This window comes from Bombella sp. ESL0378, assembly GCF_009725845.1.
In the GTDB taxonomy this organism is placed as follows: domain Bacteria; phylum Pseudomonadota; class Alphaproteobacteria; order Acetobacterales; family Acetobacteraceae; genus Bombella; species Bombella pollinis.
This window is the reverse complement of the sequence record NZ_WNIF01000002.1, coordinates 57672-115342: the sequence shown is the minus strand read 5'-3', so window position 1 is coordinate 115342 and position 57671 is coordinate 57672. Positions and strand designations below refer to the sequence as shown.

Genomic DNA, 57671 nt, shown 5'->3' with positions numbered 1-57671 from the left:
ACAATACCCCTGTGCTCTTGCTCTCTGCCCTCTCTGATGTAGATGATCGAGTCGATGGGTTGCGTGCCGGTGGGGATGATTACGTCACAAAGCCTTTTGCCTTCTCCGAGCTTCTCGCCCGTGTGGAGGCTCTCGGCCGCCGTGGGCATAATGAAACCGCCCCAGAGACAACCCTCACTGTAGGCGACCTCACATTAGACCTCCTCTCCCGCGAGGTACGGCGTGGAGGCCAAAAGATTGACCTCCAACCGCGTGAGTTCCGCCTCCTAGAGTTCCTCGTCCGCAATGCCGGACAGGTTGTGACCCGTACCATGCTGCTTGAGAAAGTCTGGGATTATCATTTTGACCCGCAGACCAACGTGATTGATGTCCATGTCTCCCGTCTGCGGCAGAAGGTTGATAAACCTTTTCAGACCGCTATCATCCATACAGTCCGCAATGCAGGCTATATCCTCCGCCCGACACAAAGTTAGCGCGAATAAGAGGTTAGCTACTTTATGAAGAAGGATAAGAAAGCCCCGCGCCGTTGGCTCCAATGGCGGCGGGGGGATGCCAACAAAATGGGGCGATGGCATTGGCCGATCCGCTCCGCTGGGATTAACTTCGCCCTTGGCTATGGCGTGTTATTTCTTATCTCAGCCACGCTGTTCTTATCCTTCATCTGGTGGAGTAGTACCAACCTCCTCACCCAGCATGTCCGTGCCTTTATAGAGACCGATGCACAGGAGCTCACACAGCGGTGGAACTATGGCGGCCCCCCTGCCCTGAGCAGTGCCATTACGGACCGTTTAGAACAGAATATTGATGATGATGCCCTCTATTTGCTCATCGACCGCCACGGGCGACGTTTAGCGGGCAATTTACCCGGCTGGCCCGTTGCCATCACAAAGATGGATCATTTTTACGAGCTTACCATCCGCCGTTATACCTTCTCCACCCCCGCGCAATTTAAGGCCTACCACCTCACCCACGGCTTTAAGCTCATTGTCGGGCATGACATCAGGGGCCGCGCCCTCCTCAGTACGGTCATCACCCGTACCCTGATTTGGTGTGCTGTAATGATTGCCCTCCTCGCTATTGGCGGGGCTTTAGTGGTGCGCAATCTCTTCCGCCGTATTGTTGGCTCCATCGCTCGCACGGCCTCCGCTGTGGCGAGTGGGGACCTTAACCACCGCATCGCCCTCACAGGGAGCGAGACGGACCTTGTTGCTGAGACGGTCAACACCATGCTGGACCGAATCAACCGGTTGATGGAAGGGGTGCGCCAAGTCTCCAACGCCATTGCTCATGACCTCCGCACCCCCATCACTCGCGCCCGTAACCAACTGGAAGAAGCCCTCTTTTCCGCCTCCTCACCTGATGAGTTACGCCTAGCGGCGGAAAAAGCGATTGGAGACCTCGACCATATTACCGGTATCTTTGAAGCCCTCCTCCGCATTGCCCAGATTGAGGCCGGGGCACGCCGCTCCGCCTTTACTATGGTGGACCTTAACCAACTCCTCACCAATATAGCGGAATTATATGAAGCCTCTGCTGAAGAGGCAGGATTAAGCCTCCATATGGATATCAGCCCGCTTCCCCTTCTTTATGGAGATGAACGGATGCTCCAACAAGCTTTAGCGAATCTATTAGATAACGCGATTAAGTTTTCCCCTCCTCATAGCGCACTCTCCCTTACAGCCCACCCTGTTACAGCTATTACACCGCGTGGTCATACAGCGCACACAGCCCCCACTGGGATAGAAATTAGCGTACAAGACCAAGGGCCGGGGATGAATGAAGCTGATATTCTCCGCGCGCATGAACGCTTCTTCCGCGCAGAGAGTGCCCGCCATACACCCGGCTCTGGCCTTGGGCTTTCTCTCGTCCAAGCGGTGACGAGCTTACATCATGGTCGTCTCACCCTCACGCGGATGGATCCGGGGTTACAGGTCACGCTCTCTCTGCCACTCATCCAGCAAGAAACAGACCGTACAAAAACGGTAGTCCCTTTATGACCCTACCGCTACGTCTTACGAAAGTTTCATACCTTGCCCATCTTAACCGCCTATTTTCTGTGATAGCGTCATGATCATGCGCACTTTATGCTTTCTCACAGCTCTGATTCTTTTGGCTCCGCTGACAATATGGCCAGAGGTTGCATGGGCCTCTCTCTTGCCGGGTAGTGAGGCAACCCCTCCCCCTCAAGACCTTGTCATCACCAGTGATAGCCCTGATTATTGCGCCCAGCTGAGCGAGCATTTAGCTGAGAAAATACGTACCCCCCATAATGTACCTGTTGGTGCCATGGATGATGCCCAACATTTGTTGGAAGAAGGCCGGGAGCTCTGCCAACAAAATCACATTCGCGCAGGGATAGGCCGTTTGCGGCGCGCGCTTGTTCTCCTCAAAAATCAGGAAGAAGGACCTCATCAATGAGCCTACGTCACCCCCTTACCGCATTGAGCCTAGCGACATTCGCCGCGGGCTCTCTGTTGGTAACCCCTCTCTCCGTTGCCTCCGCCGCGCCTGAGGGAGAGACCGTGCTTCCCTCCCGCCAAATGCCGCCACCCCCGCCTATGGCTTATCCTCACGGTACAGAACTCAGCTTTACTGTCTCTGATGAAACACAAGCAACAGCCGATACGCTCATGATTCATCTCTCTGCTAAGGCTGAAAGTGCCACCCCTAGCAACGCGCAGCAGCAGCTCAATCAACGCGTTAATGCGGCAATGAAGCTCCTTAATGGTCAATCCGCTATTAAAAGCACGGCTGATAACTATATGGTTGGGGAGGAATACGGCCCCCATAACAAACATAGCTGGGTTGCCCAACAAAGCCTGACATTAAGCAGCCAAGACCGTGAGCAACTCCTCGCTATGACGGAGAAGCTCCAACAGCTTGGTCTGAGCATTGAGAGCATGCAATGGACCCTCAACCCCCAACTGCGTGAAACGCTGGAGCAACAAGCCCGCCTTGGTGCGCTTAAAAAACTCCGCCAACAGGCAGAGAATGATGCCACTGCCCTTGGTCTCTCCTTAGTCCGGCTAGAGCGCGTCCATATTGGGGGACAAGGCCCCATAAATCCGCTTGAGCCTCGCCCCCCCATGCTCATGATGGCCGAGATGCGCAGTGCCGCTACACCCCCTAGCAGCACGGCAGAGGTACAAACAATCCGTGTTACCATCCATGCTCAAGCCTTGTTGGCTGATAAGCTGGAGAAAACCTCTCCTACTCCTTGAGAGGAAAAGAGGGCGCATAAACGCGCCCCCTTTTAAAAATCTGCTACGGGGCGTTTGCCAAGCGTCACGGGGAGGGTCATCTCCTTCCCCTCCCGGCGGATGGTAAAGTTAAAGACGGTTCCCGGATGTGCTGCTGCGACACTGCGTAATACTGTCCGTGCATCATGCACAGGCACATCGCCAATAGCGAGGATGGCGTCTTTTTTCCGCAAACCGCCCTGCCAAGCCGCCCCGTGTGGGTCCACATCCTCCACCCACATAGGCGCGCTTGCGTCATTCAATGTGACCCCAAGCCAGCCATGCTCCACATGACCAGTCTTACGAATCGATTCCACAACCGGGGCTACAATCTCTGAGGGGATGCCAAAGCCAATCCCCACCGAGCCATCACTCGGCGAGGCGATCGCCGCATTCATCGCCACAACCTGCCCTTGAAGATTAAAGGCTGGTCCGCCGGAATTACCGGGGTTAATGGGAGCATCAAGCTGCATGAAATCATCCAGCGCACCACTGCCTAAATCCCGCCCTACAGCGGAAACAATCCCCGCCGTAACGGAGGAGCCAAAACCAAAAGGATTCCCAGCAACCAAAATCCAATCGCCAATCTCTACCTGCCGGCTATCCCCCCATGTCACAGAGGGGAGCGGGGTCGGGCTATCGACCTTGATAACAGCGATATCAGTCATGGGGTCCTCCCCCAAACTCCGCGCTTTAAGCGACCGCCCATCAGAGAGCGAGACCATAATCCGCGAGGCATGGCCTATCACATGCCGGTTCGTCACGATAATGCCCGAGGCATCCACGACAAAACCGGACCCTGCGCCGGTTAAATCATCATCAGCAGGCCGTACGGTATGGTGTTTCTGCCTCCGATGCCGCCGATGAGGGGCCGGGATAGGAACAACCTTCCGCGCTGCTGGTGTTTTAGGCTGTGTAGAAGGCTCATCATCTGTTGGGGGAGAGCCACGAGAGACGGAAATATTCACCACAGCCGGAATCACCTGATGCACCAATGGTGCAAAGCTCGGCAAATTTAATGCCTCCCGCGTAGCTATAGGGTCGTGAGCTGAACTAACAGGCAAAGACGGCGCAGCAGGAACAGGGGCCGAGGGCAACACTAAAGGGGACGATACCGGCACAGGCGGGTGATGCACAGCTTGATAAAGCCGCGTATTACGGATGGGCGTAGGGACTTTCTCCCCACCGGGGACCCACCATAGGCATATGCCCATCGCCGCCACACTCCCAACAGCCGCTGGGACTAAAACAGACCAGACCACATGCCTTATTACCGGCTGCATGAATACCCCATCCCCTTCCATAACAGCCATAACACGGCCAAACGACTCCCTATACCCCCTATCACACTCCCTCACACAATCCTACAGGCAGCCCCTCTATACCGCCTCTTAGGACGTCTCATCAGCGGGGTTTTCTGGCCAATGATGTTTAGGATACCGCCCACGCATATCCCGCCGCATATCCAACCAACCCGCCTTCCAAAACTGCGCTAAATCCGCTGTAACAGCCTGCGGACGCCCTGCCGGGGAGAGCAAAGTCGCTTGTAAGGGCACCTTACCGCCTGCCAATTTTGGCAGCGACATTATCCCGTAAAAATCCTGCGCACGCGCTGCAAGAGAGGGAATGACCGTTGTATAATCAATCCGCCTACGTCCCCCCTTTAATGCCACATGAGTAGGAAGCTGGCGCGCAAGCTCTTGTTGGTCCTCATAAGATAATAAGCTCGTCAGAATAGCCGTCATATCCAACTCTTTAAGCTGAGCGAGGCGATCCATCCCCGCAAGCCACGGCTCTAGCCATTCCATAGACTGCACTAACGCATCATCGCTTATATCCGGTAAATGAGGCGCGTAATGTCTCCGCGCAAGGGCGACGCGCGCTTGCATCTGCCGCGCTGTATCGGACCATTCCACATAACGAGGAAGGTCTGCCTGCACTTTGGCAAGCAAGGCCGTGGTAATATCCTCTGGCAATGGGGGTACATTTTTATCCCTTAGGATAAGAGCCCCCAACCGTACTCTCTGACGTACAATTACCTTGCCCGAAGTACCATCAAGAGCAGGCTCCCGCTGCTCCTGCATACAGGCTTTAACGGAATCAGGCAGCTCATCCATTGTCACGGGGGCAGCAAGGGTCATGCTCGTACCCTTACCACTATGAAAGGCCGCCCCCGCTAAAAGCTCCTCCTTCACTAAAGGGTCCGCCGCATTGAGCCGCGCACTCCCACCCCCTGCAAGGCGATAACGTCCTTCCGCATGGGTCCGCTGTGCGAGACGATCAGGGAAACCCGCCGCGATCAAACGCCCCACGCCATAGCCCTGCATACCTGCCGTCACATATTCTGCTAATTGGCGACGGCCGCCCTTTTGCCCACCACGCTGCCAAAAACGCTCCGCCGCTTGTTGGAGCCTACGCATCACAGGGCGCGGCACACGCCCATCATCATGGGTAAAGAGCCTCAAACGCAGCCGAATATCTGCCGAGAGGGCCTCCCCCATACCCTCGCGCCCTCTCAAGGGGTCACGTTCCTCCAACAAAGCAGCTAAACACGCTGCTACTGCTTGCTCCTCCACCGTACGCGCAGCGCACAGCAAGGCAGCTAAACGAGGATGCGTGCCAAAATTAATCATCCTCTGCCCAAGAGGGGTTAACACTCCCTCTTTATCCAACGCCCCTAACTCATGTAGCAATGCTTGTGCCGCTGCAAGGCCACCAGCAGGGGCAGGATCGAGCAACGGTAGAGCCTTTGGCTCTGTCCCCATCGCTTGCTGCCATGCCGCTGTCAGGAGGGCAAAATCACATAAATCAGCCTCTAAAATGGCGGGGATGTCCTGCACAATCAAACTGCGCTGTGTCATCTCCGACCATAAACGAATAGCCACACCGGGGGCTTGCCGCCCTGCGCGCCCTGCCCGTTGCTCCGCCGTAGCGCGGGAGATGCGGCGTGTGTGCAACCGCGGTAAGCCCGTACTGGCATCACGCTGTGGCAAACGCCGCCACCCACCATCTACCACCACACGCACCCCCGGTACGGTAACGGAGGTTTCTGCAATGGAAGTTGCCAATACAATCCGCCGTCCTGAGGTGGGGTCTAACGCACGGGCTTGGTCCTCAACCGATTGTTCCCCATAAAGAGGATAAAGTGGAGCTTGCTCGCCCAAAAGACGCTGCAAAAAAGCCTCTGTGCGGCGTATCTCCCCGATACCGGGTAAGAAAGCTAGAATAGAGCCCTCTTCCTCCTGCCATGCTTGCGCCACGGCGTGCGCGCATGCCTCTGGTAAATCCCGCAGATGGCCTATATCCCGCCTATGGCGAATTTCTACAGGGTAGTGCCGCCCATCACTCTCAAGCAATGGAGCCTGCAAAGCGGTTGTAAAAAGGCTAGCCTCTAAGGTGGCAGACATCGCTATGAGGCGTAAATCCGGCCGAAAGTTCTGCTGCACATCGCGGCAGAACCCTAAAGCCGTATCTCCATCGAGGGAACGCTCATGCACCTCATCGAAAATAACAGCAGCCACGCCTTCTAAAAGTGGGTCTGCCACAAGGCGGCGGACCAATAGCCCTTCTGTTACAACCTCAATACGCGTTTGGACAGAAACCGCACTCTCCAGCCGGGTACGATACCCAATCACCCCACCGGGGGCTTCCCCTCGCAAAGCGGCCATACGCTGCGCCGCAGCCCGCACCGCTACACGCCGTGGCTCGACCAACAAAATACGCCCCGCCCCCAACCATGCAGGGGCACGCTCTAACAAAAAGGGAGGGACGGTTGTCGTCTTACCCGCACCCGGTGGAGCTACGAGAACGAGATTCGGCCCCGCGAGCAAGGCCTCATGCAGCGCGGGCAAAATCTCTGTTACCGGTAAAGGCTCTGACATCACACCACGCTGCATACGGGAGATAACGCTTAATCCTCGTAGGTCAGCAGGGACGTCACCGGCACGTCAATTTTCTTACGCCCCCCAAGAGCTAGAAGCTCTATCATGACTGATGCCCCCACAACCTCCGCCCCGGCCTTGCGTAAAAGGTCGATCGAGGCAGCAAGTGTTCCACCTGTTGCAAGGAGGTCATCTAACACGACAACACGTTGACCGGGTGTGACCGCATCGGCCTGAATATGCAGCTCATCCTCGCCATATTCGAGGCTATATTTATGAGAGATTGTCTTACCCGGTAGCTTGCCCGGCTTGCGCAACATCGTAAAGCCACATCCAAGCCGCGTTGCGAGCGGGGCAGCGGTAAGGAAGCCGCGGCTCTCAATCCCTGCCAAAAGGTCCGGCTGAAAGCGAGAGACAGCCTGCGCTAGCCGCCCTGTCGCCACCTGCCATGCTTCTGGATTCCGAATCAAGGTCGAAATATCGTAGAAAAGAATCCCTGGCTTAGGGAAATCTGGAACCTCACGGATATAGCGTTTCAGCTCCAATGGGGCAGGGTCTTTAAAGGACATGAGCGCACTTCCCTCATAAATAGGGTCAGAATAAACAAAGGCCCCTTATAGGCCCTTCTCTTAGCGAGGGGGAAGGGGCATATGCCGCCCCATCCCATTAAGGAGCAAAACGAGCTGATAACAGCATGAAGATATAAGCCACAAACAGCATAATCCCCATGGGAATAGCCGTACCTACAGGCAACCAAGAGACCATCACACTCGCTGCAATCCCAAAGAGATATTGCCCTGTCCCAGCCAAAGCTGTGGCAACACCCGCATTACGGCCCTGCGTCAATAAAGCCCCGGCCATAGCATTCGGCCCGATGCAACCGCCGGAGCCTAAAGCACACACCATCGCCCCAAATAATGGCCATAGATAAAGATGTTTAAGATGCCCCGCTGCGTCCACATCTATCGCAGACCACACAGCAATCGCTAACAAAATCACCGACCCTATCATGCTGATGGTCAAGCCAGCTTTTAACAGGGTCCGGCTATGATAATAATTCAACAACCACGCATTAATCTGCGATGAGGCAATCATACATAATGCCATCACCCCAAAGAGCATCCCATATTGGAAGGGCGTGAAGGCATACACGCTCTCAAATAAGAAAGGGGCGGCAGTAAGATACGTGAAGATAACAAAGCCCTGTATCATCCAAATCAGAGCATTGAAGCGATAATTCCTATCCTGCAAGGTTTGCCCGTAGCGGACAATAACAGGCCATAACCTGATAGGGTGACGGTCCTCCCCGGCCAAAGTTTCTGGCAGAAAGAGAAAAACAATCACTAACCCCACAACCCCATATAATGATGTCGCCCAGAAAATATCGCGCCAGCTGATAAATTGTAGCGCAAAGCCACCAAGAGCGGGGGCCAAAATCGGCACCACACCTTGGATGAGAATCAACCGAGACATCAACTTCGCCGTGGCATCACCAATGGTCAGGTCGCGCACGCAGGCATTGGGTACCACGAGGCTTGCCGCCCCCATCAAGGCCGCAAAAGCACGAAAGAAGCACAACATCGGCATAGAGGTTGCAAGTGCGCAACCCGCAGCGGCTATGGCATAAAATAACGTCCCCACTAAAAGCGGACGACGCCGGCCAAAACGGTCTGTCATCGGCCCTACGAGAATCTGCCCAATCGCTAAGCCCGCCACCCAGGCAGCCATAGTCAAGCTCCCCGTCCCAGCAGCAGAGCCTAACTGACGCTCCATCTCTGGCAAAGCGGGCAGATAAATATCAGTCGAGACAGGGCCTACAGCGGTGAGTGTCCCTAATATTAAAGGCACCCACATGGGCAAATGCCCACCTCTTACCAAGGGCTTTGTAAGCACGGCTTGCTTAAAAACACTGCGTTGTGACATCGCCATAATGCGTTATTCTGCCTTCTGTCTATCCTGATGGAAGCCGCGTAACACCCAGCCTGCTAATCCAGCAGAGGATAGTGCCAAGATTATCGCCATAATCAAGGCCCCCCCGTGTCCTATTTCTACACCATGCCCAGCGAGGAGAAAAACAAGATTTTGTGGCACCCCACCGAGCATTGTCGCTAGCACAAACCGCCCAACAGCAAGCCTCATCATCCCTGATGAGACCGAGACCAGCAAAGCCGACCCCACTGGCAATAGACGTGCGCATAATACCGCACGAAAAGGAGCTGCCATCCCCGCTTTAATAAACCACGGCATAGCGGCTTTTTGTACAGGGTGCCATCGTTGCCACAGCCAACCCCCGCTATAGCCCAAAAACGCCCCGCCCCCATAAGCGAGGCTCGCCTCTACCAAGCCGAGCTTAACACCAAGACTCGCCCCAAGAACAAAACAAAGCACCTGACGGGGGAAACCCAAAGCACAATACGCTATTGTCGCCGGTAAAAGCCACGCTACCGCATAGGGCCGCTCCGCCCAACTCTGCAAGACGCACACACCTCGTTGAATGAAAGGCACATGCCATAACAGCAGTGGCCCAACTAATAAAAAGAGGGCAAAACCCATCACCGACATGAGAGACCTTCTACGGGAAGGACGCTGCCCCTCATGCTCCTGCGGTATATAGCGTTGGCCTATCAGATTAAGCCTCGTGCGCGAATTTGTGCAAAAGCTGCTAAGGTAACCATACACGTAATCTCGCCCTCAACAATCATACGCTCAAACTCCGCAAAGCTTACATCACGTACGACCATATCAGCCTCGCTTGCTTCCCGCTCTGCCGCACCTCGAATGAGATTACGCGCTAAGAAAACATGCCCCTCTTGCGTAGAATAACCCGCCCCTTGATAGAGCGTGCCAGCATGAATCAACTCCCCCGCACGCAGGCCCGTCTCCTCCCGCAATTCCCCTAAAGCGAGGGCCTCTGCCTCCGCATCGGGCCGTGTCTCCCACATCCCCATCGGGAACTCCCAAAGCCGCTTGCCCACGGGATAACGGAATTGCTGTACAAGAGTAACCCGCCCATCCGCATGCACAGGCATAATCACCGCAAAAGGCCCACGCTCTACAATACCGTAAAGACCTTCTTTCCCACCGGGATGGATGATTTTATCCTCCCGCACAGCCGTCCACGGATTTTTATAAACAAGCTCTGAGGAAAGAATACGGTATCCCGCCTCCTCACGAGCTTTCCTGATGGCATCATCAGTCATCATCAACACTCCTTCCTGTAGATGGCAGAGCCATAACCCAAAGAATCCTCACACAAAACAACCCACCTACTTGCTGCATGGCTGCCATTCATAACTATATCAGCAAAGCAAACTTTGCCCCGTGACGGAAAGGGTTTTCTCACCTATGGTCAAGACCTAAGCAAAGTTATGCCTATATTAGCTATCGGTGGGCATGGCTGCAAAAACTGCAAAGGGGACGTTCATGTCTGACGAAGACGCAACCTATACGTGCTCACCGACTATGCGTGTGATGCCCGTTGTTTTCTTTAACCTCCTTGTATATTTCGTCATCGGGCTGCCCAACGCTATTATTGGTGCTCAGTTCGTACATAATACGCTCGGTTTTAGTACGGCTATTGCAGCCAGTACCATCTCCCTACAATATATCGGCACAGCCATGGGCCGTATGATTGTTGGTCGCCGCATCGACATCTTCGGCCCTAAAGCCGTCCTAAGATGGGGTCTGATTCTCTGCACCATCTCCGGCTTATTGATGTGCCTTGCCGCGCTCATTCCTACATCCCATCTGATGGGTATGAATGACACATCTCGTTATGTGGCGTTGACTGTTGCTCTTATCAGCCGTCTCTTCATCGGTTGGTCAGAGAGCTGCACGTCTACCTCTGTAACGACATGGAACCTCCGCCGCGTTGGGCCAGCTCACTCCTCCGTTGCTATTTCTTGGAACGGCGTGACCTCCTACGGTGGTATCGCTGTTGGTGTGACAGTTGGGCAATGGCTCAGCGGCTTGCTGCCGACCATCAAGCTTCTGCCTGTTGGTATCTTTGCCGCAACATTGGGCATTTGCGGGTTCATCATCTTGACCTTCTATAAGGCCATTAAGCCCCTGCCGAGCAAGGGTAAGCCTATGTCCTTCGGTCTCGCAGTGAAGAAGGTGCTGCCTTATGGTGCCGCTCTGGCTGCTGGCTCTGTCGGCTTCGGGACGGTGAACAGCTTCCTCGCCCTGTATTATACCGAGAATCACTGGACAGGCCTTGGCATTGCCTTTGGCGTTTTCGCAGCATGCTTTATCTTCATGCGGATTTTCGTCTCTGGCCAAATCGACAAACATGGCGGTGTGCCGATTGCCTACATGTCCCTCGTGACAGAAGCTATCGCTATGGCCGTGTTCTGCTTAGTCCATAACAATACAGGCGGGTTAATCGGTGCTGCCCTAACCGGTGCAGGCTTCTCCCTCCTCTTCCCTGCTATGGGTACAATGGCCGTCAAGACCGATGGGCCAGAGTTCCATGGGATTCTCATCGCCGCTTACTCCATCTTCACGGATGTCACCATTGTGATTTCCAGCTGGTTCATGGGTGGTTTGCGCGACCATATGGGCTGGGGCGTTATGTTCGCCGTAGCTGGTGTACTCTGCGTTAGCGGTATCGCCTTTAGTGCTGCTTTCTCCCGTATCCCCGGGTGTGGTATTCCTAAAAATACCCAATAAGGCAGGGCCTTACAGCAAGGGCGTAGTCTCACCGCTACGACTTTATGGGATTTATCCCATGCTAAATGCCGGGTTCTTGCACCCGGCATTTTTTATGCGAAGGAGACACATCTTTTATGGCCATTCAATTCTGCTCTGTCTTTTGTGGCTCTCGCCTTGGTCATGACCCCGCCTATATGCACACAGCCCGCGCCCTTGGCACGGCCCTAGCCCAAGCAGGCATCACCCTTGTTTATGGGGGCGGCAAAGCTGGATTAATGGGGGCCGTTGCTGATGCAACATTACAAGCAGGCGGGCGCGTTAAAGGGATTATCCCCCGCTTTTTAGAAGCACGAGAAATCCTCCACGAAGGCGTAACGGACCTCGACGTGACAGAGGACATGCCTACACGCAAAGCCAAGCTCTTTGAAATTGCTGATGCTTATATCGTCCTGCCCGGCGGCTTTGGTACGTTTGATGAGTTTTCCGAAGTCCTCGTCAATCGCCAGCTTGGACTAAGCCAGCGACCCATCATCATCCTCAACGCTCATGGCTGGGCAGATGCGCTCATCGCTATGCTTCGTACAACCTTGGAGCAAGGATTCGCCGATGCTACTGCCTCAAGCCTCTATGAGGTTGTGGAGGATGTACCAAGCGTCATCCAGCTTTTGCAGGAGCCTTCACGCGCTTAATTTTCGCCCCACAGGCAGAGAGCTTTTTCTCCACATGCTCATAACCGCGATCAAGATGATAAACGCGGCTAAGCTCCGTTTCGCCCTCTGCCACCAACCCAGCCAGAATGAGGGAGAAAGAGGCCCGCAAATCAGTCGCCATCACCCGTGCGCCAGAAAGATGCTCCACCCCACGAATCACCGCAGCACGCCCTTGGATCGTAATATTCGCCCCCATACGATTCAGCTCTGGCACATGCATGAAGCGATTCTCAAAAATCGTCTCAGTGATCATAGAGGCCCCCTCCGCTACAGAGAGCATCGCCATGAACTGCGCCTGCATATCTGTCGGGAAGCCGGGATAAGGCTCGGTCGTTAAATCTAACCCGCGCAAACGGCCTTGGCTGCGCACCCTCAGCCCCTCAGCCTCCTGCGTAACCTCAACACCAGCCTGCTGTAGCGCATGGACTACCGCCTCTTGGTCGGCCATACGACCACCCTCTAGCAGGACATCCCCGCCAGTCATCCCGACCGCACAAGCATATGTCCCACATTCAATCCGGTCTGGCATCACCGCATAATGCGCGCCATGCAGCCGCTCCACCCCTTCTATCGTGATGGTGCCAGAATGTGCCCCGGTAATGCGGGCCCCCATGGCGTTCAAACACTTAGCGAGGTCTAAAATCTCCGGCTCCCGCGCGGCATTAACAAGCTCTGTCGTCCCACGCGCTAGGGTAGCGGCCATCATGATATTCTCTGTCGCCCCCACACTGGGGAACGGTAATACCACACGCCCCCCCTGCAAACCCTGCGGGGCACGCGCATGGATATAGCCTGCCTCTAACTGAATCTCCGCCCCTAAAGCCTCTAGCCCTTTGAGGTGCAAATCCACCGGGCGCGTACCAATGGCACAACCACCGGGCAAAGAGACACGCGCCTCGCCCATACGGGCCAAAAGAGGCCCCAACACCAAGATAGAAGCCCGCATACGAGAGACAATATCATAAGGGGCTTCTACAGAATGAATGGCCCCCCCAAGGCTCAGCGTGCCGGGGCCATCAACCTCCGCCACCTCATAACCAAGCTGGCCCAATAATGTCCGCATCGTGCGGATATCGGCAATATCAGGCACGTTAGAGAGAATCAAAGGCCCTTCAGAGAGGAGGGACGCTACCATCAGCTTCAAGCCGGAGTTCTTTGCACCACCAACAGGGATGCGCCCTTCCAAACGCCGCCCCCCCTCTATGAGGAAATAATCCATCAGCCTTGTTCCCCTCGCCTCTTAACCTAAAATATGCCGCTTATAAGCGCGGTGGTGTTACACCAGACTGCCGCATATATTTCCCTGCCCTATCAGCATAGCTCACCTCACAAGGGCTATCACCTTTAAAGAACAAGAACTGGCAAATACCCTCATTAGCGTAAATACGAGCTGGCAGAGGGGTTGTATTGCTTATCTCAATGGTCACTTGCCCTTCCCATTCAGGCTCTAAAGGGGTGACATTGACGATAATCCCACAACGCGCATAGGTCGATTTACCAAGGCAAACAACCAATGTATCCCGCGGGATGCGGAAATATTCCACCGTATGCGCTAGGGCAAAACTATTAGGCGGGATTGTAATATCCCCCCGGCGCGTGACAAAACTATCCGGGCTGAAGTTCTTTGGGTCCACAATGGCATTATCCACATCTGTAAAGATATGGAACTCATCCGCCACGCGGGCATCATAGCCATAAGAGGACAGGCCGTAGGAGATGACCTTCTCACGTTTTTGCGCCTCAACAAAAGGCTCTATCATGCCATGGTCCTGCGCCATACGGCGAATCCAGTGGTCGGGCATAATTGACATAGCCGCTCTCCCTTATGATTAATAACCTCTACAGTCACTCAAATCGTGCTTAAATCCCAGCCCGACCTCTTTTACCATATCATCTGCCCGCGCTAGGACAAAATTATCCCCTATCGCGGGTCAGACCCATTACGGATCGTCAAATCCGACATACTCGGCCGATAACGCTTTTTCTGCACAATCGCGGTATCGCGCACCGCACCACCACGCAATGTGCGGCGGAAACGCGGCCAACGCGGCTTAACCTCACTGGCTAAAACCCCCGCCACAATAAAGCCTGCCCCGACAAGGGTCGTTATCGTTAAAACATCCCCTGTAAAGAACCCTACAAGGCCACCCCATATTGGCTCACTCGCATAAATAATCGTTGCTTTTGTGGGAGAGACTGTCTTTTGCGCCCAGTTAAGCACAAGTTGTGTGGCCGCACTCACCACACCCATTACGAGTGCACAGCTCATCCAGCCCCAACTGAAGGCTGGAATATGCTCCCCAACTACCGGCATCAGCACAAAAGAAAGTAATGCCCCAGCAACCAACTGCACAAAGGCCATACGGCGGCTATCAGTCTCTAAAGCGAAAAGACCAACGCAGATAATCTCAAAAGCGTAAGAGAACGTCCCCAATAAGGTCAAACCGTCACCGGAGCTCATCGTTAAGCCCGTCTTCCACGGTTCAGCGAGAAGAACTAACCCAACAAAGGCGAGGAAAATACCAATGATTCCGCTCGTATTAGGAGCCTTACGCAAGATGATCCATTGCAGAAGGGGAACAAGGGGAACGTAAAGAGCCGTCAAAAACGCAGAGCGACTACTGGTAATTGTCAACAAACCTTCTGTTTGACAAATATACCCAAAGGCCAGCACAAGGCCGATCATCCCACCACGCCAAATCTCCGAGCGTGGAATCCCCTGCAAGACGCGCTTACGCCCTACAAAACAGACCACAAACAATGCGGCAATGAGAAAGCGCACCCCAATAAAGAACATCGGCCCACTGGTCTTTAAAGCCAGCTGGATGATGTAATAGGTCCCCCCCCATAATATAGTGATAATCCCCAATGCAATTTCTTGCCGGGATGGGAGCGGTAAGGAGAGCTTATTCATTAGGCTTTCTCTCGGCTAGAGGCACTCGTAGGGCGGGCACGTTGCTGCTGCTTGCGGCGCATCAAATTGGCACGCAAAGCCTCTGCCTCGCGTAATTGACGCTCCTGCCGCGCTGTCATAGGAGCAGGCTCCATCTTTTTCGCCCTATCAGGCTTCATGCTCTACATCCCTCTCCTGATGGAAGCGTATAAAAGCCTCCTGCAAATGGCTGGATAGAAGCTCATCATACACACCCAACGTGGCTTGCTGCATATGTTGTTTTGTATAGCGCGCTAACGCATGGGCGCGTATTTCATCCTGCCGCTCTGCCATAAGTTCTGGGGGCACGTCCAGCACTTCCCGCAGGGCCATAGCAAGCGCGCGCGAATCCCCCGCAGGGACAAGCGTTCCCGTCTCACCATGATGGATAGTCTCTTTCAACCCCCCACGGGCAGAGCCTATAACCCAGCGTCCCATCATTTGCGCTTCTACCGGCACACGCCCAAACGGCTCTGGCCTTAAAGAGGGCACCACGACAATATGCGCTAATTTATACGCTGCTGCCATATCGTGACACACACCCGCAAAACGCAAACGGCTGGCTATACCGCGTTCTTCAGCCAATTTCTGCAACATCTGCGCATAGGGTCTTTCTTCTCCCGGCCCAACCATAACACATATCCATTCTTGCTCTGGATGATGGACTGCTAGATACCCCAATGCCTCGATAAGACATTCCTGCCCTTTCCAACGCGTGAGCCGCCCCGGCATCAAAATAATGCGGCTCTCATCCCCTACGCGCCAACGCTCCAACAAAGTATGCATCTGGGAGCCATGGACGGCTTCCAACGCAAAAACAGCCGGGTCACTCCCACGCGGAATAACCCGCAACCGGTCCTCCCCCACGCGATATTCTTTGCGCAAACGCTCCCCAATATGCTCCGACACCGCAATCACACGCTGCCCACGCACTAGGCCAGAATTATACCATTTCTTCAGCCAAAAACGCGCTTGATGGTCCCCATGCCATGTCGTCACAAGCGGGATATTCTCCTTCCGACAAGCCACCGCTGCGACAAGAGCCGGGTAACGAGAGCGCGCATGAACCAAACTTACCCCCTCTTGACGGATAAGCCTGCGTAACATCGCCACACGACTAAAAAAATACCGCAACGAGACCCGCTTATGAAAAGCCATCTCCACATGCTCACCGCCCACATAACGCAAGCGCGAAACCAACGCTCCACGCTCGGCAGCAACAAGGGCACGCCCCCCCGCTTGGTTAATGGCCTCGGCCATATCGACCGCCCCACGCTCTAACCCTCCAATCCCAAGAGCAGGTAGAAGCTGAAGAATCACTGGTTTTTGAGCCATCATCACGCCTCGTTCTGTCATCCTGCTGGGATTGTCACCACAGCACCACCACTATGGCTAGTTGCTGCAAGTGTGCTGAGGACTTGGACCATCGTAAAAGCTTCCTTACTCCGGAAGTCCGTGTCGGAAATCCAATACCAGCATTTTTTATAAAAAACAGCAGCATACGCGCCTTCTGGAGCTTCTTTACCAGAATGGATCACCACCTCCGGGCGGCTCTCAATCCCAACTTGGCCAATCGTTGGCAATGTTCGGCCAGAATGGACATCCTTCTCTGGCACTTCCATTTCGTAAGAGAGCTGCGTCAACATAGCGAGCATTGAGCGCGTAAGAATGGCGATTTGCCCTTCCTTCTTCGGGTAGGGACCATACACAATCTCTGCTTCATTTATCTCGGCATTAAGGTGCAATAACCGCCGCACCTCACCTTGAATCGCCTGTAAGTTACTGTCGGCCGTACTGGTGAGGACAAGATATATATGCTCGTTCGGCTGGCCATTGCCCGCCTTGCTTCCATTACTATCCGTCCCTGAAGAAGGGCCTGCTTGTTTACCCCCCTTTGATGAAGACGGATCATCTGTCGCAATACGCACCGTCATAGCCCCAGCTAATTGAAGCTGACGTAAATCATGCAATAAAAGATAAAAGCGGACCGACCCTCCCCCAAAAGGCCCCACCCCCCGCACATTCGAGAGGCCATCAACAGATTGTGCTGTCAGCCGCAAGAGCGTATCAATCGCCATTCCCCCAAGGCTAAGCGGCATAATCGCTACAGGAGAAATAGGGCGAACAATATTTTCCGCATATTGCTCCCCTGTTAAAGGCTGGTAAGTGATAGTTGGGTTCTCCGCTTGAGACATAGTGCCTGTCCCAAAGAGGTAATTACTTACCGCAGATGCCGGATAACCATAATACCCGCCTGAAAAACTACGCGAGAAGTTATAGCCAGCAATCACCTGCGTTGTATCCAAAAAGGCCGGTGGCTCCCCATAACGCAACCGCACGATATTGAGCAGCATTTCCCGCTTTTGCACCTCACCAAGGGCGCGGGAATAAGCAAGTTGGTCATGCCGCATACGCTCTGGGCCAAGCGTCAAACACCCCCCAAGTGCGAGAGGCAATACACATGCCCATAACGATAATGCGACACGCCCCTGCCACCTGCTACAGTCATTTTTCCACCAGCATATGGAATAAAGCCGCGCCACAAAACCCAGCTTACAAGATAAAGATTTCAGGCCAGACAGGGGAGAACTCCTAATAAAGACAGCATGTTATAGTCACACTACCTCAGCTTAACGCAGATGCTACGCTTCTCCAACGAGAAAACATGCCCGTCCCTTATAGGAAAATCAGCTATCTTTTCCAGCTTTTCCCTCTTGAAAGAGCAATATAGACTTACCAAATCGGTCCTACGGGCCTGTAGGCTTGCCTACCAGCCCGACCTGATAACGTCACAATAGGGTTTCCACCCGATGCCTTGAGGGGGTTGGGGGACGCCGCTGAAAAGGGACAAATCGTCATGGGTAAAATTATTGGTATTGACCTTGGGACAACCAACTCCTGCGTTGCTGTGCGCGAGGGGAATGAGAACAAGGTTATCGAAAACAGCGAGGGTGCCCGCACCACCCCATCCGTCGTTGCCTTCACTGATAGTGGGGAGCGTTTGGTTGGTCAGGCCGCAAAACGTCAGGCTGTCACAAACCCTGCCAACACGCTTTATGCTGTAAAACGTCTGATTGGCCGTCGTTTTGACGACCCCACCGTTGCTAAGGACCAAAAGACCGTTCCTTACGAGATCGTCAAAGGCGATAATGGCGATGCGTGGGTGCGTGCCCGTGACGAGAACTACGCCCCCTCCCAGATTTCCGCCTTCGTGCTCGGCAAGATGAAGGAAACCGCTGAGGCTTATCTCGGTGAGAAGGTGACAGAAGCCGTCATCACCGTTCCGGCTTACTTTAACGATGCTCAACGCCAAGCCACGCGCGATGCTGGTCGTATCGCTGGGCTAGATGTTAAGCGCATCATTAACGAGCCAACCGCCGCTGCCCTCGCTTATGGGCTTGAGAAAGGCGATTCTGGCAATGTGGCTGTGTATGACCTCGGCGGTGGTACATTCGATATTTCCATTCTGGAAATCTCCGATGGTGTGATCGAAGTGAAATCCACCAACGGTGATACCTTCCTCGGTGGTGAAGACTTCGATAATAAGCTGATCGATTATCTGGCTGATGAGTTTAAACGGGAGCAGGGGTTAGACCTCCGCACTGATAAAATGGCTCTCCAACGCCTGAAGGAAGCTGCCGAGAAGGCTAAGATTGAGCTTTCCTCCGCGAAGGAGACAGAGGTCAACCTGCCCTTCATCACCGCTGACGCTTCTGGGCCGAAACATCTTGTCGTCAAGGTGACCCGTGCAAAGCTTGAGAGCCTCGTTGACGACCTTATTAAGCGGTCTCTGGAGCCTTGCCGCAAGGCCCTCAAGGATGCAGAGCTGACACCGGCCGACATTAAAGAGGTTATCCTCGTTGGTGGGCAGACCCGTATGCCCAAAGTTGTGGAGAGCGTTAAAGAGTTCTTCGGCAAAGAGCCTGCCCGCAATGTGAACCCTGATGAAGTGGTTGCCATCGGTGCGGCTGTGCAGGGTGGTGTTCTCCAAGGTGACGTCAAAGACGTGCTGCTGCTGGATGTGACCCCACTCTCCCTCGGTATTGAGACGCTGGGCGGTGTCTTTACACGTCTGATCGACCGTAACACGACGATCCCGACTAAAAAGAGCCAGACCTTCTCCACCGCTGAGGATAATCAGCCAGCTGTAACCATTAAGGTCTTCCAAGGTGAGCGCGAAATGGCCGCAGATAACAAGCTGCTCGGCAATTTTGACCTCACAGGCATTGCCCCGGCCCCGCGTGGTCAGCCGCAAATTGAGGTGACATTCGATATTGATGCTAACGGTATCGTCAATGTCTCCGCCAAGGATAAGGCAACTGGCAAGGAGCAGAACATCTCCATTAAGGGCGATGGTGGTCTCTCTGAAGCCGATATTGATCGCATGGTCAAAGAAGCTGAGGAAAATGCCTCTGCCGATAAGGCCCGCCGTGAGCTTGTGGACCTCCGCAATAGCACCGAGGCCATGATCCATCAGACCGAAAAGACCCTCTCCGAGGCTGGTGATAAAGTCCCTGCTGCTGATAAGAGCGAGGCAGAAGACGCTATCAAAAAGGCTCGCGAAGCCCTTGGTGGTGAGGATGCTGAGGCCATTAAAAAGGCCAGTGAGCATCTTACTCAAGTCGCTATGAAGGTTGGGCAAGCGGCTCACCAAGCTGGGGCTGGTGAGGCAGAAGGTCAGCCTGCTGGCGGCAAGCCAGAGGAAGATATTGTCGATGCCGAGTTTGAGGACGTTGACGATAAAACAAAGAAATAATCGCTTATAATAAGGTGGAGCCCGGCCCTTTTTGCGGGGCTCCCCTTCCTGCGATTGGCGTCAATTCCCCCACTCACTGGGGGGTGACGCCTTTTTGCATAAGGGACAGACCACCATCACCCGGCCCGCCCTTATCCGGGTGCCCGCTCCCCTGCGTGACTGAGGACCATTATGGCTACACGAATGGATTATTACGAGACACTCAGTGTCTCCCGCACAGCAAGCGGTGCAGAGATTAAAAAAGCGTATCGTAAATTAGCAATGCGCTACCATCCCGACCGCAACCCCGATGATGAGGAAGCGGAAAGAAAGTTTAAGGAAGTCAACGCCGCTTATGAAGTCCTAAAGGACGAGCAAAAACGTGCTGCCTATGACCGTTACGGCCATGATGCTTTCGAAAACGGTATGGGCGGTGGAGCAAGTGGCTTTGGCGGTGGCTTCGGCGGGTTTGATGCTGGTGGCCTTGGCGATATTTTTGAGCAAATGTTCAATATGGGTGGCCGCCGCGCCCGCCAACAACGCCAAGCTGAGGACATACAAGTCCAAATCGACATCACCCTAACAGAGGCCTTCTCTGGCGTGCGGAAGGAAATTGAAGTCCCCACCCGCAAGGCCTGCTCCAGCTGCCAAGGCTCTGGCTCGGCAGACCCTAACGGCAGCAAACAAACCTGCCAAACGTGCCACGGGCAAGGGGCTGTGCGTGTGCAACGCGGCTTCTTTGTGGTGGAACAACCCTGCCCAACCTGTCACGGTGCAGGGCAAACGGTGAGCAATCCGTGCCGTAGCTGCCATGGCAGCGGGACCGAAGCCGCAAAAGAGACTGTCGCGGTTGATATCCCCGCCGGGATTGAAGATGGCACACGCATCCGCCTTGCTGGCAAAGGCGAAGCCGGGGGCGAGGGTGTCCAACCGGGGGATCTTTATGTCCTCGTCACAGTGGATAGCCATAATATCTTCGAGCGCGATGGGGCCACCATCCAATGCCGCGTCCCCTTACGAATGACCCAAGCCGCCTTGGGTGATGAGATTGAAGTCCCGCTCATTGATGGGGGACGAACAATGGTGAAAATCCCTGCCGGGACGCAAACAGGCGATAATTTCCGCCTACGCGGGAAGGGCTTCTCCGTCCTGCACTCCAAAGCGCGGGGGGATATGTATATCCGCATCACGGTAGAAACCCCAAGCCACCTCACCAAACGTCAACGCGAATTGCTTGAGGAGTTCGAGGCAGAGAGCAAAGACCATAGCAAGGGCAGCCCCGAGCATGATGGCTTCTTTGCCCGTGTTAAAAAGTTCTGGGAGCGATAAGGGCAGAGCATCATGAGCAACATTCTCTCTCCCCGCATCGGCATTGCGGGCATTACCGGGCGGCTAGGGCAGCTTTGTGCGGAGGAAGCAGGCCCGCATCTCGCAGGCGGGCTGTCCCGCACGGCTGACCCTGCGCGTCATATCACCAGCGAAGCCGATGCGCTTGGGCGTGAATGTGACGTGATTATTGATGTCAGCCATGCAAGCCTTGTCCCCACTCACGCCCGTGCCTTTACGCAAGCAGGGTGTGCGTGGGTCCTCGGCACAACGGGGTTAGATGCCGCAGCACAACACGCTGTAGAACAAGCAGCCGAGCATATCGCTGTCCTCCAAGCGGCGAATTTTTCTCCTGCGCTTACTATGTTGCTCTCCCTCGCACGCCAACTCGGCGCAGCCTTGCCAGATTATGATGCGGAAATTGTGGAGACACATCATCGCCAAAAGCTAGATGCCCCCTCCGGCACAGCTCTCGCCATTGGGCGGGCTGTTGCTGCAGGACGAGAGGCAGAGTTTGAGCAGGTTAAACGGTTAGACCAAAATGGTAAACGGCCTGATGGGGCCATCGGTTTTGCCTCCCTCCGCGGGGGGCAAGTTATTGGCGAGCATGAGCTGCGCTTCCTCACCACCGATGAAGAAATTACCCTCTCCCACCGCGCATTAGACCGCCGCGTCTTCGCCCGTGGTGCGCTTAAAGCAGCCCTCTGGTTAGCACAGCCTCACCGCAAAGCAGGGCTATACAGCATGCAGGATGTGCTCAACACACCGTAATTGTTCCCCCTCATGGCCATGTTGCGCGTCTTTTTTCCTACCCTGCCAACATGGCCTAACAAGCGGAAAATACGCACTTTCTTTACAATCCAATCCCACGCGTTGAAATGTAAAGAACGCGCTAACCCTTGACCTCAGAGCGTTTTTCAGCCAAGCGGTTAGGTTCTTCATGTCCTGTCGCTTGTGCCTTTCGGGGGGCAGGGGCAGCCTTTTTTTCACCACTCATTCCCTGCGAGGTCCCTGAGTGCGCAATCACGGCGATTTTCTTTTTACTTCTGAATCCGTTTCCGAAGGTCATCCCGATAAAGTAGCAGACCGTATCTCCGATACCGTCCTAGATGCTTACCTTGAGGCCGAGCCAGAAGCCCGCGTAGCTTGTGAGACACTGGTTACTACGAATCGTGTCATTCTTGCTGGCGAAGTTCGCGGCCCTAAAGCTGTCGAAGATACATTGATCGACCGCGCCCGCGAGGCCATCAAAGATATTGGTTATGACCAAGAGGGCTTCTCTTGGAAACATGCTGAAATCACCTCCCTCCTCCACGCACAATCTGCCGATATTGCTGTCGGTGTTGATAGTGCTGGCGATAAGGATGAAGGCGCAGGCGACCAAGGCATTATGTTCGGCTTTGCTACACGTGAAACAGCAGAGCTTATGCCTGCTCCGCTCTTTTACGCCCAAAGCATCCTAGAGCGCATCCGCGATTATCGTAAGCAAGGCGATGCACGCGGCGTGGGCCTACTACCTGATGCTAAAAGCCAAGTCACGCTGCGCTATGTGGATGGCAAACCTGTTGGGGCGACCTCTGTTGTGGTCTCCACCCAACATGCAGAAGGTATGCGCCAAAACACCATCCGCGAAATGGTGCGTGAGACTGTCCGGGAGGTCCTGCCCGAAGGGTGGATGTGCCCAGAGCATGAGTTCTACGTCAACCCGACAGGCAATTTCGTCATCGGGGGGCCAGATGGCGATGCCGGGCTAACAGGCCGCAAAATTATTGTGGATACTTACGGCGGGGCTGCCCCTCATGGCGGCGGAGCTTTCTCCGGGAAGGACCCGACCAAGGTGGACCGCTCTGCTGCTTATGCCGCACGCTATCTGGCTAAGAATGTCGTTGCAGCGGACCTCGCAGACCGTTGCACCATCCAGCTTAGCTACGCGATTGGCGTCTCCCGTCCGCTCTCTGTTTATGTGGACCTGGATGGTTCTGGCAAAGATGTGGATGAAGTTCGCCTCGGCGCGTTGCTCAATGAGATTGTAGATCTCTCCCCCCGTGGCATCCGCGAGCGTCTGCGTCTTAACCGGCCTATCTACAGCAAAACAGCCGCTTACGGGCATTTTGGCCGTATTCCTGACCCTGCGTTAGATAACTTCACATGGGAAAATACGGACCTTGCCGAGCAGCTTAAAAGCGCGCTCAATCGCTGAAGTCCTACAGGGAGGGGCATAAGCCCCTCCCCCTCTGCCAGCCTCCGCTTCCTCTCCATGTTCAGCATGAAAAGGGAGTGGGGGCTTTTTATCATCCTCAACTTTAGTGCCCGATTGTGCTTGAAGACCTCAAACCCCAGCCCGAACGCCTCTATGGCCGCCAACGTGGCCATCCCCTCCGCCCACGCCAGCAACGCTTGCTCGATGAGGCCCTCCCGCGTGTTCATTTCCGCAATATGGCCGCCCCGTTGGAAGGCTTCGGCAAGCCTGTCTCTCAACTCTTCTTAGAGATTGGCTTTGGTGGTGGTGAGCATGCTTATGACCAAGCCGCTCGCAACCCAGAGGCTGGCTATATCGCAGCGGAAGTGTTTGATAATGGCGTTTGCTCCCTCCTCTCGCGCATCATCCCAGAGGGGGAAGAAGCCACAGCCTTAGGGCCGGATAATCTACGCCTCTGGGCAGAAGATGGCCGCCAATTATTAAAAGGCCTGCCCGATTCCTGCTTAGACCGCGCCTATCTCATGTTTCCCGACCCGTGGCCTAAAGCCCGCCATGCGAAGCGGCGTTTCATCCATCCAGAGAATCTGCGCCATATGGCTCGGCTGCTTAAACCCGGTGCGCCGTGGCGTGTCGCAAGTGACCACCCTGTCTATCAAGACTGGGTCACAGAAGTGATGAGCCAGCAAACGCTCTTTGAGGCCCCACCGCCCGCCTTAGAACGCCCCGCAGATTGGTCCCCCACACGCTATGAGGCCAAAGCCTTCCGTGAAGGGCGGCAGCCTTTTTACTGGACCTTTACACGCAAAGGGTGAGATACCTTCTCTGACCACTCTTTATGTTCCCTGTAAGCAGTAGGAGTCCCCTCATGTCACAGACCCAAAGCGATAACACAACCGCTATAGAGCGGGAGGAAATGGCCTTTGATGTCGTCATCGTGGGGGGCGGGCCTGCCGGACTCACTGCCGCTATTCGCCTCCGTCAACAACAGCCAGAACTTTCAGTCTGCTTGTTGGAGAAAGGCAGCGAAATTGGCGCGCATATTGTCTCCGGTGCTGTGCTAGAGCCTAGCGCGTTGACAGAGCTTTTCCCAGATTGGCCGGAGCGCGGTGCCCCACTTCACACACCTGTCCGAGATGAGAAGCTCCTCTTTCTGACAAAAAAAACCGCCATCCCCATCCCGGCTCTCCATCTCCTCATGCCGCAAATGGATAATCGGGGGAATTACATCATCTCTCTTGGGACATTCTGCCGTTGGCTCGGGGAGCAAGCCGAGGCTCTGGGGGTGGAAATCTATCCCGGCTTCTCTGGCGCAGATTTGTTTATTGAGGATGGCAAAGTTTGCGGCGTTATCACTGGGGATATGGGCGTCAACCGCCAAGGTAAGCCAAAGCCTGACTACACACCGGGGATGATTCTCCGCGCGAAACAAACCATTCTGGCAGAAGGAGCCAGAGGTTCGCTCAGCAAAAAAGCCATGGCCCGCTTTGACCTCCGCAAAAATGCCGACCCGCAGACCTTTGGCCTAGGGATTAAGGAAGTATGGGAGATTCCTGCGGAGAATCATCGCCCCGGCTTTGTGCAGCATAGCTTTGGCTGGCCGCTTGATACCCACACTTATGGCGGGGCCTTCCTCTATCATTTCGGGGAAAATCTGGTGTCTTACGGCTTCATCACCGCGCTAGATTACCGCAACCCATGGCTCTCCCCTTTTGAGGAAATGCAGCGCACCAAGCAGCACCCCGCCTTTAAGAAACATTTTGAGGGTGGACGGCGCATCATGTACGGGGCGCGGGCTATCTCCGAAGGGGGATTACAATCCCTCCCCCATCCTATCTTCCCCGGTGGGGTTTTGACAGGCGATTGCGCGGGCTTCCTCAATATGCCCAAGATTAAAGGCATTCACACAGCTATGAGGTCCGGCATGATTGCCGCAGATGCGGTGCTAGAGGCCATCCAAACTGAGCAAACTGAGGCCAGCACCTACATGCGTGCCCTAAAGGCCTCACGGTTATGGAAAGAACTCTCCGCTGCACGCAATATTCGACCAGCTTTCTCTCATTGGGGGATGCTCGGCGGAGCTGCCTATAGCGGGATTGATAGCATGATCTTCCGTGGGCGCGCCCCTTGGACCTTGCATCACCGTCATGCTGATAACCACACCCTCCTCCCTGCTGATAAAGCCCCCAAAATCGACTACCCCAAAGCCGATGGTAAGCTAACCTTCACCCGGGCCGAGTCCGTCTTTCTCAGCAATATCAGCCATGATGATGACCAACCTGTGCATCTACATGTAGGCGATATGCAAACGTGGAAAGAGGTTAATCTTGCGCGCTTTGCCGCCCCAGAAAGCCGCTATTGCCCTGCCGGTGTGTATGAAACCAATGAGGCAGAGGAGCTTGTTATCAATGCTCAAAACTGCGTGCATTGCAAAAGCTGCGACATTAAGGACCCGGGGCAAGATATTAACTGGTGTACGCCAGAAGGCGGTAGCGGGCCAAATTATCCTTCTGGGATGTGACTTTTAGGATAAAAGCAGATAACCTAGCCCCAGTTTCATTTTAAGCTGCGACAGCAACAAAGGATGACCATGAAGGTTCTTGTCCCCGTCAAACGAGTTGTTGATTACAACATCAAGCCACGCGTTGCCGCAGATGGCCGTGGTGTCGAAACGCAGGGCGTGAAAATGTCCATGAATCCCTTCGATGAAATCGCACTGGAGGAAGCCCTCCGCCTGCGAGAGAAGGGCCATGCTAGTGAGGTCATCGCGGTGACCATCGGCCCGCAAGTGGCTCAGGATGTCCTCAGGACCGCCATGGCCATGGGGGCAGACCGTGCCATCCTCATCAGCACCGATGTAGATTGTGAGCCGCGCGTGGTCGCTAATCTCCTCAAAGCCGTTGTGGAGAAAGAGCAGCCGGGCCTTATCTCCATGGGCAAGCAAGCCATTGATGATGATATGAACGCCACTGGCCAGATGCTCGCAGCCAAGCTTGGCTGGCCGCAAGGGACATTCGCCAGTCAGATTGACATTGCCGATGGCCACGCCACCGTTACGCGGGAAGTTGATGGCGGGACGGAGACCCTTGCCCTCACCCTACCTGCGGTCATCACAGCGGACCTCCGCCTTAATGAGCCACGCTATGCCTCCCTGCCTAACATTATGAAGGCGCGTAAAAAACCACTGGAGACGCTTGAAGCAGCCTCCTTAGGCGTTGACCTGACACCCCATCTCACGGTGGTAAAGGTCGCTGAGCCGCCCCAACGCACAGCGGGCATCATTGTCGAAACCGTGGATGAGCTGGTCCAGAAGCTCAAGACAGAAGCGAAGGTAATCTGATGACCGCACTTGTTCTGATCGAAATCGAGAACGGCAAGGTCCGTCAGGCTTCCCGTTCTGCCATTGCCGCTGCCTCCCGCTTTGGTGAGGTTGATGCGCTGCTCCTTGGGGACGCTGGGGCGGAAGCTGCCAGCACATTGGCTGGTGTACGCAAAGTTCTGCATGTTCCCGCTCTCACCCATGCCCTCGCCGAGCCTACGGCAGCTCTGCTAGCCACATTGGCCCCCTCTTACAGCCATATTCTTGCGGCATCATCCTCCAGCGGGAAGAATATCCTCCCCCGTCTAGCAGGGTTGTTGGATGTTCAACCTATCTCTGACGTGGTGAAGATTGAGGATGAGAGTACATTCATCCGGCCTATCTATGCGGGCAATGCCCTCGCCACTGTGCAATCCAGCGATAGCGTCAAAATCCTGACCATTCGCTCCTCCAGTTTTGACCCTGTGGCTGAGACCGGCGGCAATGCAAGCCTTGAGGTGCTAGACGCCCCTGCTGATGACGGCAAAAGCCGCTTTGTAAAGTTGGAACAAAGCCAGTCCGACCGCCCAGAGCTAGAGGTCGCCCGTGTGGTCATCTCTGGTGGTAAGGGCCTTAAAGATGCCTCTAACTTCCATAATTTATTAGAGCCGATTGCCGATAAATTAGGGGCCGCTATTGGGGCCTCCCGCGCGGCGGTGGATTCTGGCTTTGCCCCCAATGAGATGCAGGTGGGCCAAACGGGTAAAGTGGTTGCGCCAGAGCTTTACATCGCTACGGGCCTCTCTGGGGCTATTCAACATCTTGCTGGGATGAAAGATAGCCGCGTGATTGTTGCCATCAATATCGACCCAGAGGCTCCCATCTTCAAAGTGGCGGATTACGGCATGGTAGGGGACCTCTTTGAGATTCTACCTGCTCTTACCAAAGCTCTGTAAGCTCTATCGCGCCTCTTTTAGACGCCCACTTTCTCTTTCGTGAGAGGGTGGGTGTTCTTTTAGCAAGAGCTTGAGCAATCATTTCTTTATTTTTCTGCAAAAACCGCGAGGCTCCCCCTTGCACCCCTGTTAGAGGCGGGGTAGGTATAACCCCACAAATCGGAGTGTAGCTCAGCCTGGTAGAGCACTGTGTTCGGGACGCAGGGGCCGGAGGTTCGAATCCTCTCACTCCGACCATTTTCCTAAAAAATAATAATGTTAGGGGCCTTCAATGATGAAGCGCGCAATCTTCTCTCTTTTCGCTACCAGCATGCTTATTGGCATGGCTGCTCCTGCCATGGCAGAGCCGGGCGGCTGCATCAAATACGGTGCCGCTGGGGCTGTAGCGGGCCATGTTGCCCATAAGCATGCTGTGGCTGGGGCTGTTGGCGGCTGTGTTGTGGGGATGTATCAGCGGCATAAATACCGCAAATCCATCGCGGAGAAAGCCGCTCTTTGGGATAAGGAACATCCTGTAGAGAGCAAGCAAAATGGCAGCGGCTGGTGGCAGAAAAACAACTCCGCCGCAGCTAAAGCGCAAAAAGCCCAATGGTACGATGCTGAGCATGCTAATGGGGATGCCCAAGCCGCCCATTAAGGCTAAGCGTATATCGCTTATGAGAAACCCGGCTTTTTAGCCGGGTTTTTTGTGTCAGGTTTGGAAGCCTTTCATCGCCTGCCGCGCTAAATGCTCCAAAAGCGTGATAGCCTCTGGCGCGTCATTCAAACAGGGGATGAAGGCGAACTCCTCTCCTCCTGCCTCCATGAACTCCTCACGCACCTCCCGGCCAATTTCATCCAGCGTTTCGATGCAATCCGCCATAAAGCCGGGCATGATGACGGCAATCTTTGTAATGCCTTGTTTGGGTAAGGCCGCGATATAAGGGGCCGTATAAGGTTGGAGCCATTCCATCGGCCCAAAGCGGGATTGGAAGGTCAAAGGAACCTCCTCATCCTTCAACCCTAATGAGGCAGCCAAGGCTTTGGTCGTGCGGGCACATTCCTCTTGATACGGGTCGCCCTTCTCCACAAAGGCTTTTGGCAGGCCGTGATAAGACGTCACAAGCCGTTGCGGTGTAAAGGATAGCCCTGCATAAACACGCCGCACCGAAGCGGCTAACGCCTCAATAAACTGTGGATGGTCAGGAAAAGACGGTACCGTCAACACCGAAGGTTGCCGCCGCAAGCGCATCAAAGCCCGAAAGAGCTGGTCATTCGCTGTGGCTGTCGTAGTGGCGGAATATTGCGGATAAAGCGGGATATTGATGATGCGGTCACACCCTTGGTCCAGCAACTCCTCCAAGGCCTGCTTTACGGAGGGCTGGCCATAGCGCATCCCCCATGCCACCGGAATCCCCTCCGGGGCGAGGCGTTCAGCCAAGCCTTCTGCCTGCTTACGGGTAAAGACACGCAGAGGGGAGGCATCCTCCTCCTTATCCCAGATGCGGGCATAATTCGCCCCACTCGCAAAGGGCCTACGCGACAACACCAGCGTGTTAAGGATGGGCTGCCAGATAAGGGGATGAGATTCGATCACCCGGCGGTCTGAAAGAAACTCCTTCAGATAACGGCGGACGGAACGATAACCCGTATCATCTGGCGTACCCAGATTCACGAGAAGAACACCAACCCGCCCCCCGGAGGGAACAGGCGTGCGCGGAGGGGTATAAGTAAAATAAGACATAGCCCCTCCACTATGGGGACGACATCCTTTTTTGGAAAGAGGATTTCACCCCAGCATTGCGATAAGCACCATCTATTAACCCACCCGTAATTACGATGGCTCTTCTGGGCGGGGAGCTGGCTTCCAAAGTGGGGAGTCCTTGCCAATCAAATGCTGCTCATGCAGGCTCTCGGCAATTTGTACAGCATTAAGGGCCGCCCCCTTACGGAGATTATCCGACACACACCAAAAGGCCAGACCATGCTCTACAGTCGAGTCAATCCGCAGGCGGGAGATGTAGGTATCATCCTCACCCACACATTCGATTGGGGTGACGTAGCCACCATCTTCACGCTCATCACGCAAAATCACACCAGGGGCTTTCCGCAACGCCGCGCGGGCTTTCTCTAAATCCACCGGCTTACGACATTCGATGCTAATCGCCTCAGAGTGACCAATAAAGACCGGCACGCGCACGCATGTGGCAAGGACCTTGATGTCCGGGTCCAGAATCTTACGAGTCTCGACCGCCATCTTCCATTCTTCCTTGGTGGAGCCATCCTCCATAAAGCGATCAATATGCGGGATGAGGTTAAAGGCAATCTGCTTTGTAAATTGTGCAATGGTGGGCGCATCATTCACAAAGCTGCCTTTTGTCTGGCTAAACAGCTCATCCATGCCGGACTTCCCTGCCCCAGAGACAGCCTGATAGGTCGAGACCACCACACGCTCAATGCTGAACAAATCATGCAGTGGCTTCAACGCCACCATCATCTGAGCGGTAGAGCAGTTAGGGTTAGCGATAATGCCTTTACGCGCCTTCTTTAAAGCACCGGCATTGACCTCCGGCACAACGAGGGGGATACCCGGCTCCATACGGAAATGGGATGTATTATCCACGACCAAACATTTTGCCGCCGCAGCCTTAGGCGCGTATTTGGCCGATACAGCCCCGCCGGGGGAAAAGAGCGCAATATCCCACCCTGTGAAATCGAACGTCTCGAGATTCTGAACCTTCAGAACCGTCTTGTCTCCAAAGGAGACCTCCCGCCCTGCCGAGCGAGCAGAGGCGAGGGCTACAATCTCATCAACTGGGAACTGACGCTCCGCCAATGTTTTGAGGATCTCACGCCCAACAGCCCCCGTAGCCCCAACAACAGCAACTCTATACCCCATCGTCTCACTCTCCTCTTATCAGCAAAGGGTATGCCTTTGCCTTCATCTCCGCCTCAACGGCCTCTTACAAACCAACTTATTTTACGAAACCAACCGCTTCCAAAAAGCAGAGACACGATGCCGTAAAAGCTCATACTGGGCGCGTTTATCCCGTGCCATGTAATTCAACTGAATTGTATAGCGCGGCCCTATATAAGGGCGATGCCCGTGCCATGTATCCGGCCCATTGGGGAAAATAACCAACGTCCCCCCAACAGGTGGAATCTCACTTACATAATCCTCCACATCATCCGGCCCATTCAAAAAGCGTAAACACCCGCCCTGATGCGCCCAATCCTGTGTAGGGTCATTAAGATAAAGAAGAATTGTCACCCGCTTAGAGGCACTATCACGATGAATCCGGCCATCTTTAGCGCGCGTTTGCCCGCGCATTGTCACCATGCTTGGGGCGGTTTGTACATCTAGGCCAAATCTCTCTGCCACAATGGCTTTTAAACGCGGCCCAGCGAACTCCTCCATCATGCTCTTTAGCTCTGGATGGAGCGACAAAGCCGCTAAGGGGTAAGACCCACCGGCTTTTATCTCTGGCAATAACGACACCGCCCGCATAAGAGACGGCCCTGCCAAAAAATCCGGCACCACAAGATGCGGGCACGGCTTATGCTGGAGGCGTGCTTGCTGCACAGCCTCATAATTGAGAGAAATAGCACTCATAATAGAAAGCAAGCTACCCCTCCCCGGCAAGGCAAGCAAGCCATCATTCTCGCTCATGCCCTTCACATCAGAGAGAAGATTTTGCCTTCATCTCAGGATGCGTTAAAAATACACCCCAGCGAGGCGAAAAGGAACCATGCCATCATGACGGGCTCACCGAACCATCACCATGCCATTAATGGCGAGAACATCGCTTATCTCGGCGAGCTATACACCCAATGGGTGGAGGACCCGACCTCTGTCCATCCTGATTATGATGCGCTTTTTACCACCATGGGCAACCCCGCTTCGGAGGACGAGGCCGCTTTGCCCTCCTCGCCTTCCTCCGAGGCAGAATTGCGTGATGAGCGACTTAAAAAAGCTTTCCGCCTTTGTGGTCATCTCCATGCCGAGCTAGACCCGCTCGGCCTACGCCCTGCCCGCCCGCATGATGCCCTCACCCCCGATAGCCACACCGACCCTGCCTTACTAGCTCATCTAAAACGCGCTTATTGCGGGCCGATTGGGGCAGAGTTTATGCACCTCCATGATAGCCAACAACGGCAATGGTGGATCGACCGTTTAGAGACTCATCCCTCAACAGCTCTCCCCCTCTCCCAAGAGCGCATCCTCAGCTTGCTCACCCGTGCGGAAGGGTTTGAGACCTTTTGCCAACAACGCTTCACCGGGATGCGCCGCTTTGGGTTAGAGGGAGGAGAGAGCCTCATTGTCGCGCTGCAAGCCCTGCTCAATGAGGCAGCACGCGATGATGTACGCTCCATCTCCCTAGGGATGCCTCATCGCGGGCGGCTGAATGTCATGGCCAATATCCTGCGTAAACCCTATGCCGCTATCTTTAGCGAGTTCGCAGGCAAGGCCTTCTACCCAGAGGGTATCCGTGTCTCTGGTGATGTGAAATATCATCTCGGCACCACAACCACCATCCGTCAGGGCCGTCACGAAATCCGCATCTCCCTGCTGCCCAACCCCTCCCATTTGGAGGCTGTGGATCCTGTCGTGCTAGGCCGCGTCCGTGCGGACCAAGATAAAGATAAAGACGAAACCCGCCAGAAGCATCTTGGGATTCTCGTCCATGGGGATGCCGCCTTTGCGGGGCAAGGTGTTGTGTATGAAACACTCCAACTCTCCCGCTTAGAAGGGTATCGCACGGGTGGGACAGTGCATATCATCGTCAATAACCAAGTTGGGTTTACCACCAGCCCAGAGGCCGCTCATTCTGGCTTATGGAACACCGATGTCGCCAAAACCGTGCAGGCCCCTATTCTGCATGTTAATGGTGATAATCCCGAAGCTGTGGCCCGTTGTGCGGCTTTAGCGCATGAATGGCGCAAGACCTTCGCCAGCGATATTGTGGTGGACATCATCAGCTATCGCCGTCATGGCCATAATGAGACGGATGACCCCGCTTTTACACAACCTGCGATGGTGCAAACGATCAGCCAGCATCCCACCTTACGCACCCTCTATGCCAAGAAGGTCCTCGCGGAGACGAACATCCACCCTGCCGAGATTGATGCGTTATGGGAGGATGTGCAGGCTCAACTTCATCGTGCTTTTGAGGAAGCCGACACCTACCAGCCAGACCCAACCGATTGGCTTGATTATAGCCCACAAGACCCCACCCGTTTGCTCGACACGCCAGAGCGTATCCAGCCCATGACGGGCGTGCCCCTTCCCCGTCTGCAACAGGTGGGGGAGGCCCTAACGACTGTCCCCACCACATTTAACATTCATCCCCGCCTTGCCCGGCAACTTAAAGCACGGCAGGCCACCTTAGCCGAGGGCGGGCCAGTCGATTGGGCCACGGCAGAAGCCCTCGCTTTTGGTACGCTGGCTTTAGATGGCCACGCAGTGCGCCTCTCTGGACAGGATTGTGGCCGTGGGACCTTTAGCCAACGCCATGCCGTGCTGACGGACCAACATACGGGCCATCATTATACGCCACTAGCTCATATCGCCCCGCGCCAAGCCCCTGTGAATGTATGGAACTCCCCTCTCTCCGAATATGGCGTGATGGGGTTTGAATATGGTTATTCCCTCGGCAATCCTGATGCGTTAGTGCTGTGGGAAGGGCAATTTGGCGACTTCGCCAATGGTGCACAAATTATCATCGACCAATTCCTCTCCGCAGGGGAGACAAAATGGCTGCGTACCTCAGGCCTTACCCTGCTCTTGCCACATGGTTATGAGGGGGCCGGGCCAGAACATTCCTCTGCGCGGCCAGAGCGTTTTCTCCAGCTTTGTGCGGAGAATAATATGCGCGTCTGTATGCCCTCCAGCCCAGCAAGCTTCTTCCACCTCTTGCGGCGGCAAATTGCCCGCCGTTGCCGTAAGCCTTTGGTGGTGTTCAGCCCCAAATCGCTCCTCCGCCATAAGCTGGCTGTCTCACCGCTTAGCGATATGGGGCCGCATACACGCTTCCTCCCCATTCTGGCAGATGCCACCTGCCCCGGTGGGGCCAAACGAGTCGTGCTATGTAGCGGGAAGGTGTATTACGACCTTCTACAAAAACGCGATGAGATGGATCTGTCCCATTGCGCCATCATTCGGTTGGAGCAGCTTTACCCCTTCCCTCACCATGCGTTAGCTGAAGAGCTTGGCCATCACCCAGAGGCGCAAGAGGTCATCTGGTGCCAAGAAGAGCCAGAAAATGGCGGGGCATGGCACTTTGTGGACCGGCGTATTGAAGCCTGCTTGCATGATGTCGGCCATCGCTGCACCCGTCCGCTTTATGCGGGCCGCAAGGCCTCTGCCTCTCCCGCTACGGGGCTTGCGAGTATTCATCAAGCTGAGCAAGAGGCCCTCGTCCAGCACGCTCTAGGGCTGCACTCCCCCACGCCAACCATCGACTAATCCCTCTTTTCACAACGCAAAGATACATATCATGCCTACAAACACACCCATCACCAGCCAGCTTAACTCCCTCCGCACCGGGCCAGATGAACGCGGGCATTTCGGGATTCATGGGGGGCGTTTTGTCGCAGAAACCCTCATGCCCCTCATGCTAGAGTTGGAAAAAGCCTATGCTCACGCCAAAACAGACCCGGCCTTCCAAAACGAGTTAGATTATTACCTCCGCCATTATGTTGGCCGCCCTAGCCCGCTCTGGCACGCTAAACGGCTGAGCGAGACACTCGGCGGCGCGCAGATTTACCTCAAGCGGGAGGAGCTAAACCATACAGGCTCCCACAAGCTCAATAATGTGATGGGCCAGATTCTCCTTGCCCGCCGTATGGGCAAAACCCGCATTGTGGCAGAGACCGGGGCTGGGCAACATGGTGTGGCCACAGCCACTGTCTGCGCCCTCTTTGGATTGGAATGTGAAATCTATATGGGTGCCACCGATGTAGAACGGCAAAAACCCAATGTCTTTCGCATGCATCTACTGGGGGCTAAAGTCCACCCCGTTACAGCCGGGGCCGGCACCTTAAAAGACGCTATGAATGAAGCCATGCGCGATTGGGTGGCTAATGTAGCGAACACTTACTTCCTTGTCGGCACGGTCGCTGGGCCTCACCCTTATCCGGCCATGGTGAGGGACTTCCAATCCGTCATCGGGACAGAAGCGCGTGAGCAAATACAGGAGCAAACAGGCCGTTTGCCCGATGCTGTTATCGCTGCCATTGGGGGCGGGTCTAACGCGATGGGGATTTTCCATCCCTTCCTTGATGATGCAGAGGTCCCCCTTTATGGCGTGGAGGCCGCAGGTTTGGGGCTAGATAGCGGCAAAACAGCGGCCTCTATCGCCCGCGGTACGCCCGGTGTGCTGCATGGTAACCGTACCTATTTACTACAAGATGATCACGGGCAAATTACAGAAGCCCACTCCATCAGCGCGGGGCTGGATTATCCGGGCATCGGGCCAGAACATTCATGGCTTCATGATATTGGCCGGGTGAACTACGTCAGTGCTACAGACCAGCAAGCTCTGGAGGCCTTCCAAACCCTTACAAAGCTGGAGGGCATTATCCCCGCCTTAGAGAGTGCCCATGCGGTAGCCCATGCCATTGTCATGGCCCCCAAGATGGAGAAGAGCCAAACCATCATCGTTAATCTATCCGGCCGGGGGGATAAGGATGTTCCCACTGTTGCGGCCCATCTCGGCGTAAAATTGTAAGGAGAGCCATTATGAGCCGCATCAAAGCCTGTTTTGACCGCCTAAAAGCAGAAGGACGCGGGGCCTTACTCCCCTATCTAGAAGCGTTCGACCCTGATTACGAAACCTCCCTTGCCCTGCTGCGCCAAATGCCCGAAGCCGGGGCTGACCTCATCGAAGTTGGCGTGCCATTCTCCGACCCTTCGGCAGATGGCCCAACCATCCAACTCGCCGCCCAACGTGGCCTTAAAGCTGGTGCGACTCTCAAGGGTGTGTTGGAGCTTATCCACCAATTCCGCCAAGGTGATGACCATACGCCCATTATTCTCATGGGCTATTACAATCCCATCAACCATTACGGGGTAGAGCGTTTTTGCAAAGACGCGCGTCAAGCCGGTGTGGATGGGCTTATCATCGTAGATTTACCCCCTGAAGAAGTTGAAGAGCTCGCCCCCTATGCCAAGGCGGAAGGGCTGGACATCATCACCCTCACGGCCCCTACAACGCCTGATGAGCGGCTCAAAACCATTCTGAAAGACGCCAGCGGCTTTGTATATTATGTGAGCATCACCGGCATTACCGGCACGCGCAGTGCTACAGAGGAGCAGCTAAAGGCCGCGATGACACGCCTCCGCGGCGCAACGGACCTCCCTATTGTGGCAGGCTTTGGCATCACCACGCCTGAGCAAGCCCGCACAGCCTCGCGCATTAGCAATGGGGCCGTTGTGGCCTCCGCCATTATCAAAGAGATGGCCGCCACCTATGATGAGCAAGGCCGCGCCACCGCAGCAAGCCTCCCCACCGCTTTGGAGAAAATCCGCTCCCTAGCAAAGGCCGTGCGGGGATAGGCCACAAAAAACCCCGGCCTGTAGGAAGGCCGGGGGCATCATGCTTTATCTATAGCAAAGCGTGATGATATAAGCTTACTTCTTCAGCCAGCGGCCGATGGCGCAAAGGCCTGCTAGAGCAGCAACGATGATACCGCCCCAAAGCAGCGTATGGCCAACACATTGGCAACGGCCTTTAGGCTGCTTCAACTCGTTATTCAGCTCATTAAAAGCATGCTGTGCCTGACGTGCTTGCTCATGTGCTTTAGCTTTTAGCGCGTCTGTATCAACAGCATTCCCAGCCTTGTTAAGGGTCTGCTCTGCTTTTGTTTTAAGCGCATCGACATTAAGAGCGTCTGCCATGGGTTTCCCCTCCTTCAACACTGCTCCGCCCCTCTCTTAAAAGGAGCTGATAGACAGATTGAAACTTATAGTTCCGTCAGAAAAATACTGACATTCGGTAAACATAACACCCTCATCATAAAGAATAAGGGGGCCTGCCCTCATGGGAGAGTTCTTTTTTCTGCATATGTCGTACTAAGGGCCGTGCCACTTCTGCCCCTCCCTAAAAGAAAGGCTTTTGCTACCCCCTGCAAAGCCCTATCATAAATATAATATTACAAACGTCCTCTCTCTTAGGAGGCCCTGCGTGCCTACATCCTCCCCATCATCACGCACACTTCTTATCGAGGGTATGAGCTGCGCATCCTGCTCCGCACGGGTGGAGAAAGCCTTAAAAGCTGTACCGGGCGTAACGGATGCTCATGTAAATCTTGCAACTCAGCAGGCTCAGATTACAGGCACAGCCTCTCAGGAGGCTCTCATCGGGGCCGTCAAGACTGTTGGGTTTGGGGCGGCACCGCTCATCCAACAAGAGGCGCATCGTACAATACAAGACCGCAAAACACATCGTGAGGCCCAAACGCGCGCGCTCCGACACGATTTATTACATGCGGTCATCCTTTGGTTGCTCATCTTATTTATGGGTATGGGCCACGGCTTTGGCATTATCCCTGTAGGATGGCGGCCTTGGCTGCAATGGGTGTTTGCGACACTCGCCCTCATCGGGCCGGGGCGACAATTTTATCGGGCCGGCCTCCCCGCGCTGCTCCACCGCACCCCAACGATGAACACCCTCGTTGCCCTCGGTACGGGGGCAGCTTATCTTTATTCCAGCCTTGTTGTCTTTGCCTCTGCCTTATTACCCGCAGAAACACAGCATCTCTATTTTGATACTATTTTAGGCATCATCACGCTCGTCCTGCTTGGCCGTATGTTAGAGGCCCGCGCGAAAGGCCGTACCTCCGCCGCGTTAGAAAAACTCATCTGCCTCCAACCCCAAGAGGCACATCTCCTCCATAATGGAGGGGGGCATGATGTCCCCATCGCGCAGATAAAGCCGGGAGATCAGCTCCTCATCCGCCCCGGGGAACGCGTACCGCTGGATGGCGTCATTTTGGAAGGCAAAAGCCATCTTGATGAATCCATGCTGACAGGCGAGGCCCTCCCCACCCCACGCGGTGTGGGTGAGACCATCATTGGGGGGACGCTAAACCAAGAAGGCGCATTGACCATTCAGGCCACAGCCACGGGGGCTGATACTGTTCTGGCGCGCATCATCAGCATGGTGGAGCATGCACAGGGCAGCAAACTCCCTATTCAATCCTTAGTGGATAAGGTCATTCTCTGGTTTGTGCCCGTTATTATCGCCATTGCTGGGCTGACCTTCCTATTATGGCTCATCATAGGGCCTGCCCCCTCCTTTATCTATGCTCTTACCAACGCTATTGCCGTCCTCATTGCCGCTTGCCCTTGCGCGATGGGGCTTGCGACCCCTACAGCCATCATGGTGGCAACGGGTAAAGGCGCGGAGATAGGCATCCTCTTTCGCAAAGGCGAGGCCCTGCAATCCCTCGGCCATACACGCCTTGTTGCTTTTGATAAAACAGGCACCCTCACCAAAGGCCAACCTCATCTTACGGACATCTACCGCCTTGATGATACAATAACGGAGGAAGCACTCCTCGCCCTCGCTGCGGCTGTGGAGCGACATTCCGACCATCCTTTAGCCCGAGCAATTACCCAAGCCGCGGAGGAGCGGGCTGTAACGCTGCCGCCTGTTCGTTATGTCAGCACCCTCACCGGGTTGGGGATTGAAGCGCAAGATGAGGCAGGCCATCACATCCATCTTGGCAACCATGCTTATATGAAGTCACTCGGTCATTATTCTGCCGAGGCAAACCGCTTGGCTGACACGCTAAGCCAGAAGGGAACATCCCCCCTTTATATGGCCTATAAAGGCCGCATCATCGCCTTAATGGCGATTGCCGACCCTATCCGCCCCTCTGCCGCCGCAGCCATCGCCGCGCTAAAGAACGCGCATATCCGCACCGTCATGATTACCGGGGATATTGAAGCCACAGCCCGTTCCATCGCCCAACAGGCAGGGATTGAAGATGTCATCGCGCATGTTATGCCAGAGGAGAAAGGTGCTACCATACAGACGCTACAAAAGCTGCATGGGCCGGTTGCCTTTGTGGGAGATGGCATTAACGATGCCCCCGCCCTCGCTTTAGCCGATACAGGGCTTGCCATCAGCCACGGAACAGACATCGCCATTGAGGCTGCTGACCTCGTCCTCACCCGCGATAGCCTGATGAGTGTCCCTGACGCCATCACGCTCTCACGCTCGACCATGAAGGTCATCCGGCAGAATCTCTTTTGGGCTTTTATTTACAATATCGTGCTGATTCCCCTCGCAGCCGGGGCTTTATATCCGCTGGCCCATATCATGCTCTCCCCAGCCTTCGCCGCGGGGGCCATGGCGTTCTCTAGCCTGTTTGTTCTTGGTAACGCTATCCGGCTCCGTTTCGCCCCACCCTTCTTGCCCGAACAGGCCCATAAATCCAAACGTAAAACCTTTGAAAAAGGGCCTCTTTAACGAGGCCCTTTCCCCTTACGCACTTACTTTACGCGCTGGTGGAGAAAACCGCCGCAAGGGCATTGACCACAGGCGGGAGGTTCTGCTCATTCAGACCGGCCATGCAAACACGGCCACTCCGCAGAATGTAAACGCCATATTCCTCGCGTAAACGGTCTGCTTGGGCGGGGGTTAGCTTCATCATGCTAAACATACCGCGCTGCGCCAAAAGATACTGGAAGTCCTGCCCCGGTAAACGGGTGGAAAGCTGGGTATGTAAGCTCTGGCGCATTGCGCGGATGCGCGCGCCCATAGCGGCGACTTCCTCCCGCCAGAGGCGAGCCAGCTCTTTATCATTCAGCACGATATTAACAAGCTGCGCCCCTCGGACTGGCGGGCTGGAATAATTACGCCGTACCGTTACCTTTAGCTGGCTTAGCACCCGCTCCGCCGTTTCTTCATCCTGACAGACGACCGACAAAGCCCCAATCCGGTCCCCATAAAGGGAAAACACTTTAGAGAATGAGTTGCTCAGCAAAAACGTCATCCCAGCTTTCACCATCGCCCGGGCGGCATACACATCTGCCTCTAACGTGCTGCCCAACCCTTGATAAGCAAGGTCGAGGAAAGGGACTAACCGCCGCTCCTTCAACAAAGGAATCAGCACATCCCATTGGGCCTCGCTAAGGTCTGCACCGGTGGGGTTATGGCAACAAGGGTGCAACAAAACCACATCCCCAGCCGGAATCTGCCGGATACATGCGCACATCGCCTCAAAATCTACCCCGCCTGTTTTGGGGTCGAAATAAGGATATTCATGCGTTGTAAAACCCGCCCCAGCAAAGATGGCGATATGATTCTCCCATGTGGGGCGGCTTACCCATAGGTCAGCTTGGGGAAAATAACGATGCAAAAAATCCGCACCAATTTTTAACGCCCCAGAGCCGCCAAGAGTTTGGACTGTGGCAATACGCCCCGCTTTTACAGCCTCGCTCTCCTCACCGAACAACATATGTTGCACAGCCTGCCGATAAGAGGCGAGGCCCTCCATCGGGAGGTAAAGCTCCGGCTTATCCCATGTATTTGCCAACCTCTCATAGGCTTTACGGATGCAGGCTAATTGAGGGACCTGCCCCGCCTCATCATAATAAAGCCCAATGCTGAGATTGACCTTCTCCGCCCGCTTATCCCGCTTAAAATCTTCCACAAGAGAAAGAATCGGGTCTCCCGGCGATTGCTCAACAGAGTGAAACATAAGCGTGGCTCATCCTTTCTGTGCGTGTGTCTGCGTGCTGGCATTGCGCGGGCCTGTGGGGCCGTAATCATAATCAGCCACGGCTATGCCGAACCTCTTGAGAGCCTCCGGCGCGTCCATCTCTGGCAAAATCAGCTCAATAAACACAGCTTTATCGGCCTGCTCTGCTTGTTTGAGCGCATCCTCTAACTCACTCACACGCTCCACTACGAGGGAGAGAGCTTTATCCTCACGGTCGAAGTCATGAGGCAAAGCCGCATAACGCCAATTTGCAATATCGTTATACCGTGACCGCTCCCCAAGAATGAGACGCTCGATCGTATAACCCTTATTATTAAGCAAGAAGATGATTGGCTTCTGCCCATGACGGAGGATGGAAGAAAGCTCCTGCACTGTTAATTGAAAGGACCCATCCCCGATGAACAAAATATGCCGCCGTTCCGGGCTTCCCATATAAGAGCCAAATAAAGCGGGGAGTGTATAGCCAATCGCCCCCCATATGGGCTGGGCGATATAACGCGTCTTTTGGGGGAAGGCTGTCCCCAAAAGGGCAGTATTGCTTGTCCCGGCCTCACCAATAATCACGTCTCCTTCCCGCAAGAAGGCCGCCACACGGGGCCAAAGAGCCGCATGGGTGAGGGCATCATCCCCTTGCCCGGGTGCACTCGCTGCCCCTGTCGCAGGGCGCGCGGGCAATGTGCGTGTGCTAGGGGAGAATTTTGCTAATAAAGCCTTCAACACCGCTGCCATCGGTGCAGCAGGGATAGACCGCCCAGCAAGGCTTACCTCATGGGCTAGGATATTAATAAAAGCCTCTGGCCGAATCTTCTGCGTAAAAAAGCCCGTATTAATCTCGGTAAAGCGTAGCCCAAGGCCAATCACACAATCGGACTGACTGACAAGCTCCCTTATATCAGGACGACTCGCAGCCCCCACATACCCACCTAGATAATAAGGGGCGGTCTCATCCAACACAGCTTTGGCAGGGGCCGTGGCCACACAAGCAATGACGCCTCGTTCGGCTAAGTCTGCCACCAAGGAGGCCGTGCCGAAACGATCCACATCAGCATCAAGAATCATAACAGGATGACGCGCTGCGGCAAGGCGTGTGGCAATATGCTCAGCTGCGAGGGCCACTTGCTCCGCATCGCCTTGTGAATCCTCCAAGACAAGCGGTGCATCGGGCACCTCAATGCTTAAATGGGTAATGTCCGAAGGAAGTTGAAGATGGACAGGCCGCCGCTCCCGCCAACAGGCTTGGAGGACACGATCAATCTCCTCCACAGCATTAGCTGGGGTGAGGCGTGCTTGTGCGACTGTATATTCAGCCATGCAGCGGCCAATATTACCATAACCCCCATCAGCCAATGTATGATGCAATAAGGCACGACTTTCCACCGCATGCAGGGGGGGAATCCCCGTAATATGTACAAAAGGCACACGCTCTGCATAAGCCCCAGCGATGCCGCTAATAGCCCCAAGGTCCCCCACCCCAAGGGTGGTGACCAGCCCACAAAGCCCTGCTGTGCGGGCATAGCCATCAGCCGCGTAAGCTGCGTTAAGCTCATTACAGTTACCAACGAAGCTAACAGAAGGAGCCGCCTCTACCTGCTCTAAGAAGGAAAGGTTAAAATCCCCCGGCACACCAAAAAGATGGCTAATGCCTGCCTCTGCCAAACGGCGAATGAGATAATCCCCTATCAACATACGCATGTCCGACTCCCTTCTTTACTGTTAGCCTTAGAGCGGTTTAGCACCCTTACCGCCTCTATATCGTATCTTTACCCGCCCTGTATGCCTCTTTTCACAAACAAATGACTAACAAAACCGCCCTAAAAACGTAGAAATACACCTTGTGCAAAGAGAAAGCTGGCATCTTTTCCCAAGCCCGGATAAAGTCCCCCAGCCTTTATAGGCCCTAATGATGCACCATTGCTGGAGAGTGAACAGAATACCATGAGCTGGCTGACCGAACATGTCCGTCCCAAATTACGGAGCCTGCTACAAAGGGAGGTCCCAGATAACCTCTGGACCAACTGTGAATCTTGCTCGCAGATGATGCTCACTAAGGAGCTTACCCGCAAAAAGAAAGTCTGCCCCCATTGTGGGCACCATATGCGTGCCGGGGCGCATGAGCGTATGGCATGGACCTTTGATGACGGCCATTACACCACCATTGAGCTACCCTCCGTCCCTGCTGACCCGCTGCACTTTCGCGATTCCAAACGCTATACAGACCGCCTCAAAACGGCACGTTCTAAATCCAACTTGGAGGATTCCCTCCTTGTGGCACATGGCAAAATTGGCGGTCATGATGCCGTTGTTGCCGTCATGGCTTTTGAGTTCATGGCCGGGACGATGGGCAGCGCGTTAGGGGAGGCCTTCCTCGCAGCATGTCGCCTCGCTATCTTGCAAAAAGCCCCGCTCATCATCTTTACAGCCTCTGGTGGGGCGCGGATGCAGGAAGGGGTTGTCAGCCTCATGCAAATGCCCCGCACCACCATCGGGGTGGAGATGCTGCGCGAGGCCGGCTTGCCCTATCTTGTTGTCTTTACCAACCCCACAACAGGCGGGGTGTCGGCCTCCTTTGCCATGTTGGGAGACATCCATATTGCCGAGCCTAATGCGCTCATCGCCTTTGCAGGACCGCGTGTGATTCGGGATACAGTGCGTGAAGAGTTGCCTGAAGGCTTCCAACGCTCTGAATATCTCAAAGACCATGGGATGGTGGACCTTATCGCCACGCGTGATGAACTCCCCGCTCTTTTGGGACGACTCGTAGGGATGCTCAGCCCCACAAAAGACGCTCCCGCCCAAAAAGCATCCTAACATTCCATTGCCCCGGCCCTTTCCTGACTAAACGGCCGGGTATGACCCCTCCCCTTCTGAGAAACCCGGATAGGCGATTATGGCAACAAGCCCGCAAACCAACCTCCCCTCTGGTGAGTTCCACGGGCGGACGGGGGAGGTGGTGCGCCGCCTTCAAGAACTCCACCCCAAGCTCATCGATCTCTCCTTAGAGCGGCTAGAACGGCTACTCGCTCGCCTTGGCCACCCAGAGCAGCACTTACCCCCTACCATCCATGTCGCTGGGACAAATGGTAAGGGCAGCACATGCGCCAATCTCCGCGCCATTGCTGAAGCAGCAGGCTTAAAAGTGCATGTCATGACCAGCCCGCACCTCCTCAGCGTGACAGAGCGTTTTCGCCTTGCAGGGCAGCTTGTAACAGAAGATGACCTCATCGCGACTTTAGAGGAGATTGAACGGCTCAATGACGGGGCCCCCATCACCGTCTTTGAGGTCCTCACCGCAGCGGGGTTTTTGCTCTTCTCCCGTATCCCTGCGGACCTTCTCATCCTTGAAGTCGGCCTTGGCGGGCGGTTTGATGCAACAAATGTCATCCCCGCAGCACGCGCTTGCATCATCACCTCTATCAGCCTCGACCATCAGGCCTTTTTAGGGGATGACCTCGCCGGTATCGCGCGGGAAAAAGCGGGGATTATCAAGCAAAATGTGCCTGTCTTTGTCGCACCACAGACTGATGCCGTCATGCAGGCCATCACAGACATCGCCACCGCCCATCAGGCCCCGCTCTATCGGTTAGGGCATGACATCACCCTCACAACGCAACGTGATGGGCTGCTTTACCACGATGATAAAGGCACGCTCACACTACCCTACCCAGCCCTCCACGGCCCTCATCAATACGATAATGCCGCCTTAGCCATTGCCGCCCTGCGTCATGCGGGCCTTACGCTGCCGCAGAATGCTTTTGCGGGCATTGCCAAAACCACATGGCCCGCTCGCTTACAGCCCCTCCATGGGGCATTGCATCACGCCCTCCCAGCCGGGTGGGACTTACTCCTTGATGGCGGGCATAATCCCGGCGCGGGAGAGGCTTTGGCAAAAGTCCTCCACCACTGGCAGGATCGCCCCCTCCATCTGATTGTCGGGCTAAAAGACAGCAAGGATGTTACGGGCTTTCTCCGCCCGCTCATCCCCTATGCAACCACACTCCAAGCCGTGGCAGAGCCGGGTCAGCATTTGGCTATGCCTGTCCCTACCATTCTTAACGCTGCCCGTGCTGCGGGGGGAGAGGCTATAGCAGGGCCTGATATTCGCACCGCCCTACACTATTTGCGGACCAACCATGCCCCCCCGCACAGCCCCCCGGCGCGTGTCCTCATTTGTGGTAGCTTATATCTCGCAGGCTGTGCCCTCGCCCTTGATGGTGCCACACCGCACTAACCCACCTGCCCCTCACTTTGCATCGTAAGACCCCTCTCATGAGCGACCAAAACCCTACTCCACAAACTAGCCCCACCACAGACCAAGGCGGGGAGTTACAAAGCCTTTTACAGCGTGTCCCCCCTGCCAATATGCAGGCAGAGCAAGCCCTCTTAGGGGCGATTCTGACCAATAACAAAGCCTATGAGAGCGTGTCGGACTTTCTCCACCCCTCTCATTTTGCTGATGCTGTCAATGCTCATCTTTATGAGCTTATCACCCGGCGTATTGAACGTAATGGCGGCAAAGGCGGGGTGGACATCATCACCATGCGCGGGGATTTTGAGGCCAGTGCCACCCTCGCTGCTGCGGGCGGGACGGAGTATGTTGCTAAGCTGCTCAATGCCATGGTGGGGATTGTCAATGCGCGCGATTATGGGAAGGTCATCCATGATTGCTGGGTGCGCCGCCAGCTCATTGGCATTGGGACGGATATTGTCAATAACGCCTTTGGGGCACGCCCTGACCTTGACGGACCAGAGCAAATCTCCGCCTCGGAGGAAGCCCTCTTTAATCTCGCAACCGATAAAGGCCAAGAAGGTGGCTTTCTCGTTTTCTCCCAAGCCCTAAAAAGTGCGCTGGAGATTGCCGACCAAGCCTATCGTCATACGGGCGATATTGTGGGCCTCACCTCCGGCTTACGCGATTTTGATAAAAAAACAGGCGGGTTGCACCCCTCCGATCTGCTCATCCTCGCTGGTCGGCCTGCTATGGGGAAAACGGCCCTTGCGACAAAAATCGCCTTCTCCGCCGCACGCGCACTGATGCAAGAGGCCCAAGACGAAGGGCTTGAGAGACCGCGCGGAAGTGTGGCTATTTTCTCCCTTGAAATGTCCTCCGAGCAATTAGCCACGCGTATCCTCTCCGAGCAAGCAGAGGTTTCGGGCGAGCGCATCCGCCGTGGCGATATTGGCTCGAAGGATTTTGACCGCTTTGTCCGTGTCGCAACGGAGCTACAACGCCTACCGCTGCATATTGACGATACACCGGCCATCTCCCTCTCCGCTATGCGGACGCGCTGCCGCCGCCTTGCGCGAACACACGGGCTAAGCCTTGTGGTGGTGGATTATCTCCAGCTCATGCGCCCTGCCATTGGGACACGGCCCGATAGCCGCGTGCTGGAAATCTCCATGATTACACAAGGGCTTAAAGCCATCGCAAAAGAGCTAGACGTCCCCGTGATTGCGCTCTCCCAGCTATCTCGCCAAGTGGAATCACGCGATGATAAACGCCCCATGCTCTCCGACCTGCGTGAATCAGGCTCGATTGAGCAAGATGCGGATGCGGTGATGTTTGTCTATCGTGAGGAATATTACCTCCAACAGCGCAAACCTAAAGATTCCACTTATTCCAGCCCGGAGAAGTACCAGCTTGCGCTTGAGGAATGGCAGCGCAAAATGTCGCTTGTCCATAATAAAGCCGAGCTTATTTTGGAAAAGCAACGCCACGGCCCCACAGGCACCATCCCCCTCTATTTTGAAGGGGAGTTCACCCGCTTTGGGGATTTAGATCTATATCACGATGATTACCAACACAGTCAAAGCAACAGTCCACAAGCACTCTCGCATCAACCTAATATCTCTGCACAACCAACTATCATCACAAAACAGAAACGCCCAACAATTCCTAGATAACTATTCCTCCATCACTCATGAGGCGTTTCCGGCAATGGCGGGGTGATAACTGCTGCTGGGGTAGCCGCAATGACCTCTGGGGAGGGTTTACGCTTCCACCACCAGCCACGATGAATCATCTTCTCAAAGCGAATCTTCTGCCGCAACCAATTCAGCATGCCAGAGAAGGTAACGACCAGAATCCCAATCCCATCCCACACATCAACAGGTTGATGGAAGATGAAATAACTAAAGGCCACAATCCAAGCCATCTGACTATATTGGGGCAAAGCTACGCGGTTAGCCGGGGCGATGGAGGCCGCCAACATCAGTAACAACTGCCCAGCAGCGGCCAAAAAGCCATAACCAAAAAGCAATAGCCATTCCGCCACTGTATGAGGGATGACGAAATGCTTCGCCATCAAAATCCCATCCCCCACTAACGGCCCAAACAAGCTAGAGCCAAACAAAGTAAGGCGGGACGCTTCCTTCCCCGCAAAACGATAGGCAATCACACTCACAGCGGTGGACATCGCGGCTAAGACCGCACAAAGATGGCCGAAATTAAGGGCCTTCATACCGGGGCGCAGGACAATCATCACCCCAACAAACCCCAACAGAACAGACAGCCACGCCCAGCCCGTCACCTGCTCTTTAAGGAATAAGACCGATACAATCGTCACAAAGAAGGGCATAAGGAACATGAGCGAGAGGGCCTCTGGCATGGGTAGAAGCATAAAGGCTTCCACACTGGCTGCTGTAGCCACAAACACCGCCGCCGCTCGTAACAGCCAGAGCCATGGATGGTTGGAGAGGACCAGCGCGCTATAGGATTCCTGCGGTCGCCGCAATGTTGGGACAATCAAAAACCCAAAGACACCACCAAAAAAGGCGACCTCAAAAGGGTCCAACGCCCCTGCCAACCCTTTGGAGCAAGCATCACTGATGGAAAAGAACGCATACCCAATAAAAGCCAGCACAATGCCAGACGTAAAGAGTATCTTCCGCATGAAACCCCACTCCTTGGTACATCAATCATGGCTGCACCAGCCTTAGAGGGAGAAAGAGACTCCCCCCATCACACTCCGCCGCAGCCCGTATTGTGGGGCACCAACCCCAATGCCGCTGCCATCGCGTAGCATATAATGCTTATCAAACAAGTTGATAACATCCAAGCGTAGCTGCATATTATGCCCCCCTAATGCAGCGATATGACAGATATGCTGTACCAGGGCGAAGTTAAAGGTCACATAGCGCGGCACATGCGCCCCGTTGGGGATGTCCCCAGTTGCCGTCTCTTTATCCTGCCGTAACCCGCTGCCATAAACCATCGTCCCAGAAAGGTGCAAAGGGTGATTCGTCTTACGAAAAGCCGTATAAGCCGCCCCCGCTGAGGCCGTTACACGTTGATCATGGTCTAAATGCACCCAATGATGGCGCATATATTGGAGGTCATCTTCATCAAAGTTCCATTGTGCGGAGTTAATATCCTTCCCCATCGCGCGGGAGAGGGCAACATTGCCATATAAGCTCCACGGCCCAGCCTCATAATCGGTTGTAAACTCCACCCCCCGCACATGGCCCCGGCGGTAATTATAGGCCGTCAAAATCACCGGCGCGCCGAACTGCCCTTCATCCAAAAGATTTTTCGCATCCTTCCAATAAGCATCCACCCCGATGGACCAATGCGGGGTAAGGCGTTGGATAAAGCCAATATCGTAATAATTATCCCGCTCTGCTTTCACGCGGTCATTTTGATAATGCGCTGGGGCGGCCGATGTATTGGCAAACCGGCTGAGGCTAGTTGTGCCGATGGTCTCAAAAGGTGGGGGGGTTAAATAACGCGCATAACCAACATGAAACCGCCCACCACGCCACGGTGTCCACACCAAAGAGATACGCGGGCTAAGCTGATGAGCATGGACATATTCCTCCACACCATCAAACCGCGCACCAAGATTGAGGGTAAGCTTACGCGTAATCTTCCACTCATCTTGAATATACGCCCCATATAGAGCCCCGGTCTTGCCTGATGAATCATGCACATTCATCGGTTGAGGGATGATGCTTCCATCCTCTGCTAAGGGATACACCGAGGCGTTGCTTTTACTCACCGCCCGCTCCCCATAGGCTTGCACCCCACCGCGCAGCGTATGAGCATGGTTAAGACGCCATGTTACATCACTCTGCACCCCGCTAGAAAAGACCGACCGCGCCGCTTGCTGCGCTATGCCGTTATAAACAAGGTCCCCCACCCAATCGGGCGAATAACGCATAGAGCTATAGCGAAGAATGGCTGATGTCTGAGCACTAACAGTCTCATGCTCCTCTTGCCATGAAAGGATAGCGAAGTCGGTAATCTGCTGCTGATGCTCATCCAGATGGCTACTATCAGGCGCGTTTGCCTGCATAGAGAGTACGTTATCTGCCTTAAAAAGCGGGGTTGCAAATTGATGTTGTTGGCCGGGATTATTAGGTAGCTGATACCACGCATTGGATATCCCCGCTGTAAAACTAAAGCGCGTCTCTGGCCGGAGGGTATAACGCACATGCCCTAGGATATGATGCTGACGTGAGAGATCGTGAATCGCATTATAGCTGGGAGTGGTATTCTCTATCCCCACCCGGTCATGAATCATATCAGCGGTGATAAAGCCATCCCACTGGCCCCAATGCCCACCATATTGGAGGGAAGGCTGCACATAATCCCGCACCCCGCCATAGCCGGAGAGTGTTCCGCCTTCATCCGACACACCATTTTTGGTTTGAATATCAATCACCCCCGCTTGGCGAAACCCATATTCCGCTGGCAGAACGCCCGTTGTCAGGCTCATAGAATGGGCAAAGCGGGTCATCAAAGCCTGCCCGAACACATTCACCCCTTCTGGTAAGGCCACACCATCCAGCCGGAATTGAACATTATTATGATCCCCCCGGATATGAATCTGCCCATAACTATCCTGCGTAACACCGGGGGCCTGCAAAAGGATGCTGTTAAGGGCAGCATTATCCCCGCCGGGATTGGCCTCTATAGCTTTGCGGGAGAAACTTGTCTGCGTGGCCCCAATGGCAGGTTGCAAAGCTTGGCGCGCTTGGTCCAACCGCCGCGCTGTCACATGGATGTGCTCCTCCTGCGCACTAAGCGGATGTGCCTCCTCTTGCCCCTCTGCTGCGTTATTAGCATCACGCTGCACAGGCTGGCGGCTCTCTTGTGCCCATATTGTAGGCGGTAACATCCCTCCCACAACCAAGGCGACATAAACACCCCCGCCCCACCGCTTTACCGCCATGCCACTCTCCACTCCTTCACGCACGCATCCTGCTTCGTGAAGAATGTTATGTTATACTATAACATTTGTGAAGGTGCTTCTTACCCTTATCGTGAAAAAAGCCGGGACATAGCCCGGCTCATGGTTAAATCATCTTCACGCCAATCAATAACAATAAGCTTCCTAAAATGAGCCGTTGCCATCGCTCTGGGCAGCGGCCTGCGCAATGTGTGCCGAGCCAAATACCGGGCAAGGAGCCGCTTAAAAGCAGCAACAATGTTGGCACAATAACATCACCCTCCACCCAATGGCCTGCCCCGGCAATGAGTGTGAGGGGGATAGCATGAGCAATATCAATGGCTACGAGTTCACGCAGTGGCAAAGTGGGGTAGAGCATCACCAGCACGGCCATACCAATCGCCCCGGCCCCCACGGAGGAGAGGCTCACCATGCAGCCCAGCACAAAACCTAGCACAACTGTTAGCACCCGCGATTGCACCGGCCCACCAAGCTGATGCCGTAAGACCCATGCTTTTAAGGTGGGACGAAAGAGAATGGCAGGGGCGGTTATTAATAAGCAAATACCCAATGAGACACGAATAACCTGCGCCATTTCTTGCGGGGAGCCTATATGCCGCAGCCAAAGGAGCGCGACTGCCACACCGGGAAGGCTGCCAGACATCATCCACAACACGATAGACCAACGCACCGGCCCACATCGCCTATGTAAAAACGTGCCAAACAACTTCGTCATCGCGGCATAGATGAGGTCCGTCCCCACCGCTGCTTTAGGATGAATCCCACAAAGGAGGATAAGCAGCGGGGTCATGAGGGAGCCGCCGCCAACGCCCGTCATACCCACTAAAAACCCCACTAACGCACCGGAGATGACATAAGCAAAATGCTGCATCACCCTATCCTCCCTTAAAGGAGAGGCTTACCGTAATGGGTAAACTCCTCCCGTCCCGGCCTTTGCCTTGGCAAAAACCGGGCTTCTTTTCCCTAAATAGACAGTCCTTACGGCCTGAGCGGCTTACCGTACGGCTTTATGCACAGCGTCTATTAAATGCTGTACGCTACGGGCCACATCCCCATCACCGGGGACAATGACATCTGGCGTCTCTGGTGGCTCATAGGCAGCGGATACACCGGTAAAGGAGGCAATCCGCCCCTCCTCAGCCTGTGCATAAAGCCCCTTCGGGTCACGCTGGCGGCAAAGCTCTGGTGCGGTATCAACAAAGACCTCATGCCAATCCTCACCGATAATCGCCCGCGCCATGGCACGATCCTGCGCTAAAGGCGACACCAAAGCGACCAACACAATCTGCCCACTCTCTGCCAAAATCCGCGCCACATGCGCGACACGGCGGATATTCTCCCGCCTATCCTCTGGGGAGAAGCCGAGGTCGCTACACAAGCCGGAGCGCACCGTATCGCCATCTAACACTGTGACATTCAGCCCTTCATGGCTGAGAGCCTCCTCAGCATGGCGGGCGATAGTGCTTTTGCCAGCACCGGGTAAACCTGTCAGCCAGAACACAGCACGCTTATGCCCGCGCAACCCTGCCCGAACAGCCTCACTCACACCGCTTGCTGTAGGATGAATGGCATGCGCCCCATCTGCCAACGCAGCTGGGCCAATAAGCGGTGCCCCACCGACAATCTTCTGATGCCGGTCCACCAATACACCGCGCCCATCTGGCATCCCCGGTGCAAAGGGATCGAACAAGATATTCCGTGCGACCGCCAACGTAATCTCGGCAAAACCATCGGAGGGAACTTCATCAGCGGGGCTGAGGGTGAGGTCATCCAGATTCACCACCGCATCAATCGCCGCAACCGTCACGTCATATTCCGCTGTGGCTAAACGTAGGCGGAAGCTTTCACCCACATGCAACGGTTCACCACGCAGCCAAAAGAGCCGTGTTTTCAAACGCGCCGCTTTCAATGGGGCAGCGGCTTCATCCCCCGCAGGAAAGAGCAAATCCCCACGGTCTGGTACGAGGTCAGGCTCTAAGCGCAAAGCAATGGACTCACCAGCACCTGCAACAGGCTCATGCGGGGCATGCCAACGGCAGACCTCCGCCACGGTGGCCTCCTGCCCTTGCCCGCCAATCACCAGCCGGTCCCCCTCCCGCACTGTGCCGCGCTCAATACGGCCTGCGACATAACGCACACCTTCAAAACGATACACATCTTGCACAGGCATACGCAAAGGCAGCGCATGACGAGAGGCTGGCGGCTGAATCTGCGCTAGGGCCTCCAACAAGGTTGGGCCTTTATACCATTCTGCCCTCTCCGAGCGGGTAGCGATGTTATCGCCATCCCGTGCCGAAGCAGGAATGACCTGCTTAACATCAATCTCCAACCGGGCTAACAACTGGCGAATATCGCCCTCGACCTGTTTAAGCTTTGCCTCATCAAAATTGATGCTATCAGCCTTATTAAGCAGCACAATCACATGACTAATGCCGATGAGCCGTAGCAACATCGCATGGCGGCGTGTTTGCTCGCGCACGCCCTCAGCTGCGTCAACCACCAGCACGGCAGCCTCTGCATCCGCCGCACCGGTAATCATATTCCGTAAAAATTGCCGATGACCCGGCGCATCGACAATCACAAAATCCCGCCCATTCAGTTGGAAAGGGATGCGCGTGGAATCCACCGTCACGCCTTGGTCCCGCTCAATCTGAAGGGAATCGAGCAGGAAGCTCCATTCCACAGCAAGGCCACGCTTACGGCTACTCTCGACAATCTGGACGAGGCGGCCATCAGGCAGGCTATCTGTATCGTATAACAAACGGCCAATCAGGGTGGATTTGCCATGGTCCACATGGCCAACAATCACAATCGGCGTGCTAACACCATGACGAACCTGCGTAGAAGATGAATGAGGTTGTGTCATCGTTAAAGCTCTCCTCACAAATAGCCAGCAACGCGGAGACGCTCAAACGCATCTTCTGATTCATGGTCCATAGCGCGGCCCGCCCGCTCGGACGTGCGGCTTGTCTCAAGCTCGGCAATAACCTCCGCCACGGTGGAGGCTTGGCTTTCAATCGGGCTGGTAATGTCTTGGTCGCCTAGCGAGCGATAACGATTGCCATCTTTTGCGAAATAGAGGTCCACTAGCGGAATATTCTCGCGCTCAATATACCGCCAAATATCTAGCTCCCGCCATGCCAGCAGCGGATGAACACGCACATGCATCCCCTCCTCATAAGGGGTAGCATATTGGTCCCAAAACTCTGGCGGTTGGTTCCGCACATCCCATTGATGGCTCGCCCCGCGCGGGCTAAAGACGCGCTCTTTAGCACGGGTCGCCTGCTCATCCCGCCGGATACCAGCCACAACACCGCGGAACTTATGCTTATCAATCAAATTCGCTAACCCGACCGTCTTGCGTGCAGCAGAGCGTGCAGCGGGGGGGAGAGACGGGTCCATCTCCTCCACGGGGGGACATTCCCCTAAAATGAGGTCTAAGTTCCATTTTTTGGCGTATTCATCACGAAACGCATACATCTCGGGGAACTTCTTACCCGTATCCACATGCATCACGGGGAAAGGCACATGACCCATAAACGCCTTACGCGCGAGCCAGACCATCACGTTACTATCTTTGCCTAAAGACCATAGCAGGGCCATAGGCTTCAGCTTACGATAAGCCTCCCGCAGGATGAAGATGCTCTGGGCCTCTAATTGGTCCAAACCATCCATAATATGTGCGTCTTGCAGAGCCATGCCTGCTCCCTTTCCTTACTGATAAACCCGATAGTCGGGCGTCATTCTACGGGCCGTTCCGCTAATAAAGCCGTGGCTGAAATCTCTTCCTTATCCGCACCGGGTGGCGGCGTAACAGGCACAGGGCGATGTAGGCCACATTCCGTTTTCGCAAGCCCAGCCCAGCGGCCTGCGCGGCTATCCTCACCCGCACCAACGGGCCTTGTGCAAGGCTCACACCCAATAGAGCGATAACCACGCGCAACAAGAGGATGAGCAGGCAAGGCTTTCTCCTTCATAAAGTCAGCAATCTGCGCCTCACTCCACCCAGCAAGGGGGTTAAGCTTTACACTGCCATCCGCCTGCCGCTCAGCCACTGGGAGGGCTGCCCGCGTGGCTGCTTGCATACGCTTACGCCCCGTCACCCAAATATCAAACTCTGGCAGAACAACATCTAAAGGCTCTACTTTACGCAGGGCACAACACGCATCAGGGTCGAAGGCCACAAGCTGGCCCTCCGGGTCACGATACTCGACCTCTTTACGCGCAGGCTGGAGGGTGCGGACATCCTCCAACCCCAAATGCTGGCTTAGCTCATCACGATAGGCCAAAGTCTCCGGGAAATGCCGCCCTGTATCGAGGAAGAAAACCGGCACGGCTTTATCCTGCGCGGCAATCTGCGCGAGTAATACGGCGGACTCCGCCCCAAAGGAGGAAATCACCGCCACGCGACCGGGAAAACGTGCCAAAACAGAGGCCAGCACACGCCCTGTTTCCTCCTCTGACGCAGCAACAACCCCCTGATGAGGGAGAACCTTATATTCATCCTCCGAGACTGCCACGTACCCTGCTCCTGCATCTTTAATACGATAAGAAAGAGAGTAATTGCATAATCCACTAACTTCAATGTGTATTTTATATAAAAAATGAAAAAAGATCATTTTTTGATGATATAAAGATAGCTTTGTAAAGAAATTCAGCCAAAATATTTGCTTTTATTAAACTATTTATATTCGTTGTTTATTCTCTCGCAGCATCCTTAAAAGCGGAAGGTCAACGTAGAGAGCATATAGGTCCCATTCTTTCCCCCCGCTTGCCGCATCCGATGGGTAAGAAAAATAGCCCCACCATCAAGCTGCCAATTCACATGCTGTTGAAGCTGAAATTGCACCTGCCCTTGCGGTTGTAACCCCACTGCACGCCCCGCCGCCCTTAGACGAGACCCCGCTAAAAAGGAAAAAGGCGATGAGGAGTTATACAGCCCATCATGCACGCTCTCTCGCCATAAATACGGCACACGAATACGGATATTCATAAAAGGGCGAGGCACAATGCTCATAAGCGGGCCTGCACTAATAAGGTTAGCCCGCGCTATCGTCCGTGTGAGGTCGAATGTCGCATTACGCGGGGAGAAAGGGGCCGAGAATGTTCCCTCCGTACCATGCGCGCGACGATTATCCCCCCCGCTATAAGCCTCCGCCTGCACACCGAGGAACGGATGTAAGGAGGAGGAAGAATGACGCCAGCCCGCCACCCCACGCACAGCCCATGCGCTCACCGGGCGGCTGCCGATAGCAGATTTGCTCGGATGGAACCGCCCTGCCTGATAGACGCCACTAACATCATACTCAAAGGCGGGGGCCGAGCCATACCAGCGAAACCCGCCATTTTGGCGCGTCTGCGTGCCAGCCTCGCTTCCTTTAAGCTGGGCAATAGCAGCTGCCTTCCCCCCATAATGAAAGCCCATCCAAAATAGGTCCAAAAAAGAATGAACCTGCTGCCCCGCGATAGAAAAACGCGGCAGAGCGACCGTAACATCGCCCCCATAAAGGCGCGTTCCATCATCAAATCCGCCGCCCATGATGGTATCTCGCGTCACTTGTGTTGCCACAAAATTATACACATCAACCCGCACACGCTCCCACATGGCATAGCCCCGCGCGCCATTCCATGAGAGTTGCACATTAGGGGTCTCACGGGCATAAATCAGCCATGAAGGGGCATCCAAAAATTGCTGCCGCCCGACCATTACGCCCGTTTTTGCACCTAGAAGCTTCTGCTCGTAACGAACAAAAAGCTGCTGCAAGCCAAGCCTACGCCGCCATGTCGCGTTATAGCCGTAATAATTCCACCCTGCGGCCTCGCCATTATTAAGCTGCCCGAATATCTGCCAATGCGTGCCGAGATGCAGCTCTGCCCCCAACAAATTACGCACTGTAAACCGGCCAGAATGACGCTTACCCACTGTGCCAAGCATCGGGCTGGATTCATACCAGTTCCGAATCCGTGATTCCCCGGAGAGGGTCAGCCAAATACTGCCTGATTCATTCAGACGAATCGCTTTTAGAGGGTCCAGAAAATCCGTGTAATTCTTCGGGTCTTTTTTGCTGCTCCAATCCTCAGCCCATGGGGCCACACCATAAACCCCCACCGGGCCAAAACCTGCGAACTCCCCATTCCCCCAATTAAAAGCCCCCCAATCGCCCTGATGCCGCTTTTTAGAACGATTCTGCTCCAGCGTGACACGACGTGGTTGGCCAATCACCCCCGCCCCCGGCATGACCTCCACCGCTGGCGGGGGCTTATCCTCTGCCTGTAACGGCCCTACCCCGCCAAAGCACGCCGATGCCACCATCACAATAGATGCCCATACAGGGCCATCCCATTTTGACACATCACCGATGATATACGCACGAGCATGGCGTGATGACGAGACGGAGGGCATGGGACATCCATTTATACGATATGTAATAGTGCAATATATTACATATGTTTTTATCCCCTTTGTGAAGTCGTGAAATTATAATTCCACGATTATTTTTTCGATTCTACGCCACACAATCTTGCAAAAAGCGGGCCATGGCCTGTCCACGATGACTGAAACGGTTTTTCTCCTCCTCGGTCATTTCGGCAAAACGGCGGCTCTCCCCTTCAGGGATAAAGATAGGGTCATAACCATGACCATGCGTCCCACGCGGGGGCCATGCGACATGGCCATGACATGCCGCCTCTACCATACGATACGCCCCATCAGGCCACGCCACACATAAGACCATAACAAAAGAGGCCCCTTTATCAGCAGAGCCACTGGCCTGCATCGCCTCATATACGCGGTTCATCGCGAGGGTCATATCACGCTGCGGACCAGCCCAGCGGGCGGAATACACACCCGGCTTGCCGTTAAGGGCTGCAACGCAAAAACCGGAATCATCTGCCAAAGCAGGCAGGCCGGTTGCTTTTGCTGCGGCCGCGGCCTTAATCAGCGCATTCCCGGCAAAATCCGCTGCGGTTTCCTCTGGCTCTGGCAAATTTAATGCCGCTGCGGAGCGGACTGTAATGCCGCTCTCCGCCAATAAGAGGGAGAACTCTCGTAATTTACCTTGATTATGGCTAGCGAGGACAAGCTCACTCCCCCGCGCTAGGCGGCGCATTTTATCTTCATAATGCGGCATAAAGCTTAGCCTCCCTTTTTACGAGTGAGAGCTTCTTTCTGCACGGCAAAGAGGGTCTGTGTGCCTTTCTGTGCAAGGTCAAAAAGCTGTTGGAACTCCTCCGGGCGGAAGGGGCGATCCTCCGCTGTGCCTTGAATCTCCACAATCCCGCCATCGGCTGTGAGGACAAAATTGGTATCGGCCTGCGCGCTGCTATCTTCTTGATAATCAAGGTCCAACACAGCCCCGGCCTCTGTCAAACCACACGATACAGCTGCGACTTGTGCGGTCAGAGCTTTGCTTTTGCCCATCCCCTCCAACGCATGCGCCAGGGCAACCCATGCCCCGGTAATGGAGGCACAACGCGTCCCGCCATCGGCATTCAGCACGTCACAATCTAGCGTAATCATACATTCGCCAAGGGCTTTAAGGTCCACGCAAGCCCGAAGGGACCGCCCAATGAGCCGCTGAATCTCCTGCGTGCGGCCTGATTGCTTACCCCGTGCTGCCTCGCGGGAGCCACGCGTATGAGTCGCGCGCGGTAACATGCCATATTCCGCCGTTACCCACCCTTGGCCCTGCCCTCGCAGGAAAGGTGGCACCCGTGTCTCGACCGAGGCCGTGCAGAGCACTTCCGTCCCCCCTACGCGAATCAGCGCAGAGCCTTCCGCATGAGTGGCAAAGCCTGTCTCGATTGTAACAGAACGGAGGGCATCGGCAGCGCGACCGGAGGGAC

48 protein-coding genes, 1 tRNA gene and 1 pseudogene (2 of these 50 cut by a window edge) are annotated in these 57671 nt (G+C 54.9%); 23 read left to right on the top strand and 27 right to left on the bottom strand.

Going from position 1 to position 57671, the window contains the following annotated elements; all coding sequences use genetic code 11:
- From GM556_RS00815 to GM556_RS00800, 4 genes are all read left to right on the top strand, one after another.
- A protein-coding gene (locus GM556_RS00815; RefSeq protein ID WP_099026421.1) for a response regulator transcription factor crosses the window boundary here: on the top strand, positions 1 to 473 show its 3' portion. 214 nt of this gene lie to the left of the window's left edge; only the last 473 of its 687 coding nucleotides appear in the window; its start codon lies beyond the left edge, outside the window; the stop codon is at positions 471 to 473.
- 24 nt (positions 474 to 497) lie between these two features.
- Complete coding sequence (locus GM556_RS00810; RefSeq protein ID WP_230873223.1) at positions 498 to 1997, top strand: HAMP domain-containing sensor histidine kinase; 1500 nt, start codon at positions 498 to 500, stop codon at positions 1995 to 1997.
- A gap of 76 nt (positions 1998 to 2073) precedes the next feature.
- Positions 2074 to 2418: a hypothetical protein gene (locus GM556_RS00805; protein WP_155572678.1), complete on the top strand. Its 345-nt coding sequence runs from the start codon at positions 2074 to 2076 to the stop codon at positions 2416 to 2418.
- On the top strand, positions 2415 to 3221 hold the full coding sequence (locus GM556_RS00800; RefSeq protein WP_155578971.1) for an SIMPL domain-containing protein: 807 nt from the start codon (positions 2415 to 2417) through the stop codon (positions 3219 to 3221). The genes GM556_RS00805 and GM556_RS00800 overlap by 4 nt, the downstream gene beginning before the upstream one ends.
- Positions 3222 to 3253: 32 nt before the next feature.
- Here the strand turns inward: GM556_RS00800 and GM556_RS00795 are convergent, their stop codons facing one another.
- The 6 genes from GM556_RS00795 to GM556_RS00770 all read right to left on the bottom strand — a co-directional run bounded on the left by GM556_RS00795 (position 3254) and on the right by GM556_RS00770 (position 10320).
- Complete coding sequence (locus tag GM556_RS00795) at positions 3254 to 4522, bottom strand: S1C family serine protease (protein WP_155572676.1); 1269 nt, start codon at positions 4520 to 4522, stop codon at positions 3254 to 3256.
- 108 nt (positions 4523 to 4630) lie between these two features.
- Positions 4631 to 7120 carry an ATP-dependent helicase HrpB gene (hrpB, locus tag GM556_RS00790; RefSeq protein ID WP_155578970.1) on the bottom strand — a complete coding sequence of 830 codons (2490 nt, stop codon included), beginning with the start codon at positions 7118 to 7120 and terminating at the stop codon, positions 4631 to 4633.
- Between the two features lie 29 nt (positions 7121 to 7149).
- The gene (locus GM556_RS00785) at positions 7150 to 7689 is read right to left on the bottom strand and encodes an adenine phosphoribosyltransferase (protein WP_099026425.1); all 540 of its coding nucleotides are present in this window, start codon (positions 7687 to 7689) and stop codon (positions 7150 to 7152) included.
- 97 nt (positions 7690 to 7786) lie between these two features.
- A complete protein-coding gene (locus tag GM556_RS00780; RefSeq protein WP_155578969.1) occupies positions 7787 to 9049 on the bottom strand; it encodes a multidrug effflux MFS transporter in 1263 nt (420 codons plus the stop codon).
- A 6-nt stretch (positions 9050 to 9055) separates the two neighbouring features.
- Entirely contained in the window at positions 9056 to 9682 is a 627-nt protein-coding gene (locus GM556_RS00775; RefSeq protein ID WP_155578968.1) for a VTT domain-containing protein, read from the bottom strand.
- 62 nt (positions 9683 to 9744) lie between these two features.
- Positions 9745 to 10320: an NUDIX hydrolase gene (locus GM556_RS00770; protein WP_155573440.1), complete on the bottom strand. Its 576-nt coding sequence runs from the start codon at positions 10318 to 10320 to the stop codon at positions 9745 to 9747.
- A 223-nt stretch (positions 10321 to 10543) separates the two neighbouring features.
- On the opposite strand from GM556_RS00770, the gene GM556_RS00765 reads away from it, so the two are divergent.
- Complete coding sequence (locus GM556_RS00765) at positions 10544 to 11791, top strand: MFS transporter (protein WP_196424746.1); 1248 nt, start codon at positions 10544 to 10546, stop codon at positions 11789 to 11791.
- A 116-nt stretch (positions 11792 to 11907) separates the two neighbouring features.
- The gene (locus GM556_RS00760) at positions 11908 to 12462 is read left to right on the top strand and encodes a TIGR00730 family Rossman fold protein (protein ID WP_155572671.1); all 555 of its coding nucleotides are present in this window, start codon (positions 11908 to 11910) and stop codon (positions 12460 to 12462) included.
- Here GM556_RS00760 and murA read toward each other — a convergent pair.
- From murA to GM556_RS00735, 6 genes are all read right to left on the bottom strand, one after another.
- Positions 12428 to 13702, bottom strand: coding sequence for a UDP-N-acetylglucosamine 1-carboxyvinyltransferase (murA, locus tag GM556_RS00755; protein WP_155578966.1), 1275 nt, complete (start codon positions 13700 to 13702; stop codon positions 12428 to 12430). The genes GM556_RS00760 and murA overlap by 35 nt on opposite strands.
- A 40-nt stretch (positions 13703 to 13742) precedes the next feature.
- Positions 13743 to 14294, bottom strand: a complete 552-nt coding sequence (gene dcd / locus GM556_RS00750) for a dCTP deaminase (protein WP_155572669.1) — start codon at positions 14292 to 14294, stop codon at positions 13743 to 13745.
- A 110-nt stretch (positions 14295 to 14404) separates the two neighbouring features.
- On the bottom strand, positions 14405 to 15397 hold the full coding sequence (locus GM556_RS00745; protein ID WP_155572668.1) for a DMT family transporter: 993 nt from the start codon (positions 15395 to 15397) through the stop codon (positions 14405 to 14407).
- Complete coding sequence (locus tag GM556_RS08575; protein WP_180794193.1) at positions 15397 to 15555, bottom strand: hypothetical protein; 159 nt, start codon at positions 15553 to 15555, stop codon at positions 15397 to 15399. The genes GM556_RS00745 and GM556_RS08575 overlap by 1 nt, the downstream gene beginning before the upstream one ends.
- Positions 15545 to 16771, bottom strand: a complete 1227-nt coding sequence (locus GM556_RS00740; protein WP_155578965.1) for a glycosyltransferase family 4 protein — start codon at positions 16769 to 16771, stop codon at positions 15545 to 15547. Before GM556_RS00740 ends, GM556_RS08575 begins: the two co-directional genes overlap by 11 nt.
- Complete coding sequence (locus GM556_RS00735; RefSeq protein ID WP_370513562.1) at positions 16768 to 17826, bottom strand: hypothetical protein; 1059 nt, start codon at positions 17824 to 17826, stop codon at positions 16768 to 16770. The genes GM556_RS00740 and GM556_RS00735 overlap by 4 nt, the downstream gene beginning before the upstream one ends.
- A 446-nt stretch (positions 17827 to 18272) precedes the next feature.
- Between GM556_RS00735 and dnaK the strand changes: the two genes are divergently transcribed.
- From dnaK to GM556_RS00685, 10 genes are all read left to right on the top strand, one after another.
- A complete protein-coding gene (gene dnaK / locus GM556_RS00730) occupies positions 18273 to 20171 on the top strand; it encodes a molecular chaperone DnaK (protein ID WP_155572666.1) in 1899 nt (632 codons plus the stop codon).
- Between the two features lie 171 nt (positions 20172 to 20342).
- Positions 20343 to 21479 carry a molecular chaperone DnaJ gene (gene dnaJ / locus GM556_RS00725; RefSeq protein WP_155578964.1) on the top strand — a complete coding sequence of 379 codons (1137 nt, stop codon included), beginning with the start codon at positions 20343 to 20345 and terminating at the stop codon, positions 21477 to 21479.
- A gap of 12 nt (positions 21480 to 21491) precedes the next feature.
- Positions 21492 to 22247 (top strand): 4-hydroxy-tetrahydrodipicolinate reductase, encoded by a 756-nt coding sequence (dapB, locus tag GM556_RS00720; RefSeq protein WP_099026435.1) that lies wholly within the window; start codon positions 21492 to 21494, stop codon positions 22245 to 22247.
- Between the two features lie 244 nt (positions 22248 to 22491).
- The gene (metK, locus tag GM556_RS00715) at positions 22492 to 23676 is read left to right on the top strand and encodes a methionine adenosyltransferase (RefSeq protein WP_266137254.1); all 1185 of its coding nucleotides are present in this window, start codon (positions 22492 to 22494) and stop codon (positions 23674 to 23676) included.
- Between the two features lie 116 nt (positions 23677 to 23792).
- Positions 23793 to 24488, top strand: a complete 696-nt coding sequence (locus GM556_RS00710) for a tRNA (guanine(46)-N(7))-methyltransferase TrmB (protein WP_099026437.1) — start codon at positions 23793 to 23795, stop codon at positions 24486 to 24488.
- Between the two features lie 53 nt (positions 24489 to 24541).
- Positions 24542 to 26194 (top strand): electron transfer flavoprotein-ubiquinone oxidoreductase, encoded by a 1653-nt coding sequence (locus GM556_RS00705; protein ID WP_155578963.1) that lies wholly within the window; start codon positions 24542 to 24544, stop codon positions 26192 to 26194.
- Positions 26195 to 26263: 69 nt separating this feature from the next.
- Positions 26264 to 27013: an electron transfer flavoprotein subunit beta/FixA family protein gene (locus GM556_RS00700; RefSeq protein WP_155572663.1), complete on the top strand. Its 750-nt coding sequence runs from the start codon at positions 26264 to 26266 to the stop codon at positions 27011 to 27013.
- The gene (locus GM556_RS00695) at positions 27013 to 27927 is read left to right on the top strand and encodes an electron transfer flavoprotein subunit alpha/FixB family protein (protein WP_155578962.1); all 915 of its coding nucleotides are present in this window, start codon (positions 27013 to 27015) and stop codon (positions 27925 to 27927) included. The genes GM556_RS00700 and GM556_RS00695 overlap by 1 nt, the downstream gene beginning before the upstream one ends.
- 160 nt (positions 27928 to 28087) lie before the next feature.
- Positions 28088 to 28164, top strand: a tRNA-Pro gene (locus tag GM556_RS00690).
- A gap of 37 nt (positions 28165 to 28201) precedes the next feature.
- Positions 28202 to 28564, top strand: coding sequence for a hypothetical protein (locus GM556_RS00685; protein WP_155573438.1), 363 nt, complete (start codon positions 28202 to 28204; stop codon positions 28562 to 28564).
- Between the two features lie 54 nt (positions 28565 to 28618).
- Here the strand turns inward: GM556_RS00685 and hemH are convergent, their stop codons facing one another.
- The 3 genes from hemH to GM556_RS00670 all read right to left on the bottom strand — a co-directional run bounded on the left by hemH (position 28619) and on the right by GM556_RS00670 (position 31576).
- Positions 28619 to 29650 carry a ferrochelatase gene (gene hemH, locus GM556_RS00680; protein ID WP_155578961.1) on the bottom strand — a complete coding sequence of 344 codons (1032 nt, stop codon included), beginning with the start codon at positions 29648 to 29650 and terminating at the stop codon, positions 28619 to 28621.
- A 90-nt stretch (positions 29651 to 29740) separates the two neighbouring features.
- Positions 29741 to 30805, bottom strand: coding sequence for an aspartate-semialdehyde dehydrogenase (locus GM556_RS00675; RefSeq protein WP_155578960.1), 1065 nt, complete (start codon positions 30803 to 30805; stop codon positions 29741 to 29743).
- 81 nt (positions 30806 to 30886) lie between these two features.
- Complete coding sequence (locus GM556_RS00670; protein WP_230873221.1) at positions 30887 to 31576, bottom strand: 2OG-Fe(II) oxygenase; 690 nt, start codon at positions 31574 to 31576, stop codon at positions 30887 to 30889.
- An 87-nt stretch (positions 31577 to 31663) separates the two neighbouring features.
- On the opposite strand from GM556_RS00670, the gene GM556_RS00665 reads away from it, so the two are divergent.
- From GM556_RS00665 to trpA, 3 genes are read left to right on the top strand one after another with little or no spacing between them, the layout of a single operon-like run.
- Positions 31664 to 34372 (top strand): 2-oxoglutarate dehydrogenase E1 component, encoded by a 2709-nt coding sequence (locus GM556_RS00665; protein ID WP_155578959.1) that lies wholly within the window; start codon positions 31664 to 31666, stop codon positions 34370 to 34372.
- Between the two features lie 31 nt (positions 34373 to 34403).
- Positions 34404 to 35636 (top strand): tryptophan synthase subunit beta, encoded by a 1233-nt coding sequence (gene trpB / locus GM556_RS00660; protein WP_099026443.1) that lies wholly within the window; start codon positions 34404 to 34406, stop codon positions 35634 to 35636.
- Positions 35637 to 35647: 11 nt separating this feature from the next.
- Entirely contained in the window at positions 35648 to 36463 is an 816-nt protein-coding gene (trpA, locus tag GM556_RS00655; protein WP_155578958.1) for a tryptophan synthase subunit alpha, read from the top strand.
- A gap of 75 nt (positions 36464 to 36538) precedes the next feature.
- Here trpA and GM556_RS00650 read toward each other — a convergent pair whose 3' ends face one another.
- Positions 36539 to 36805, bottom strand: a complete 267-nt coding sequence (locus tag GM556_RS00650) for a hypothetical protein (RefSeq protein ID WP_099026445.1) — start codon at positions 36803 to 36805, stop codon at positions 36539 to 36541.
- A 286-nt stretch (positions 36806 to 37091) separates the two neighbouring features.
- Here GM556_RS00650 and GM556_RS00645 point away from each other — a divergent pair, with 286 nt between their 5' ends.
- Complete coding sequence (locus GM556_RS00645) at positions 37092 to 39383, top strand: heavy metal translocating P-type ATPase (protein WP_370513559.1); 2292 nt, start codon at positions 37092 to 37094, stop codon at positions 39381 to 39383.
- 28 nt (positions 39384 to 39411) lie between these two features.
- On the opposite strand, the gene GM556_RS00640 is transcribed toward GM556_RS00645, so the two are convergent.
- Entirely contained in the window at positions 39412 to 40617 is a 1206-nt protein-coding gene (locus GM556_RS00640) for an amino acid aminotransferase (RefSeq protein WP_155572656.1), read from the bottom strand.
- Positions 40618 to 40626: 9 nt separating this feature from the next.
- Complete coding sequence (locus tag GM556_RS00635) at positions 40627 to 42330, bottom strand: alpha-keto acid decarboxylase family protein (protein WP_155578957.1); 1704 nt, start codon at positions 42328 to 42330, stop codon at positions 40627 to 40629.
- A 243-nt stretch (positions 42331 to 42573) separates the two neighbouring features.
- Between GM556_RS00635 and accD the strand changes: the two genes are divergently transcribed.
- The 3 genes and pseudogenes from accD to GM556_RS00620 form a co-directional block, all read left to right on the top strand.
- Positions 42574 to 43446 carry an acetyl-CoA carboxylase, carboxyltransferase subunit beta gene (gene accD, locus GM556_RS00630; RefSeq protein ID WP_099026449.1) on the top strand — a complete coding sequence of 291 codons (873 nt, stop codon included), beginning with the start codon at positions 42574 to 42576 and terminating at the stop codon, positions 43444 to 43446.
- 79 nt (positions 43447 to 43525) lie between these two features.
- Positions 43526 to 44866: a folylpolyglutamate synthase/dihydrofolate synthase family protein gene (locus GM556_RS00625; RefSeq protein ID WP_155578956.1), complete on the top strand. Its 1341-nt coding sequence runs from the start codon at positions 43526 to 43528 to the stop codon at positions 44864 to 44866.
- 38 nt (positions 44867 to 44904) lie between these two features.
- Positions 44905 to 46428: pseudogene (locus GM556_RS00620) on the top strand (replicative DNA helicase); the annotation flags it as partial.
- 122 nt (positions 46429 to 46550) lie between these two features.
- Here GM556_RS00620 and GM556_RS00615 read toward each other — a convergent pair.
- The 9 genes from GM556_RS00615 to rph all read right to left on the bottom strand — a co-directional run.
- Positions 46551 to 47528, bottom strand: coding sequence for a DMT family transporter (locus GM556_RS00615; RefSeq protein WP_155578954.1), 978 nt, complete (start codon positions 47526 to 47528; stop codon positions 46551 to 46553).
- Positions 47529 to 47570: 42 nt separating this feature from the next.
- Positions 47571 to 49808, bottom strand: a complete 2238-nt coding sequence (locus GM556_RS00610; RefSeq protein ID WP_196424745.1) for a TonB-dependent receptor — start codon at positions 49806 to 49808, stop codon at positions 47571 to 47573.
- 124 nt (positions 49809 to 49932) lie between these two features.
- Positions 49933 to 50697 carry a sulfite exporter TauE/SafE family protein gene (locus GM556_RS00605; protein WP_099026453.1) on the bottom strand — a complete coding sequence of 255 codons (765 nt, stop codon included), beginning with the start codon at positions 50695 to 50697 and terminating at the stop codon, positions 49933 to 49935.
- A gap of 123 nt (positions 50698 to 50820) precedes the next feature.
- Positions 50821 to 52692 (bottom strand): adenylyl-sulfate kinase, encoded by a 1872-nt coding sequence (gene cysC, locus GM556_RS00600; protein ID WP_155578953.1) that lies wholly within the window; start codon positions 52690 to 52692, stop codon positions 50821 to 50823.
- 14 nt (positions 52693 to 52706) lie between these two features.
- Positions 52707 to 53501 (bottom strand): sulfate adenylyltransferase subunit CysD, encoded by a 795-nt coding sequence (gene cysD / locus GM556_RS00595; protein WP_155573436.1) that lies wholly within the window; start codon positions 53499 to 53501, stop codon positions 52707 to 52709.
- Positions 53502 to 53566: 65 nt separating this feature from the next.
- The gene (locus tag GM556_RS00590) at positions 53567 to 54346 is read right to left on the bottom strand and encodes a phosphoadenylyl-sulfate reductase (protein WP_370513558.1); all 780 of its coding nucleotides are present in this window, start codon (positions 54344 to 54346) and stop codon (positions 53567 to 53569) included.
- Positions 54347 to 54543: 197 nt separating this feature from the next.
- Positions 54544 to 56229, bottom strand: a complete 1686-nt coding sequence (locus tag GM556_RS00585; RefSeq protein ID WP_155578951.1) for an alginate export family protein — start codon at positions 56227 to 56229, stop codon at positions 54544 to 54546.
- Between the two features lie 103 nt (positions 56230 to 56332).
- The gene (rdgB, locus tag GM556_RS00580) at positions 56333 to 56935 is read right to left on the bottom strand and encodes an RdgB/HAM1 family non-canonical purine NTP pyrophosphatase (RefSeq protein ID WP_155579013.1); all 603 of its coding nucleotides are present in this window, start codon (positions 56933 to 56935) and stop codon (positions 56333 to 56335) included.
- A gap of 26 nt (positions 56936 to 56961) precedes the next feature.
- Positions 56962 to 57671 carry the 3' portion of a ribonuclease PH gene (rph, locus tag GM556_RS00575; protein ID WP_099026457.1) on the bottom strand. 10 nt of this gene lie beyond the right edge of the window, so 710 of the gene's 720 nt are visible here — the last part of the coding sequence; its start codon lies beyond the right edge, outside the window; the stop codon is at positions 56962 to 56964.

Excerpts from the sequence above, each read along its gene's own strand:
- GM556_RS00685 (WP_155573438.1), top strand. The coding sequence starts at position 28,202 with ATGAAGCGCGCAATCTTCTCTCTTTTCGCTACCAGCATGCTTATTGGC.
- GM556_RS00640 (WP_155572656.1), bottom strand. The coding sequence starts at position 40,617 with ATGTTTCACTCTGTTGAGCAATCGCCGGGAGACCCGATTCTTTCTCTT.
- GM556_RS00780 (WP_155578969.1), bottom strand. The coding sequence starts at position 9,049 with ATGGCGATGTCACAACGCAGTGTTTTTAAGCAAGCCGTGCTTACAAAG.
- dnaK (WP_155572666.1), top strand. The coding sequence starts at position 18,273 with ATGGGTAAAATTATTGGTATTGACCTTGGGACAACCAACTCCTGCGTT.
- GM556_RS00735 (WP_370513562.1), bottom strand. The coding sequence starts at position 17,826 with ATGCGGCATGACCAACTTGCTTATTCCCGCGCCCTTGGTGAGGTGCAA.
- dnaJ (WP_155578964.1), top strand. The coding sequence starts at position 20,343 with ATGGCTACACGAATGGATTATTACGAGACACTCAGTGTCTCCCGCACA.
- GM556_RS00665 (WP_155578959.1), top strand. The coding sequence starts at position 31,664 with ATGACGGGCTCACCGAACCATCACCATGCCATTAATGGCGAGAACATC.
- GM556_RS00760 (WP_155572671.1), top strand. The coding sequence starts at position 11,908 with ATGGCCATTCAATTCTGCTCTGTCTTTTGTGGCTCTCGCCTTGGTCAT.
- GM556_RS00650 (WP_099026445.1), bottom strand. The coding sequence starts at position 36,805 with ATGGCAGACGCTCTTAATGTCGATGCGCTTAAAACAAAAGCAGAGCAG.
- rdgB (WP_155579013.1), bottom strand. The coding sequence starts at position 56,935 with ATGCGCCGCCTAGCGCGGGGGAGTGAGCTTGTCCTCGCTAGCCATAAT.
- GM556_RS00625 (WP_155578956.1), top strand. The coding sequence starts at position 43,526 with ATGGCAACAAGCCCGCAAACCAACCTCCCCTCTGGTGAGTTCCACGGG.
- GM556_RS00700 (WP_155572663.1), top strand. The coding sequence starts at position 26,264 with ATGAAGGTTCTTGTCCCCGTCAAACGAGTTGTTGATTACAACATCAAG.
- cysD (WP_155573436.1), bottom strand. The coding sequence starts at position 53,501 with ATGGATGGTTTGGACCAATTAGAGGCCCAGAGCATCTTCATCCTGCGG.
- GM556_RS00795 (WP_155572676.1), bottom strand. The coding sequence starts at position 4,522 with ATGCAGCCGGTAATAAGGCATGTGGTCTGGTCTGTTTTAGTCCCAGCG.
- GM556_RS00695 (WP_155578962.1), top strand. The coding sequence starts at position 27,013 with ATGACCGCACTTGTTCTGATCGAAATCGAGAACGGCAAGGTCCGTCAG.
- GM556_RS00675 (WP_155578960.1), bottom strand. The coding sequence starts at position 30,805 with ATGGGGTATAGAGTTGCTGTTGTTGGGGCTACGGGGGCTGTTGGGCGT.
- GM556_RS00775 (WP_155578968.1), bottom strand. The coding sequence starts at position 9,682 with ATGTCGGTGATGGGTTTTGCCCTCTTTTTATTAGTTGGGCCACTGCTG.
- accD (WP_099026449.1), top strand. The coding sequence starts at position 42,574 with ATGAGCTGGCTGACCGAACATGTCCGTCCCAAATTACGGAGCCTGCTA.
- GM556_RS00585 (WP_155578951.1), bottom strand. The coding sequence starts at position 56,229 with ATGCCCTCCGTCTCGTCATCACGCCATGCTCGTGCGTATATCATCGGT.
- trpB (WP_099026443.1), top strand. The coding sequence starts at position 34,404 with ATGCCTACAAACACACCCATCACCAGCCAGCTTAACTCCCTCCGCACC.
- cysC (WP_155578953.1), bottom strand. The coding sequence starts at position 52,692 with ATGACACAACCTCATTCATCTTCTACGCAGGTTCGTCATGGTGTTAGC.
- GM556_RS00610 (WP_196424745.1), bottom strand. The coding sequence starts at position 49,808 with ATGGCGGTAAAGCGGTGGGGCGGGGGTGTTTATGTCGCCTTGGTTGTG.
- GM556_RS00810 (WP_230873223.1), top strand. The coding sequence starts at position 498 with ATGAAGAAGGATAAGAAAGCCCCGCGCCGTTGGCTCCAATGGCGGCGG.
- GM556_RS00635 (WP_155578957.1), bottom strand. The coding sequence starts at position 42,330 with ATGCGTATGTTGATAGGGGATTATCTCATTCGCCGTTTGGCAGAGGCA.
- murA (WP_155578966.1), bottom strand. The coding sequence starts at position 13,702 with ATGGATTATTTCCTCATAGAGGGGGGGCGGCGTTTGGAAGGGCGCATC.
- GM556_RS00800 (WP_155578971.1), top strand. The coding sequence starts at position 2,415 with ATGAGCCTACGTCACCCCCTTACCGCATTGAGCCTAGCGACATTCGCC.
- hrpB (WP_155578970.1), bottom strand. The coding sequence starts at position 7,120 with ATGTCAGAGCCTTTACCGGTAACAGAGATTTTGCCCGCGCTGCATGAG.
- GM556_RS00605 (WP_099026453.1), bottom strand. The coding sequence starts at position 50,697 with ATGCAGCATTTTGCTTATGTCATCTCCGGTGCGTTAGTGGGGTTTTTA.
- GM556_RS00805 (WP_155572678.1), top strand. The coding sequence starts at position 2,074 with ATGCGCACTTTATGCTTTCTCACAGCTCTGATTCTTTTGGCTCCGCTG.
- GM556_RS00770 (WP_155573440.1), bottom strand. The coding sequence starts at position 10,320 with ATGACTGATGATGCCATCAGGAAAGCTCGTGAGGAGGCGGGATACCGT.
- GM556_RS00745 (WP_155572668.1), bottom strand. The coding sequence starts at position 15,397 with ATGAATAAGCTCTCCTTACCGCTCCCATCCCGGCAAGAAATTGCATTG.
- trpA (WP_155578958.1), top strand. The coding sequence starts at position 35,648 with ATGAGCCGCATCAAAGCCTGTTTTGACCGCCTAAAAGCAGAAGGACGC.
- GM556_RS08575 (WP_180794193.1), bottom strand. The coding sequence starts at position 15,555 with ATGAAGCCTGATAGGGCGAAAAAGATGGAGCCTGCTCCTATGACAGCG.
- hemH (WP_155578961.1), bottom strand. The coding sequence starts at position 29,650 with ATGTCTTATTTTACTTATACCCCTCCGCGCACGCCTGTTCCCTCCGGG.
- GM556_RS00785 (WP_099026425.1), bottom strand. The coding sequence starts at position 7,689 with ATGTCCTTTAAAGACCCTGCCCCATTGGAGCTGAAACGCTATATCCGT.
- dcd (WP_155572669.1), bottom strand. The coding sequence starts at position 14,294 with ATGTCAATTATGCCCGACCACTGGATTCGCCGTATGGCGCAGGACCAT.
- GM556_RS00740 (WP_155578965.1), bottom strand. The coding sequence starts at position 16,771 with ATGACAGAACGAGGCGTGATGATGGCTCAAAAACCAGTGATTCTTCAG.
- dapB (WP_099026435.1), top strand. The coding sequence starts at position 21,492 with ATGAGCAACATTCTCTCTCCCCGCATCGGCATTGCGGGCATTACCGGG.
- GM556_RS00705 (WP_155578963.1), top strand. The coding sequence starts at position 24,542 with ATGTCACAGACCCAAAGCGATAACACAACCGCTATAGAGCGGGAGGAA.
- GM556_RS00670 (WP_230873221.1), bottom strand. The coding sequence starts at position 31,576 with ATGAGCGAGAATGATGGCTTGCTTGCCTTGCCGGGGAGGGGTAGCTTG.
- GM556_RS00615 (WP_155578954.1), bottom strand. The coding sequence starts at position 47,528 with ATGCGGAAGATACTCTTTACGTCTGGCATTGTGCTGGCTTTTATTGGG.
- GM556_RS00765 (WP_196424746.1), top strand. The coding sequence starts at position 10,544 with ATGTCTGACGAAGACGCAACCTATACGTGCTCACCGACTATGCGTGTG.